Raw genomic sequence first — 42,413 nt, 5'->3', positions numbered from 1 at the left:
GGCTTTTGCATGGGCGGTGAGTCCTAGATGGACTTGGCCTTGCCCTTGTTGGATTCCTTGACGGGCCAGGGGCCAACCTTTTCCTTCTCACGGGGCCTGCCGTCGCCGGCCTGGCCGGTGTCTGCGGCGTCGCCGACGCGGTGCACCTTGATCAGGTTGGTGGAGCCTGCCTGTCCGGGAGGCGAACCGGCGGCGATAACCACCATGGCGTTCTCCTGGACAATGCCCTTTTCAAGCAGGGTCTGGTCCACCTGCTCAGTCATCTTGTCCGTGTGCTCAACGAACGGCACCAGCATGGGCTGGATACCCCAGAACAGGGACATGTAGTTGAGGGTGGATTCCACCGGCGTGAAGGCGAACACCGGCTTCTTCGGACGCAGGCGGGAAAGCCGGCGCGCGGAGTCGCCGGACTGGGTGAAGGTACAGATGCACGCAGCGTCCAGCTGGTCGGCGATTTCAACGGCGGCACGGGTGATCGCGCCGCCGCGGGTGCGCGGCTTGCTGCCCAGCGGGGGCACGCGGTTCAGGCCGTGCTCCTCGGTGGACTCGATGATCCGCGCCATCGTCTTGACGGTGTCGATCGGGTACTTGCCTACGGACGTCTCACCGGAGAGCATCACGGCGTCGGCGCCGTCGAGAACTGCGTTGGCGCAGTCGGAAGCTTCGGCGCGGGTGGGCCGCGGGCTCTCGATCATGGATTCGAGGACCTGGGTGGCCACGATGACCGGCTTCGCCCAGCGGCGGGCCAGCTCGATGGCGTTCTTCTGGACCAGGGGAACATCTTCAAGCGGCAGCTCGACGCCGAGGTCGCCGCGGGCAACCATGATGGCGTCGAATGCGTCGATGATTTCTTCGATCGCTGCCACGGCCTGCGGCTTCTCGATCTTGGCGATCACCGGGATGCGGCGGCCTTCCTCGTCCATGATCTCGTGGACGCGCGCCACGTCCACTGCGTTGCGCACGAAGGAAAGGGCGACCATGTCCACGCCGCGGCGGATGGCCCAGCGGAGGTCTGCCTCGTCCTTCTCGCTCATGGCGGGAACGTTTACTGCCACGCCGGGAAGGTTGATGCCCTTGTTGTTGGATACGGGTCCGGGAACGGTGACTTCGGTGACCACCTTCGTGTCGTCAACGGCTGTGGCACGCAGGCCCACCTTGCCGTCGTCGATCAGGAGGATGTCGCCCACGTTGACGTCTCCGGGCAGGCCCTTGTACGTGGTTGAACACAGCGAGGCGGTACCCGGCACGTCTTCGATGGTGATGGTGAATTCGTCTCCGCGGTTCAGGTAGTGCGGCCCGTCCGCGAACCGTCCAAGGCGGATCTTGGGACCCTGGAGATCGGCGAAGATGCCGACGGGCTTCCCGAGTTCCTCGGACGCCCGGCGCACGTTTTCGTACGTGTTGTTGTGTACCGAGTGGTCACCGTGGCTCATGTTCATGCGGGCTACGTCTACACCGGCACGAAGCACGGCTACGGTGTTCTCGTAACTGGCTATGGCAGGACCAAAAGTTGCAACGATCTTTGCGCGTCTCATATTTCCTAGCCTAGTCTCCTGTGTGGCTTTATGCAGTCCGGGACCCTCCTGGACGGCCTGCAGCAAAGGCGCCGGACTGAAGTGTCCGGCGCCTTTGCGCTTGGTTTACTACAACGGTGCGATGGCCCGATCGCTGGGAGCGACGGGGGCCGGGAGCCTGGTGGAGCCCTCCAGCCACTTGTCGACGGCGGCAGCGCAGGCGCGGCCCTCGGCGATGGCCCAGACAATCAGTGACTGTCCGCGGCCGGCGTCTCCGGCGGCGAACACGCCGGGCGTGGCGGTCATGTAATAGCCGTCCCGCTTGACGTTGGAGCGTTCGTCGAACTCGGTGTTCACCTGTTCGGCCAGTCCGGCAGGTTCAGGGCCTGTGAAGCCCAGCGAGAGGAAGACCAGGTCGGCCGGGATGATCCGCTCCGTTCCGGCCTTGGGCAGCCGCTTCCCGTCCACGAACTCGGTTTCGGCTACCTTCACGCCGGTGAGCTGCCCGCCCTCCCCCACGAACTCGACGGTGGAGGCGAGGTACGTCCGCTCCCCGCCCTCTTCGTGGGCGCTTGCCACTTCGAAGAGCGTGGGGAACATGGGCCACGGCTGGTGTGCTGCCCGCTCTGCCGGCGGCTGCTTGCCGATTGCCAGGGTGGTCACGGAGGCGGCCTGCTGGCGGTGCGCGGTGCCGATGCAGTCCGCACCGGTGTCGCCGCCGCCCAGGATCACCACGTGCTTGCCTTCGGCGTTGATCTGGTTCTTGACCTTTTCGCCGGCGACGGCACGGTTGGACTGCACCAGGTAATCCATGGCGAAGTGGACGCCGGAGAGTTCCCGGCCTGGAATGGGCAGGTCACGCGGTACGGTGGCGCCGGTGGCGATCACCACGGCATCGTACCGGCGGCGCAGCTGCTCCCAGGAGATGTCCTTGCCCACCTCGACGCCGGTGCGGAACCGGGTACCCTCGGCCCGCATCTGCTCCAGGCGGCGGTCTACCTGCATCTTCTCCATCTTGAAGTCCGGGATGCCGTAGCGGAGCAGCCCGCCGATCTTGTCGTCACGTTCGTAGACCGCAACGGTGTGCCCGGCACGGGTAAGCTGCTGCGCTGCTGCGAGTCCCGCCGGACCTGAGCCGACGACGGCGATCGTCTTGTCCGTGAGCCGCTCCGGCGCGTGCGGATGCACCCAGTTCTCGTCGAACGCCTGGTCGATGATGGACACCTCGACCTGCTTGATCGTCACCGGCGGCTGGTTGATTCCCAGCACGCAGGACGCCTCGCACGGCGCCGGGCAGAGCCGGCCGGTGAACTCGGGGAAGTTGTTCGTCGCGTGCAGGCGTTCGATCGCTTCCTGCCCCTTGTCCCGCCAGGTCAGGTCGTTCCACTCCGGGATCAGGTTGCCCAGCGGGCAGCCCTGGTGGCAGAACGGGATGCCGCAGTCCATGCAGCGGCCGGCCTGCTCCTTGAGCACTCCCTTTTCCTGCCGCTCATAGACTTCCTTGTAGTCCATGATGCGAACTGAAACGGGACGGCGGGGCTGGGTTTCGCGCTCCCGTACCTTCAAAAATCCGCGTGGGTCAGCCACCGGTTACCTCCAGAATCTTGGTCCATGCTTCGGCGCCGTCGGGGTCCAGGCCCGCTTCGGCCGCGGAGGCGCGGGCGTCGAGCACAGCTGCGTAATCGCGCGGCAGTACCTTGGTGATGCGGGAAACCGTGGTTTCGAAGTCCTCCAGCAGGCTCGCTGCCAGCGGCGATCCGGTTTCTTCCGCGTGTTTGATCAGCAGGCCGCGGATGATGTCCGCGTCCTCGGCGTCGGGCTGCAGCAGCAGCAGTTCACCGTTGTCCAGCGCGTCCTTGTTGACCCGTGCCGGGTTCAGGTCCACCACGAATGCGGTGCCGCCGGACATGCCGGCGCCAAAGTTGCGGCCGGTGGACCCCAGGATCAGGGTCTGGCCGCCGGTCATGTACTCGCAGCCGTGGTCACCGATGCCTTCCACAACGGCGGTGGCCCCGGAGTTGCGGACCATGAACCGTTCGCCCACCTGGCCGCGGAGGAACATTTCTCCACTGGTGGCACCGTAGCCGATCACGTTCCCGGCAATGACGTTGCGCTCTGCCGGGAACACGTTGCTGCGGTCCGGACGGACAATGATGCGTCCGCCGGAGAGTCCCTTGCCAACGTAGTCATTTGAGTCGCCGTAAAGCCGCAGCGTGATCCCCGCGGGCAGGAAGGCGCCCAGGGACTGGCCGGCCTGTCCGGTGAGGGTGATGTCGATCGTGTCCGTGGCCAGGCAGTCGGTGCCGAACGTCTTGGTGACCGTGTGTCCGAGCATGGTGCCCACCGAGCGGTCCGTGTTCACCACGTCCAGGGCGATCCGCACCGGCTGGCGGCTGGAGAGCGCGTCGGCACTCATCTGGATCAGCTTGTTGTCGAAGTGCTGATCCAGTTCGTGGTTCTGCGGCACCAGGCTGCGCAGCGGCGCACCGGGGTCCACTTCGTGGCCCCGCAGGATCGGCTCCAGGTCCAGCCCGTCTGCCTTCCAGTGGTCAACGGCGGCACGGGTATCCAGCATTTCGCTGTGCCCGATCGCTTCTTCAAGGCTCCTGAAACCAAGTTCGGCGAGCAGCTCGCGCACTTCCTCGGCCAGGAACTCGAAGAAGTTCACCACGAACTCGGGCTTGCCGGTAAACCGGGAGCGCAGCTCGGGGTTTTGCGTGGCCACGCCCACGGGGCAGGTGTCCAGGTGGCAGACACGCATCATGATGCAGCCCGAGACCACCAGCGGCGCCGTGGCGAACCCGAATTCTTCGCCGCCCAGCAGGGCGGCAATCACGACGTCGCGGCCCGTCTTCAGCTGCCCGTCCACCTGAACCACCACGCGGTCGCGCAGGCCGTTGAGCATCAGGGTCTGCTGGGTTTCGGCCAGGCCGAGTTCCCAGGGTGCCCCCGCATGCTTCAGTGAGTTCAACGGCGAAGCGCCGGTTCCGCCGTCGTGCCCGGAAACTAGCACGACGTCGGCCTTGGCCTTGGTCACGCCCGCCGCCACGGTGCCAATACCGGCCTCGGAGACCAGCTTCACGTGGACCCGGGCGGACGGGTTGGCCCGCTTCAGGTCGTAGATGAGCTGGGCGAGGTCCTCAATCGAGTAGATGTCGTGGTGCGGCGGCGGAGAGATCAGCCCGACGCCGGGCGTGGAGTGCCGGGTACTGGCCACCCACGGGTAGACTTTCTGCGCCATCAGCTGGCCGCCTTCGCCGGGCTTGGCGCCCTGGGCCATCTTGATCTGCAGGTCGTCGGCATTGGTCAGGTACAGGCTGGTGACGCCGAAGCGGCCGGAGGCCACCTGCTTGATGGCGGAGCGGCGCTCGGGATCCAGCAGCCGGTCCACGTCTTCCCCGCCCTCACCGGTGTTGGACTTGGCGCCCAGCCGGTTCATGGCGATCGCCAGCGTCTCGTGCGCTTCCTTGGAGATGGAGCCGTAGCTCATGGCCCCTGTGGAGAAGCGCTTCACGATGCTGGATACCGGCTCGACTTCCTCCAGCGGAACCGGCGGCCGTTCACCGGTCTTGAAGTCCAGCAGCCCGCGCAGCGTCATCAGGTTCTTCGCCTGGTCATCCACGCCGCGGGTGTAGGCCTTGAAAATGTCGTAGCGGCGCTCACGGGTGGAGTGCTGCAGCCGGAAGACGGTTTCCGGGTTGAACAGGTGCGGCGGGCCTTCGCGGCGCCACTGGTATTCCCCGCCGTTCTCCAGGCTCCGGTGCGGCTCCTCGATCTCGTCGGCCGGATAGGCGTGCGTGTGGCGCGCCGCGGCTTCCGCTGCGATCACGTCCAGGCCGACGCCGCCGAGCTGGGTCTGCGTACCGTGGAAGAACTCGTCCACCAGTTCCTGGCCCAGGCCAATGGCTTCGAAGGTCTGAGCACCGCAGTATGAGGCGACGGTGGAGATGCCCATCTTGGACATGATCTTCAGGACGCCCTTGCCCAGGCCCTTGATCAGGTTAGCCACGGCCTGCTCGCGGGTGACGCCGGTAATGTCACCGTTGCGGACCAGTTCCTCGCAGCTTTCCATGGCCAGGTAGGGGTTCACTGCGGAGGCTCCGTAGCCGATGAGCACGGCCACGTGGTGGACTTCGCGGACGTCGCCGGCTTCCACGATCAGGGAGATCTTGGTGCGGTTGGCGCTCTTGAGCAGGTGGTGGTGTACGGCGGAGAGCAGCAGCAGTGACGGGATCGGCGCCCACTGGGCGTTGGAGTCGCGGTCGGAGAGCACAATGTACTGCACACCGCGGTTCACGGCGCCGGAAACCTTTTCGCAGATCTCGCTGATGCGTGCCCGCAGTTCCGCTTCGCCTCCGTCGGGGCGGTAGAGTCCCCGGACCTTCAGGGCGGCCTTCTCGCCTTCCCCATTCCTGAGGTTGGCAATCTTGGCCAGCTCGTCATTGTTGATCACCGGGAATTTCAGGGCAATCTGGTGCGTCTTTACCTGGCCCAGGGCCAGGAGGTTGCCGTTGGGGCCGATGGAACTCTGCAGGGACGTCACCAGCTCTTCGCGGATGGCATCCAGCGGCGGGTTGGTCACCTGGGCGAAGGACTGCACGAAGTAGTCGAAGAGCAGCCGGGGACGCTTGGACAGCACGGCGATGGGGGTGTCGGAGCCCATGGCGCCCAGCGGTTCGGCACCGGTGCGGGCCATGGGGCCCAGCAGGATGCGCAGTTCTTCCTGGGTGTACCCAAAGGTGCGCTGGCGCCGGTTGATGGAGGCCTTGGTGTGCAGCACGTGCTCGCGCTCGGGCAGCTCCTCCAGGGACACCTGGTTCTCCCGGACCCATTCAGCCCAGGGATTCGCTGCGGCAATCTCGGCCTTGATCTCCGAGTCCTCCACCAGGCGGCCTTCGGCGGTGTCCACCAGGAACATCTTGCCCGGCGAGACACGGCCCTTGCGGACCACCTTGGCCGGATCAATGTCCACGACGCCCACCTCGGAGGCCAGGACCACCAGGCCGTCCTCGGTGATCCAGTAGCGGGCCGGCCGCAGGCCGTTGCGGTCAAGCACGGCGCCAACCTGGTCGCCGTCGGTGAAGGAAACAGCTGCCGGTCCGTCCCACGGCTCCATCAGCATGGAGTGGTACTGGTAGAAGGCGCGCCGCGCCGGATCCATGGTCGCGTGGTTTTCCCAGGCTTCCGGGATCATCATCATCACTGCATGGGTGATGGGACGCCCGGAAAGCATCAGCAGCTCGGCAACCTCGTCGAAAGACGCCGAGTCGGATGCACCGGGGGTGCAGATGGGGAAGAGTTCCTCCGGGGTATCCCCGAGCAGCGGGCTCTTGAGCTGGGACTGGCGGGCACGCATCCAGTTGCGGTTGCCTTTGACCGTGTTGATCTCGCCGTTGTGCGCAATCGTGCGGAACGGCTGGGCCAGGGGCCAGGACGGGAACGTGTTGGTGGAGAAGCGCGAATGCACAATGCCGAGCTTGGTCTTGAACCGCGGATCGGAAAGATCCGGGAAGAACGGCTCGAGCTGGGCGGTGGTCACCATGCCCTTGTAGACCATGGTCTTGGAGGACAGGGACGGGAAATAGACACCGAACTTGTTCTGGGACCGCTTCCGGACGCGGAAGGCGCGGGCATCGAGGTCGGTGCAGCCCTCTTCTTCCGGGGCGAGGAACACCTGGACGAAGTACGGCATGCAGGCCCGGGACATGGCGCCCACCAGGTCAGCTGCAACGGGCACTTCACGCCAGCCAAGGACTTTCAGCCCTTCGGACTCTGCGATGGCCTCGACTCCTGCACGGGCGGTTTCCTGCTCGCGCTCTTCGGTGGGCAGGAAAGCCGTGCCGACGGCGTAGCCTCCCGGAGAGGGAAGTTCAAAGCCGGTGACGGCACGGAAGAACTCGTCAGGGACCTGGGTGAGGATGCCGGCTCCGTCGCCGGTGCCTTCGTCGGCGCCCACGGCACCGCGGTGTTCCAGGTTGCGCAGGGCTGTCAGTGCCGCGTCCACGATGTCGTGTCCGGGTTCGCCGCGCAGCGTAGCGATGACAGCCAGGCCGCAGGCGTCCTTTTCGTTCTCGGCGCGGTACAGGCCGGAATCTTCCGGGTAGGCCGCGAACCGCCGGAACGGAGACACCACCTGGGCGGCCTGCGGGGACATTGCGTCAGTCATAGGGTAAGTCCTTCCCCCTGTTGAGCGTTGGGAGGGGACGACGTTGGCCCCACACCGCCGGCATCTACCGTCCGGTGTGTCAGATGATTTTACGGTCGCTTAGGTGTGAAAGCCCTGCATGCTGGGATGGGGCCGGCTCACAATCGAAGGAACCGTCCGGTGTCCTGCCGGGGTTGTCCCCGGCACGGTTACCGCTAGCCGCCACCGCGGTGTGGCATCCGGACCGACGGCGGATGGTGACCCGCGCTGTACGGTCCTACGTGGCTGGACCCGAGTCTTCGGGCCGCTGAGGCTTGGCTGCCTCGTTTTTTGTCTCTGCGACAGTAGCACGCGTGTCACGCGTTTGTGATCCGGATTTCACATTCGCCGAATCTGTTTCGCTCTTGTTATCAAGTGGTGAATTGTTACTGCGGCCAGCGGTTTCACTGCCGGCCGGGGTGTGCCCGGGCAGCATCAGGGACGGTTCGGCCTGCCTGCGCGCCCGCACGCTGAGGTAGATAAACATGCCGAGGGAAACCAGCAGGATCAGGATGGAAGTCCAGACGTTCAGGCGCTGCGTGACTCCCAGGATGGTGACCATTTCCGCGTCGTCGATGCGCAGCATCTCGATCCAGACCCGCCCGGCAGTGTAGAACGCGGCATAGAGCCAGAACAGGCGTCCGCCGCGCAGCCTGAAGCGCCGGTCCAGCGCCAGCAGCAGGGCGACGCCGGCAAGGTTCCACAGCGATTCATAGAGGAACGTGGGATGGAACAGGGTTCCCGGCGCAGCGCCGTCGGGGAAGTTCGTGTTGTTGGGGTCGATCTCGAGGCCCCACGGCAGGTCTGTAGGACCGCCGAAGAGTTCCTGGTTGAACCAGTTCCCCCAGCGGCCAACGGCCTGTGCCAGCAGCACACCGGGAGCAGCGACGTCGGCAAAGGTGGACAGCTTGATACCCGCCCGCCGGCAGCCAATCCAGGCGCCCACGGCACCAAGTGCGATTGCACCCCAGATACCGAGGCCGCCCAGCCAGATCTGCGGAATGAGCGCCAGGTTCCCGTTGGGACCGAAGTACGCGTCCGGCGAGGAGATGACGTGGTAAAGCCGTCCGCCGATGATTCCGAACGGTATGGCCCAGATGGCGATGTCCCAGACGGCGTCCGGCGGCAGTCCGCGCCGTTTCCAGCGGACGGACGTCATCCACAGGGCCAGGATGATTCCGGCCAGGATGCACAGCGCGTACGCGTGGATGGTCAGCGGTCCCAGTGAGAAGCTGCTGAACTCGGCGGGCGGGCTGGGGATTGCGGCCGGGACCGCCAGGGACATCGGCATGGTCAGTTCTTTCGTGTTCCGGTACTGAGTTCTCGGGTCAGCTCACCGACGGCTGCCGGTCCGCCGTCGCGGAGGGCAGCGACCAGCGCAGTGCCAACAATGACGCCGTCGGCATAGGCGCCGATCTCACGCACATGGTCCGAGGTGGAGACGCCAAGGCCCACGCAGACGCGTTCGGCGCCCGCGGCACGGGCGGCACGAACCACTCCTTCGGCGGCATCGGACACCTGGTTGCGGGTTCCGGTCACGCCCATGATGGACACGGCGTAAACGAAGCCTCGGCTCGCCTCAACGGTGGCCTTCATGCGGTCAGCCGTGGAGGACGGAGCGACCAGGAAGACCCGGTCCAGTCCGTACTTGTCCGATGCTTCCATCCATTCGCCGGCTTCGTCCGGAATGAGGTCGGGCGTGATGAGCCCGGCTCCACCGGCTTCAGCCAGGCGGCGGGAGAACTCGTCCACACCCATGCGCATAACGGGGTTCCAGTAGGTCATGACCAGCACGGCAGCGTCGGTCTCGGCAGTGATCCCGGCAACGACGTCGAACACTTCCTGGACCCGGAAGCCGCCCTCGAGCGCCTGGCTGGTGGCCGCCTGGATGACGGAACCGTCCATGACGGGATCCGAGTAGGGAATGCCGATTTCAATCAGGTCGGCTCCCCCGCGTGCCAGTTCGATTCCGGCAGCGATGGTTTCCTGGACGGAGGGGAAGCCGGCAGGCAGGTAGCCGACCAGTGCGGCGCGGCCGTCGGCGCGTGCCCGGTCGATTGCGGCGGCGGACTTGCTGGCGGTTGAGACGCTCACAGCTGTTCTCCTTCTTTGCCGATTTCGGCTTCAGCTGACTTCTCATCCAGCAGGTTGAACCACTCGGCGGCGGTGGCTACGTCCTTGTCGCCGCGGCCGGAGAGGTTGACCAGGACGATCTTCTCTGAGGCATCCCCGTCGGAGGCTGCCGCCAGGCGCTGGCCCACCTTGATGGCACCGGCCAGGGCGTGGGATGACTCGATGGCGGGGATGATGCCCTCGGTGCGGCACAGCAGTTTGAAGGCTTCCATTGCCTCCGAGTCGGTGACCGGTTCGTAGGAAACCCGGCCGATGTCCGCGAGGTAGGCGTGTTCAGGGCCCACACCGGGGTAGTCCAGGCCGGCCGAGATTGAGTGGGACTCGATGGTCTGGCCGTCTTCGTCCTGCATCAGGTAGGTGCGCGCCCCGTGCAGGACGCCGGGGCGTCCCAGCGTGATGGTGGCCGCATGGCGCGGGGTTTCGACGCCGTCGCCGCCGGCTTCGAAGCCGTAGATGGCCACGGACGGGTCGTCCAGGAAGCCGTGGAAGATGCCGATCGCGTTGGATCCTCCGCCCACGCAGGCGCAGACGGCGTCGGGCAGTTTCCCGGTCTGCTCCAGCATCTGCTCGCGCGCTTCCTCCCCAATGACTTCGTGGAAGTAGCGCACCATGGCGGGGAACGGGTGTGCTCCGGCTGCAGTGCCCAGCAGGTAGTGCGTGGTCGAAACGTTGGCCACCCAGTCACGCAGGGCTTCGTTGATGGCGTCCTTGAGGGTCTGCGAACCGTTGGTCACCGGGACGACCGTTGCGCCCAGCAGTTCCATGCGGGCAACGTTCAGGGCCTGCCGGCGGCAGTCCTCCGCACCCATGTAGACAACGCAGTCAAGGCCCAGCAGGGCGGCAGCGGTGGCGCTGGCCACGCCGTGCTGGCCGGCGCCGGTCTCAGCGATGATGCGGGTCTTGCCCATGCGCTTGGCCAGCAGTGCCTGGCCCAGGACGTTGTTGATCTTGTGGGAACCGGTGTGGTTCAGGTCCTCGCGCTTGAGGAAGATGCGCACGCCGCCGGCGTGCTCGGCGAAGCGCTTGGCTTCGGTGAGCAGCGAGGGGCGGCCGGAGTAGTTCTTGTTCAACTCGGCGATCTGGGCTGTGAAGTCCGGATCTGCTTTGGCCTTTTCAAAGGTCTCCGTCAGCTCATCCAGCGCAGCAATGAGGGACTCGGGCATCCAGCGGCCGCCGTATTCCCCGAAGTAGGGTCCTGCGGCGTGGCGGAGGGACTGCCCGCCAGCCAGGAAGGAGTCCGTCACCTGCCCGTCCACCGTCTGCTCTGGCGTGCCTGCCGCACTGGCGGGGGTGCTGTTCTCCGGGTTCCCGGTCATGGAGCTGTCCTGTCCTGCTCTAGTCCGTGGGCCGCTGAGGGCGGTTAACGGAAGGTTTGTCGAAAGTTAGTCCTCAGCGTCCGCTGGACTGCAGCCGGTCGGCGATAGCGCCGGCTCCGATCTGCATGAACTCCGCAATAGTGCCTGCGGGGTCATTGTGCTTGACGAGCGCTTCGCCCACGAGCACCGCGTTGGCGCCGTGAGCTGCATAGTGCGCGACGTCGGCAGCGTCCCGCACGCCGGATTCCGCCACCACTACCGCACCGGCGGGGATGGATTCGGAAAGCGAGGCGAAAACGGAACGGTCCACGTCGAGGGTCTTCAGGTTGCGGACGTTCACGCCGATAATCCGTGCTCCGGCTGCGCCGGCCCGCTGGATTTCCTCGGCGGTGTGCGCCTCAACCAGGGCGTTCATGCCCAGTTCATGGGTCAGGTCCAGGAAGGAACGCAGTTCCTCATCATCCAGCGCTGCCACAATGAGCAGCACAAGATCCGCTCCGTGTGCCCGGGCTTCCCAGATTTGATACGGGTCCACCGTGAAGTCCTTGCGCAGCACCGGAATGCCCACTGCTGCCCGCACGGCATCGAGGTCCGCCAGGGATCCCTTAAACCGGCGTTCTTCGGTGAGGACACTGATCACCGCGGCTCCGCCCTGCTCATAGCTGCGGGCAAGGTCTGCGGGGTCCGCGATGTCGGCCAGCGCTCCCTTGGAGGGGCTGGACCGCTTGACCTCGGAGATCACGCGGAGCATGGAACGCGGGGTGTCGTTGCCGCCCAGGGCGGCATAGGCATCAAGTGCAGGAGCGGCCTGGGCGGCGCGCTCCTGCACCACTTCCAGCGGCTGTTCCTGCTGCCGCTGGGCCATGTCCTCGCGGACACCGGCAATGATGTCGTCGAGAACGGACACTTAGTGTCCGCTGTTCTTCAGCTTCGAGCCGCCGACGCCGTAACCGGCCTTCTTCATGACGAAGCCCACGATCAGGCCGAGGACCATGACGCCGAGACCGATGTTGAACCAGAGCCAGCTGGCAATGACAAAGCCGATACTGGAAACCAGGGCACCGGCCATCATGATCAGTACGCAGGTCCAGGCGGCGGGAGTGTTGCCGTGGCCGATGGTCTCGTCATGGATGCTGGCGTGTACCTCGGCCTCGTTCTCGGGCTTGGTGTCCTGCTGGTCAACGGCGTTTGTGCTCATGGTAAATCTCCTCGTAAACGGGTCTGGCATCCATTCTGCCATTAGCTGGCAGAAACTCTCGTACTTGTTGCGCCGCGTGCTGCGCGGCCAAGGCTCCGCCTAGCGGAAGTTGGTGGGGTCTTCGCCCTTGGTGAAGCGGTCCCAGCTGTCTATCTCGTCGATCGGCGGCTGCGTGGACGCTTCCTTGGCGGCTGCGCCGGTGGCCGGCTGCGCTGCGTAGCGGCGGGAGGCGGCCCATGTCCTGGAGGCGGCAACCAGCCACACGGCAGCAAGGGCAATCATCGCGCCGGCTGCGGCGGCCAGGTACGGCATCGCGGTAAGGGTAATTTCAGCTCCGGCGCTGCCGCTGACACCGATCGCCTTGCCCACCGCCCCTGCGGCGCCCTGCGCCGGGTCAGTAATGACCGACAGGCTGGCCGTCGCGATGCCGATCCCGGCCACCAGCAGCACTGCCGCAATGATCCAGCGGGCCACCTTCCCCGCGATTGAGGCTGCCAATGCCGCAGCGAGAGCGACGACGGCGAACGCAGTCACGGCCGTCGCTGCTTCGTTGCCGGCAACTGCGATGTCCCCGGTTTCCACGGCGGCCTGCGGGAGGACGACGTCGAGCCAGGTCTGGGTGGTGGTGCCGAACGCCGCTGCGCCCAGCAGGACCGTGCCCAGAACCACCGTGGACTTGCGCCGCCAGCGCGGGGCCGTGGCGGCAGGCTTGGTGCTCACTGTGAATTGTCCTGTCTGTTGAAGATCTGCCTGGCGACCTCGGCGGTCACCGGTTCCAGTCCCCCGGCGATCAGCGCTGCGCGCAGCGGTGCTGCGGCTTTGTTGACCGTTTCCTGTGCCTCGGCCTCGAGGTCCGAGTCTGCGACGATTCCGCCGCCGGCCTGCACATAGGCCTTGCCGTCGCGCAGCAGCGCGGAGCGGATGGCGATCGCCATGTCCATGTCACCGGCGAAGTCGAGGTAGCCGACGACGCCGCCGTAGATACCGCGCCGGTGGGGTTCAAGCTCATCCAGCAGGCGCAGGGCACGCGGCTTGGGCGCGCCGGAGAGGGTGCCCGCCGGGAACGTGGCAGAGAGGACGTCGTACGCGGAGTGCTGCGGGGAGAGCTCGCCGACCACCGTGGAGACCAGGTGCATGATGTGGCTGAAACGCTCCACTTCCATGAACTGGGTGACGTCCACGCTGCCCGGGCGGCAGACCTTGGAGAGGTCGTTGCGGGCCAGGTCCACGAGCATCAGGTGCTCGGCCCGTTCCTTCTCATCCGCCAGCAGTTCCTCGGCCAGTGCGCGGTCCAGCTCCTGCGTTTTGCCACGCGGCCGGGATCCTGCGATCGGGTGCGTGATGACTTCGCTGCCGGTCACGGTCACCAGGGCTTCAGGCGAGGAGCCGACGACGGCGAACGGATTGCCGCGGGAGTCCTCGAAATTGAACAGGTACATGTAAGGGCTCGGGTTGGTGTTCCGCAGGACCCGGTAGACATCCAGGGCTTCGGCACGGCAGTCCATTTCGAACCGGCGGGAAATGACCACCTGGAAAACTTCGCCGTCAACAATGGCTTCCTTGCCGCGTTCAACCGCCCGCAGGTAGTCGGGCTTGGGCCAGGATTCCTTCACTCCGGCGGTAAGCGCACTGACGTCCACCGTGCCGCCGTCGAGCACCGTGACAGCCTGGGGCGACTGGGCTGCGAGGCGGTCCAGCATGCTGTGCAGCCGCGTCACGGCGTCCTGCCAGGCGTCGTCTACGCGCTCGTCGGAGCCGTCGAAATTGATGGCGTTGGCCACCAGCAGCACCGTGCCATCCGAGTTGTCATGAATGGCCATGTCCGACACCAGGTTCATGGCGATCTCCGGCAGGTCCAGGTCATCCACGGGAGGGGAGGTCAGCTTCTCCCAGTGCCGCACTGATTCCCATCCCACAAAACCCACCAGCCCGGAGGTGAACGGCGGCAGGCCCTCGAACCGGTCAGTCGCGAGCAACTGCAGGGTTGCGGCCATCGCCTGGACCGGGTTGCCCTCCACCGGGACCCCGGCCGGAGGCTCTCCGAGCCAGAACGCTGCGCCGTCGCGGGTGGTCAGCGTGGCCCGGGAGCGTGCACCAATGAAGGAGTAGCGGGACCAAACGCCGCCGGAAGCGGCGGACTCCATGAGGAAGGTGCCCGGCTCCCCGCCGGTGAGCTTGCGGTAGATCCCAATGGGCGTGTGCGCGTCAGCGAGCACCTTGAGCCGCACAGGGACAACCCGCCGGTCAGCGGCCAGCGCCCTGAATTCCTCCAGGGAGGGAGAGATAACACCTAGATCCTGCATGTAATGGGCTTTCGATCGGAGGGAAAGGTCAGGAAGTTACCGGAAGGCTTCGGCCTTCGAAGCAGGTCCTGGTGCCGGTGTGGCAGGCGGCACCCACCTGGTCCACGCGCACCAGCAGTGCATCGCCGTCGCAGTCCAGTGCCACGGACTTCACATACTGCACATGCCCGGAGGTATCGCCCTTGCGCCAGTATTCCTGGCGGGAACGGGACCAGAAGGTGACCCGGCCGCTGGTCAGCGTGCGGTGCAGTGCTTCGTCGTCCATCCAACCGAGCATCAGCACCTCACCGGTGTCGTGCTGCTGGATCACCGCGGCAACCAGGCCGTCGCCGTCGCGCTTGAGCGTAGCGGCCACGGCAGGGTCCAGTGCGGAGTCCGGGCGGGGGGTCTGGGGGGTGGTGTCTGTTGCCATCGCTTCGATTCTAGTGCGTTTGGCCGCACCGCAGCCCAATGGTCGCGTTCTGCGGGCAATGGCGGGTGTTCCATGCTAGTTTCAGCAGTGATGCAATTCGTAGAACCCTCACGTGAAGTCCTGGCCGAAACACTGCTCGCGGCCGGTCCCCACGCGCCCACGCTCTGCGAGGGGTGGGAGACCCGGCACCTTGCGGCGCACCTTTACCTGCGCGAACACCGGCCTGCCTCGGCGCTCGGCTTTTTCGTCAAGCCGTTCGCCTCCAAGACCGCCAAAGCCATGGACGCCCTGGCAGCGAAGGCATCCACATCAGAGGGTTACGCAAAGCTGGTCAAGTCCTTCCGCTCGGGCCCTCCCCTGCTGTCCCCCATGCAGCTCAAGTCGGTCGACAACAGCGCCAATCTGGTGGAGTACTTCGTCCATACCGAAGACATCCGCCGCGCCGGCGACCGCTGGGCCCCGCGGGCCCTGGACGCCGAGTACTCCGAAGCGCTCTGGTCCGAACTGCTCAAACGTGCCGCCCTGCTCTACCGCGGGGTGGACGTTGGCATTGTCCTGGTGCGTCCGGACGGACCGCGGCACGTGGCCAAGCGCGCTTCCGTGTCGGTGGCAATCGTTGGCGAACCGTGCGAGCTGCTGCTGCACGCCCATGGCCGCACGCAGCAGGCCCTGGTGATGTTCGAAGGCCAGCCCGACGCCGTCGCGCTGCTCGAGAGCGCCGAGATCGGCCTTTAGTTATTTCCGCGTCCGCGTCCACCCCTCCTGCCGGTGAAACAGGCCGGGAACCGGCCGCGCGTGGCCGCGTCCTGCAGGTAATCCTGCTGGTGGCCGCCAATATCGTGTTCCTCCTGCTGATCTATCCCATCTCCGCGCTGGCCGCCTTGGACCGGGATATTTCCGAGTTTAACGGGACAGAAGCAGCCGGCGGGTGGCTTCTCCTGTGGCCGGGCATGCTGATCGTGTGGGGTGCCGCGTGGCTCGGATTCACCGTCTTCGCGGCGAAGAGCCGGATGCGCCGCGCACTGATCACCTTCAATGTGATTGCCGCCCTTTGGCTGGCACCCGTAACCGCATACGTGCTGAGCCTCTTCGCCCGAGCTTAGGGACTCATCCGGGATATCGTTGGGAACCCGAATATTCAGCACCCGGCTGCCCGCCGCAGACCCCCATCTCAGTGCAAGGACTCCCACTTCGTGAACAGGAAAACACTCAAGGCGAGCGGTTTTGCCGGATTTCGGCCGCTGGCGGATCTGGATATCAACCGGATCCCGCAGCGTCAGGGGTTGTTCAGCATTGTTCGCCCGGACGGATTTGAACCCCGTTTTCTCGCAAAGAGCACCGCGGGCGTCTTCAAGAAGAAGAATCCCTCACTGACCGCGGCTGAGCTTGCCGCCGAGTGGGTCGCGGACACGGACATCCTGTTTCTTGGCAAGGCCGGGCCCGGGAGTAAGGGCAACCGCGGGCTGAGGCGCCAGATCCAGGAATTCGTGGACTTCGGCAAAGGGAAGCCGCCGGGACACTGGGACGGCCGCCTCATCTGGCAGCTCGCTGACGCGGGTTCCCTGCTGGTCGCATGGAAGGAACTGCCCGTCGAGAAGCTGAACGCCGCACTGGCGGATTACCAGGCCCGGTTTCAGGAGAGCTACGGGCGTCTGCCGTATGCGAACCTCGTTCCCGCCCGGGCCTGAGCGGCGCAGGCGGGAACACGAGAGTTACCTGACGGGATAGCCCGCGTCGGCAATGGCCTTCTTGACGTCCGCGATGGCGTTGTCCGGACCAAAGTGGAAGATGGACGCGGCCAGGACGGCATCCGCACCGGCTGCGATGGCCGGCGGGAAATGCTCGGGTACGCCGGCACCGCCGGAGGCAATCAGCGGCACCTGCACGGCTGCGCGGACGGCGCGGATCATTTCCAGGTCGAACCCGTCGCGGGTGCCGTCAGCATCGATGGAGTTCAGCAGGATCTCCCCCACGCCCCGGTCGGCTGCTTCCTTGGCCCAGGCCACGGCGTCGATCCCAGTTCCCTTGCGGCCGCCGTGGGTGGTGATTTCGAAGCCCGACGGCGTTGAACCGTCGTGCGTGCGGCGTGCGTCCACGGATAGCACCAGCACCTGCGAACCGAAATGCCGGGTGATCTCGTCAATCACATCCGGGCGTGCAACGGCGGCGGAGTTGATGGAGGCCTTGTCAGCGCCGTAGCGCAGCAGCCGGTCAACGTCTTCAACGGTGCGGACACCGCCGCCCACGGTCAGCGGAATGAAGACTTCCTCGGCCGTGCGGGAGACGACGTCGAACACGGTTTCGCGCGCCCCGGAGGACGCGGTGACGTCCAGGAACGTCAACTCGTCTGCACCGGCGCGGTCGTAGCGGTGGGCCAGCTCAACCGGGTCACCGGCGTCGCGCAGGCCTTCGAAGTTGATGCCCTTGACCACACGGCCGGCGTCGACGTCGAGGCAGGGAATAACGCGGATCGCAACACTCATGGTGCTCCCCTAGATCCGGCAGGCGTGGATGGTGCTGACCAGGATGGCGCGGGCACCCAGGTCGTAGAGCTCGTCCATGATCCGGTTCGTGTCCGACTTCTTGATCATGGAGCGCACGGCCACCCAGTCCGAGTCCCGCAGCGGGGAGACGGTCGGGGATTCAAGTCCCGGCGTCAGGGCAGCGGCGGCTTCGACGAGTTCCTTGCGGACGTCGTAGTCCATCATCACGTACTGGCGGGCCACCAGGACACCCTTGAGCCTGCGCTTGAGCACGTCGAGCCCGGCGGGGTTGGCCCCCTTGCGGCCGATCAGCACGGCCTCGGACTTCAGGATCGGCTCACCGAAGATTTCCATGCCCGCGGCGCGGAGGGTGGTGCCGGTTTCGACGACGTCGGCAATCGCGTCCGCAACGCCCAGGCGTACGGAGGATTCGACGGCGCCGTCCAGGCGGACCACGGAGGCGTTCACGCCGTTCTCGGCGAGGTATGCGCGCAGCAGTCCGTCGTAGCTGGTGGCTACACGCTTGCCTTCCAGCTCAGCCATGGACGTGAAGTCGCCGACCGGGCCGGCGAAGCGGAAGGTGGAGGCACCGAAGCCAAGGCTCATCAGCTCTTCGGCCTCCACCTGGGCGTCCAGGAAGAGGTCGCGGCCGGTGAGTCCGACGTCGAGGGTTCCGGAGCCGACGTAGACGGCAATGTCACGGGGACGCAGGAAGAAGAATTCGATGTCGTTGTCGGGATCGACCATCACCAGTTCGCGACTGTCGCGGCGCTGGCGGTATCCAGCCTCGGAGAGCATGGCGGAGGCGGATTCGGAAAGGGCGCCTTTGTTGGGCACTGCTACACGGAGCATTTGATTTGGTTCTTTCGCTGGAAGTCAGATGGGAACTGGGCCTGCCGGCGGGCCACACACTGTTTGAGAAGTCCTCAAAGGCAGCGCGTGGCTAGAGATGCTTGTAGATGTCCTGCAGGGTGAGGCCTTTGGCCAGCATAAGGACCTGAAGGTGGTAGAGCAGCTGGGAGATTTCCTCTGCTGCGGCTTCATCAGACTCGTACTCGGCAGCCATCCAGACTTCTGCGGCCTCTTCGACTACCTTCTTGCCGATGCCGTGGACGCCGGACTCGAGTTCGGCGACGGTGCGTGACCCGGCAGGCCGGGTCGCCGCCTTCTCACTGAGTTCGGCAAATAGCTCTTCGAAGGTTTTCACAGATCAAGGGTACGCGCTGCGTCACAATCTGCCCCATTCCGGCCCGCGTGTGTGACGAAGGACGCTCCCGGAGCCCACCTGCGCTGGGCGCCTCCCGGTAGGGTAATGCGAAGCTGCACAGTCCGAGGTGTCGTGGAGTCCGCCCCATGCGATGTCCCGCCCCGATAAAGGAAGGCACACGCCTATGCATTCGTCCCTTACTCCGCCGCGCCAGGTTGAGATCGGTGACGCGGCACGATTCTCCGGCACCACGGCGGCTGAGATCCGCCGCTACCACGAGATTGGTCTGCTTCCTGAGCCCGAGCGGGACGGCGACGGCAACGGCAACCGCCGATACCGCTATGAGGACATGATCCGGCTGCTGTGGATCCGCAGGATGGTCGACGCCGGGATCGGCGTGGAGGACATCCGCGGAGTTTTTGCTGACGCGGCTCCTGCTGGTGTCGACGAAGGCGGCCGCGGCGCCGTCGTCGTTCAGCGCCTGCGTACCCTTGAGGGCCGGCTGGGCCTGCTCTCCAACCTCGTCGCCGGCCGCCTCGAGGGTCTGCCGGAGGGCTCGCTGCGCCAGGGAGACCTGGACAACCTGCTGGTCATGGAGCGGATCTTCGGGCCGCTCGGCGCGGCCGTCAACGCCGGCCGCTATCTCACCCTGGCTGCTCACCCGGGCCTGCGGGAGGAGTCCGACCGCGTCGAGGCCGCCGAGGAGGCGCTCGATGACACGATCGCCCTCGATGATCCCCGCGTGGAGCAGGCCGCTGCCGAACGCCATGCCTTCGAGCTCAAGCTGGACGCCGCAATCGCCGGTTCGGGCCAGGCTCAGAGCGACGATGAGCTTATTGACTCCTGGGATGCCCGCAACCCCGCCGGCGCTGAAGGTGCGGGCGAAGCCGACCAAAGCACTGGCAGCGGGGAAAAGCGCGTGGGACTCATCGAGGCCATTGGCCTGATGCCCTACGACTACTCCCCGGCCCGCCTGCGCTGCATGCAGCTGACCGCAGAGCTCGCCGCCAGCAACTGGCCCGCTTCCTAGACAACGAGCGCCCGGGACTGCGCGGTCATTTATTTTCCGGCTTGGCCGCACCCGGGTCTATCTCACCGAAACCGAGTTTGTACCCGTCGTTTCGACTCTGGGATCCCCCGAGGCATAGGTGACGCTGTTGCTCTCCCCCTCGACGTCGATGTCCCGGGCCTGTTCGACGCCGACGGTGTTCCCGGTCCCGTCGACGTCAATTTCGGGCACATTCAGGAGGTTGGCCTCGTTGTTATTGCCGTCAATGTCGAGGCTTTCCGCGTCATCGCCGCTGACGGAGTTGTCATTGCCACGGATATCGATGTCTTCACACTGACCGGTCACCTTCACGCTGGTGCCGTTGGCCTGCACGTCGATATCTCCGCCGCCGTCGCATGTGACGGTGATGCTGGTGTTAGCTTCCGTAATTCTGTGTTCGCCGTCTCGGCTGAGCGTGATCTCCGCGTCGGAACCAGCTGGTGCCGCCGATATGCTTGAGTCTGCCGGGGAGGCCGACATGCTTTCGGGCGTGCCTGCACTCGTTGATGGGGTTCCGGTTTCCAGGGGTGCCGGCGCCGTGTTGTTGCATCCGGTGATCAGTGCCAGGCCCACGACGGAGGTGAGCACGGGGGCGGCGATACGGACTCTGCGGTACATGCGGGTTCTCCTCAGCTAGACGTGGCTGGGTGTTGTGTGGCCTGCCCCGAGGGAACCTGCAGCTCCTCGGCCAGTTCCGCTTCCGGGGCCCTTCCGCTTGGCTGTCTATTCTTCAGCATGTTGACCGGAACGGCCATGCTGAGGCTCTTCATTGGCCACGGACTGGGCTGAAACGGACCGGGGTTCATCGGGGCTCTGGGGTACCCATCTCCAGATGCCGGTGTTGCGGAAGTGTCCACTCAGGCCACAGGAGCACCAGGGAGTGGGAACCTTGGCGAAACGGGCGACGAGACCGGACGGTGACTCTAACGACGGGCATCCTTCGAGTCCATGATCTGGTCCATCACCAAGGAGGTTACGGCCGCGATGGCTGCCATTACGAGCCGCGGCCGGGCCGCCCCGCGACGGCGCAGCCAGGTTTCGATCCACCCGTCCACCACCAGGCTCAGTGCCAGGACCCCGCTCGCGGTGACGCCCACCGCCCCAGCCACAGCGGTCAATCCGATCGCCGGGACCCTTGCCGGCTCCGGATCTGCGCGGACATAGGAAGGCAGGGGTACGGTGCTTGCAGCGTCGCCGTCGGACTTGGCAGTTGCCGGGGTGACAAGATCCACCCTCCCGGCGGCTGCCAGCTCCCGCCCTTGCCGAGCGCCGCTTCGGAGGGCCGCAGCAGCGATGATGCCAATCACGGCACCGGGAGCGAGAACGTAGGCCCGGCGTACCCGCGGAGACCAGCTGGACGGGCTTTTGAGGGTGAGCGCCCCGGATAAAGCGGCCAGCGTGAGGGACAGCGGAAGATTCTTCATGGCCTACACGGTACAGGCTTCCGTCTAAGCGGCCGCCGGGCCACTCAGGCGTCGCCGATGTCCGTAAACAGGGCCATGAACGTTGTCCCGGTAGCCTTCAGCCGACCCATAAAGTCCGCGGCTTCGGCCGTCGCCACGGCAGCGGAGGCGTCGTCGTAGCTGTCGAAATACAAGTCCACGGTCCGGTAGGCCGGCGTGGGTGAGCCGTCCTCCTTGGGCCAGACCTTCCCAGCTTCGAACCGCTGCAGGCGCGGAAGCGCCCGCGCGCTGCCTTCGAAATCCCCGTAGGCGGCTTCGAATCCTTCGGGGTCTGCCGGATTGTCGATGATGAAAGTGATCTTGGTGGACATTGCTTCTCCCCATTGGTAGGTCTGCGGTAACTGCGCGGATGAGGAGCCATTCTGTGGCATGAACGGGGAGTGCGCCACCGCTTTCCGGCAGAACTTCCTGGAAAGGCCGTCCCCGAGGCAGTGCTGTCCGGCGCAGTCCGGTGTGATGATGGGAGCAGATGCCATCCGGAAAGGGCGCACCACATGGCGGAAACCGCACCGGGCTCTGCTGACAAGCGCAGCCGCCTGCTCGTCGTTGCCATCCTGGCGTCGTTCGTGGCATTCCTGGACGGCAGCATCGTCACCGTCGCCCTGCCGGCTATCGGCGAGGAACTCGGCGGAGGGCTTGCCACCCAGCAGTGGACGGTCAACGCCTATCTGCTCACTCTGGGTGCCCTGATCCTGCTTGCCGGTTCGCTCTCGGACTCCTACGGCCGGCTCCGGGTGCTCACCTGGGGTCTGATTGGGTTCGGTGCCGCATCGATCGGCTGTGCCCTGGCCTGGGATCCGGAAGTCCTCGTCATCGCAAGGGCGATTCAGGGCATGGCAGCCGCCTTGCTGGTACCCAGCAGTCTGGCACTGATTACGACGGCGTATGCCGGGCCGGCGCGCGCCCGCGCCATCGGAACGTGGACAGCCTGGACCGGCACCGCGGCGATCATCGGGCCTCTGCTGGGCGGCGTGCTGGTTGACTGGTTCAGCTGGCGTCTGATCTTCGCCGTCAATGTGCTGCCAGTGGCGCTGACCCTGCTGCTGATGCTCGGCCTGCAGGACAGTCCGCGCCGCCGGACCGCTCTGGACATTCCCGGAGCGCTGCTCGCGGTCGCCGGACTGGGCGGCCCCGTCTATGCACTGATTGAACAGGAGCGGCTGGGGTGGTCGGACCCGGCGGTGTATCTCTCCCTCACCGGAGGCCTGGCTGCGCTGGTGCTGTTCGTGGTGAGGGAAGGGCGTGCCAAAGCGCCGATGATGCCTCTATACCTCTTCCGTGTCCGCAACTTCCGCTACGGAAACCTGGTGACCGCAGCCGCTTACGGTGCGCTCTCCCTCGGCACGTTTGCCCTGACCGTTTTCGTCCAGGAAGCGGCAGGCTTCACTGCCATCCAGGCAGGTCTCATTTCCCTGCCGCTTCCGGTGGCCATGCTCCTGCTGTCCACTTATTTCGGGAACCTGGCCGGGAAGTACGGTCCGCGGACCTTCATGACCTGCGGCCCGGCAATCATGGGTCTTGGTTTCCTGCTGATGCTCACGGTCAGCCCACCGCTGAACCTGCTGACCCAGCTGCTCCCGGGCCTGCTGCTCTTCAGCCTGGGGCTCGCGGTTATGGTGGCTCCGCTGACCGCCGCCGTGCTGGGTGCGCTGAACGAGACCGACGCCGGAATTGGTTCCGCCGTGAACAATGCGGTCAGCCGGGTGGCCGGCCTTATTACAGTTGCCCTCATCGGCACCATCTCCGCCGGGTCCCTGGACTACGCAGGCTTCCAGCGGACGGCACTGGCGACGGCGCTGCTGATGTTCGCCGCGGCACTGATTGCGTTCCTGGGAATCCGTACGCCCAAACCCTCGAACTGAGTGCCCGGCTAAACGCCGGAGTCCGCTTCGAGCCCCGCCCGCCCCCGGTTAGCCCGCCGGTAGCCGGATACCCCACCGATGATGGCTGCGGCTCCGCCGATCATGCCTCCGACCACGGCACCCTGCGCCATCCCGCCAAGGAACCCTTCACCAGGGGTGACGTTAAACTGCAGCGGGCTGAGCAGGGGCTGACCGGCAAACACGGGGTAGGCCATTGCCGCGAAGGTAAGCACCGTACCGGTGCCGAAGACGACGATGCCCAGCATGGTGGACCTGGCACCGGCGCTTTCTGCGAGCTTCTCCGGATTGACACCGCGCCGCCGCGCGTACCAAAGCGCGGCGAGAGACGGAAGTATCCCCGTCAGCACCAACAGCGCCGTCGGCAGGAGGAACAACCCAAAAACTGAGGAGATAACGGCCCCCAGGAGTCCGGCATAAAGTCCCACCGTCAACCCGAAGGCATTGGACTCCATGAAAACGGACCGCTCCCTCTCGTCACCGTAGGCGGGGCTGTCCAAGTCCATGATTCTCTCAGCGGCACGGTCGAGCCTGCTTGGCTTGCGTGTCATTTCCTGTCTCCCGGCTCGTCGATGAAGAGTTCCTCAACGGTTCCGTCCAAGGCACGCGCAATCTTCAGGGCCAGATAAACAGACGGGGCGTAATCGCCCTGCTCGACGGCGATAATCGTCTGCCGGCTGACCCCCACCAACTCGGACAGCTCAGCCTGGGTCATGCGCTTCCGCTTCCGGCGTTCCCGCACCGGACTCGCAAAGTCAGCCTTTCGAGGAACCATGCCACAATGTTAAGAATCCTTGACATAGAAAGTCAAGGATTCCAGACTTTTCCCTGCTATCCGTCAGGTACGGCTTGATTTCCAGGCCCGCGATGGGCCGGGACCCTAGACGCCGGCCCCGCGCAGCGCCGCCACAGTGTTCACCGCGGCAGCAAACGCCTCATAGCCTTTGTCCTCCGATGCCCCTTCGAGACCGGCGCGGTCCAGCGCCTGCTCCTCCGTATCGCAGGTCAGCACGCCGAACCCTATGGGCGTCCCAGTCGAAACGCTGACCTCGGTCAGCCCCTGGGTCGCCGAGGAGCACACGTAGTCGAAGTGCGGGGTGCCGCCGCGGATCACGACGCCGAGGGCTACAACGGCGTCGAAGTGCGGTGCCAGCCTCGCGGCAGCCACGGACAGCTCAAACGTGCCCGGAACCCGGATCACCGTGGGCCCGAGCCCGGCGTCGGATGCGGCGCGGAGGGACCCCTCGATGAGCCCGTCCATCACCTCGGTGTGCCAGCTGGCGGCAACAATGGCCACCTTGATGTCCAGGCCCTGGGCCTTAATGCTGCTGACGTCGTTCTCCGGTGCGCCGTGTCCGCTCATGTTGTGTGTCCTTTTCGTAGAAGTAGTTAGCTCTGCTTCACGGGATTGGCCCGCAGCAGGTTCAAGTGGTGGTTCATCCGGTCCCGCTTGGTTTGCAGGTACCGCTCGTTTTCGGCCCGGACCGGCACCTCGGAGGGAACCATCGCCTCCACCTCGACGCCGTATGCCTCGAGCCGCTCCCGTTTCGCCGGGTTGTTGGTCAGCAGCCGGATCCGCGGGGTTCCCATCTGCAGGAGGATCTCCGCCGCGGCCTGATAGTCCCGTGCATCCACCGGCAGGCCAAGCTGCTCGTTGGCCTCAACGGTGTCCGCGCCGGCTTCCTGCAGCGCGTACGCGCGGAGTTTGTTCGCCAGGCCGATCCCCCTGCCCTCGTGTCCGCGCAGGTACAGCACGGTCCCGCCGTGCAGGCTGATGAGGCCGAGCGCCTGTTCCAGCTGCTCGCCGCAGTCGCACCGGTAGGAAGCAAAGACGTCACCGGTCAGGCACTCGGAATGCAGCCTTACCAGTGGGGTGCCGCCGTCTGGTTCGGTCCCGGGCGCGGAAACACTCAGGTGCTCGGCTCCGGTCCGCGTATCCGTCCAAACCCGCGCGGTGAAGTCACCGAACGCCGTCGGCAGCTGAACGACCGGCCCGGGCACCACATTCGCTGCGTCCTTCATCGCCGGCCTCCGGCGACTGCCGGTGCGGCCGGGGTCAGGTGCGCGACCAGGTCCTCAATCGACACCAGCGGCAGGCCATGCTCATCAGCGAACTTCCGCAGGGCTGGCAGGCGCATCATGGAACCGTCGTCGTGCACCAGCTCGGCGATCACGCCAACCGGCGTGCAGCCGGCCAGCCGCGCCAGCTCGACGGCGGCCTCGGTGTGTCCGCGGCGGGCACGCACCCCGCCGTCGTGGGCACGCAGCGGAAAGATGTGTCCCGGCCGGTTCAGGTCGCCGGCCAGGGACGCCGGATCCGCCAGCACCTGCGACGTCAGTGCGCGGTCAGCGGCGCTAATACCGGTGCTGGTGCCGGCAGCTGCATCGCATGACACCGTGTAGGCGGTGCCCTTAGCGTCCTGGTTCACCGCGGTCATGGGCGGCAGGTCCAGCCGGTCCGCCCACTCGCCGGGCAGCGGAACACAGACCACCCCGGAGGTGTGCCGCACGGTGAAGCCCATCAGTTCAGCGGTGGCATGCTGGGCGGCGAAGATAATGTCACCTTCATTTTCGCGGTCCTCGTCATCCACGACGACGACGGCGCCTCCCGCAGCGATCGCCCGGGTTGCTGCGTGAATCGAGTCCATCCGGATACTCATGCTTCCTCCTCGGGGCCGGATGCCGGAGTTGCAAACGCGAGCAGACGCTCCGCGTATTTCGCCAGCACATCCACTTCCAGGTTCACCGGTGAACCGGGCGCCAGAGCGCCCAGCCCGGTCTCGGCCAGTGTGGTGGGAATCAGCCCGACTTCGAACCAGGGAGCTGGGTCCTGCGGCATGCTCACCGCCGTGACAGTGAGGGAGACGCCGTCGACGGCGATTGAGCCCTTCTCCGCGATGTACCGTGCCAGCGTGGCAGGGACCCCGAACCGCAGACGGTCCCAGCTGCCCAGGCCCTCCCTCTCCAGGAGGGTCCCCACACCGTCCACATGGCCTTGTACCACGTGCCCGTCCAGCCGCCCGCCGGCCGGAACGCAGCGTTCCAGGTTCACTTTCCGGCCCGCTTCCAGCGAACCGGTGGTGGTCCGGTCCAGTGTCTCGCCCATAACGTCCAGCGAAACCCTGTTCCCCTGGATTGCGGTGGCGGTGAGGCATACGCCGTTGACGGCAATGGAGCCGCCCAGCTCAAGGCCTGCCGCGGTGGAAGGCGCGTCGATGACGAGCACTTTTCCGGCGCCCGAGGCGTCGGATTCCAGGGACACGACGCTGCCCTGTTCAGCAACAATTCCGGTAAACACGTTCTAGTCCTTTGGATCGTTTACGAAGTCGGGCAGCGGCTCCAGGTGCAGGCGAAGGTCCGGCCCAACGGGCACGGCGGCGCCCCCGCCGGCCGGGTCCCATCGCCACCGCGACACTTGTGCCATGGTCTGGATTCCCAGCCCGCCGAAGGCAGGAGTGCCCGCTCCCAGCAGGGCCGGGGCGGTGTAGGCCACCAGCTCATCCGCCAGCCCGGCGCGCAGGAAGGCACCGGCGACGGTGCCCCCGCCCTCCACCATCAGGTGCCGCACACCTCGGTCATGGAGTTCGGCCAGCACGACGGCGGGGTCATGGGTTTGGATTTGCAGGAACCGCCCGTCGGTCCCCCGGACGCGTGCTTCACCGGGAACCGGCGTGTGGCCCATGACCACCCGGAGGGGCTGCTTCACGGCGTCGCTGCCGTCGGGGTGCCGGGCTGTCAGCCGGGGGTCGTCGGCCTGGACGGTTCCGGTTCCGGCCAGGATCGCGTCGGCCCGCAGCCGCAGGTCCTGGGCGTCAGCGCGGGCTTCGGGAGAGGTGATCCACTGGCTGGTGCGATCCGCTGCGGCAGTGAGCCCGTCGAGGGTCTGTGCGGTTTTGACCGTGACGAAGGGGCGGCCCGACGCAACGGAGTCTGCCCAGCGGTGGTTCAGCTCCCGGGACGCGTCCGCCAGCAGTCCCCCCGCAACCTCCAACCCGCCAGCGGCGAGAGCGTCGGCTCCCCCGGCCGCGTCGTCGTTGGTATCCGCTGCGGCGTACACCACCCGGGCGATGCCGGCGCGGAGAATCGCTTGCGAACAAGGCCCTGTCCGCCCGGTGTGGTTGCATGGTTCCAGGGTGACAACCATGGTTGCCCCGCGCACGTCCGCGCCGGCCGCCGCAGCGGATGCCAGCGCGTCGGCCTCTGCATGCGGAGTACCGGCCCCGCGGTGAAACCCGGTCGCCAGGACCTCCCCGGATGGGGCCAGGATCACGGCGCCCACCAGAGGATTCGCCCCCCGCACGCCCCTGCGGGCCAGCTCAAGCGCCTGCTTCATGGCCGCCGTTTCCGCTTCAGCGAAAGCCATGGCTACCGCACCGTGGGATCCGGCATTGAAACCTGTACCTGCGGCTTCTCATTGGCTTTGGCACGCCACCAGACGAAGAAGCCGATCAGGGTGAAGATGCCGTAGAACAGGTACATAAACGCAGTCGCGTAGTATCCGGCGCTAAAGAGCAGCGGGACACCCACGATGTCCACGGCCACCCAGATGAGCCAGAACTCCACCCAGCCCTTGGCCATGCCGTAGGTGGCCAGCAGCGATCCGACGAACGTCCACGCGTCGGCCCAGACCGGTTCGTAGGAGCCGAGCATGCCGAACACGGGTGTCAGCGCCACCGTGCCCAGAATGAGTCCGGCCACCAGTCCCAGCCGCGCCCGGCCGGAAGCCCACTGCGGGGTGACGGCGTCCGCACCTGAACTTTTGCTGGCCTGCCAGCGGCGCCAGCCGTAGATGGCGACGGCGATGAACATCACCTGCCGCCCGGCCTGGCCGAGCAGGTTCGCCGTGCTCGCGTCACCAAAGATCGAGCCAAGGAAAACAGTCAGAAGGAGCAGGTTGCCGGCAATGCCTACCGGCCAGGCCCAGATCTTCCGGCGCATGCCGCCGAGGGCGCTGAGCAGCCCAAAGATATTGCCAAGAAGTTCGCGCACCAGCAGGGAAGAACTCCCCACGGGGATCTGCGCGTCAAAGAGCCACCGCAAAAAATCCAATGTCGTTCCTTATCCCGTAGCGGCGGCTCCGGGGGTACGACAGTGCGATGCATCAACAGCACGGGGTACCCAAATGGGTACACCGAGGCGTCGGTTCAACAAACTGTACGTGCTTCTCCCATCCAGACTTTAACTGTCGGTACCGGAATTTCACCGGTTCAACCGTCCATCCTGCTGAGGGATCCCAGCCGGACGTGCGGGTCGCGGACTATAACCGCCGGTTCGGAATTACACCGACCCCGGAGCACGTTTGTGTAATCCACATTCTCGCACAGGTTATGGATGCAGATTCAAGTTTTTATGCAGCGTGTGACGGGCGGGACATGAGGCGTCATGTCCCGCACGCCGGGGGTCACGTTTACGCGACGCGCAGGTCAATCTCCCCCGGTGCTCCACCGTCGGCGCCGAAGACCAGCTGGCGGTTGGCTACCTTGTCCGTGAAGAACCGGTCGTGGCTGACCACCACCACGGCTCCGGGGAAATGCAGCAGTGCCTGTTCCATGACCTGGGTGCTGGATAGGTCCAGGTGGTTCGTCGGTTCATCCAGCAGCAGCACCGAGGCGCCGGAGAGCAGGCACTGTGCCATTGCCACACGTGCCTTCTGACCGCCGGACAGGTTCCCGATCTTCTGCTTGAGGTCCGCTTCGGAGAACTGGAACATGGCCAGGAACCTGTTCACCGACTTCTTCGTCGCCTTCAGCGCCAGGCTGTCAGGCATCGCGTTCACGGCGTGCGTAACGGTATCGGCGTCGTCCAGTTCAGACAGGGCCTGGTTGTAGGAGACCATGCCGGCGCCGTTCGCCCAGGTGACCTTGCCGGCGTCGGGGGTTTCCTCACCGGTGAGCACACGCAGCAGCGTCGTCTTGCCGCTGCCGTTGGCGCCTAGGACAACCAGCCTGTCACCACGCTGGATCTCGAAGGACACGCCGCTGAACAGGGTCCTGTCCCCGTAGGACTTTGAGACGTCCTGCACGCGGCACAGATTGTCCTTCACGTGCAGGCCCGCATAGATCTCGGTGATGATCTGGTCCACCGGCCGCGGGGCACGGGACTTCTTGATCTTGGCGAGCTTTGCGCCCAAGGTCCGGCCGCCGGCCTTGGCTGCCTCCCGCCGGTCGGCGATGCCTTCGGCCTCGAAAGCCAGCAGCTCCGATTCATGCACAAACTGGGAGGCCAGGGTCTTGAGCCGGAACTGCTTCTGGATGACGTATTCGGCGAAGTTGCCGGGGTATTCGTGCAGGTGGTAATTCTCCACCTCGACGATCCGGGTCACCACCGCGTCCAGGAACGCCCGGTCATGCGAAACCACGACGGCGGCTCCGCGGAAGTCGCGGAACCAGCCTTCCAGCCACTGGACGCCGTCGACGTCGAGGTAGTTGGTCGGTTCATCCAGCAGCAGCACATCGGGGGCCTGCAGCAGGATCTTGGCCAGCGCCGCGCGGTTCCGCCAGCCGCCGGAAAGCGCGTCGATCGGGCAGGTGCGGTGGGCTTCACTGAAGCCAAGGGTGGTCAGCGCGGCGTCGATCCGGCGCGGATAGTCCCATCCGTCCTGGTGGTCCATCGCTTCGAACAGTTCGGCCTGGCGGCGGATGAGCTTGTCCATGGTCTTCTCATCGGGGTCGGCACCGAGGGCTTCGTCGATCGAGGCGAGCTCTGCCTCCAGGGCCTTGATCTCCGTGAAGAGACCGTTGAGGACTTCGGTGACCGTGGAGTCACCGGCGAGTTCGGAGAACTGGGAGAAGTAGCCGATCGTCAGGCCGTCATCCACGCTGACCGTGCCGGAGTCCGGTTCGAGCTGCTGGAGGATGAGCTTGAGCAGGGTGGATTTGCCTGATCCGTTCTTGCCGATCAGCCCCACCCGGTCCTTGGGCTCCAGCCGAAAAAAGACTTCCCGGAGAATCTGGTTCTTCTCGAAACCAACATTGACGTCCTGCAGCCTGATCAGGCTCATTCTTGGGGTCCTCTCGGGATGGAAGCAAGCCACTTATCCTATCGGTCCAGCGCCGCCCCCTGTTCCAATGCCCTGTTCCTTAAAGAGCCACCGACGCATACTAAAGGCGTTTGACAGACCGCCCACAGGTGCAGGAGGTGCCCGGCGATGGTGCAGGCAACAACACTGGTTTCCGGACTGGGAATGGGAGAATCTGCTCGCTGGCATGGCGGTGAGTTCTATTTCGCTGACTGGACGGCCGGCACCATTTCCGCCCTCGATGCCGCCGGAAATGTCCGCCGTGTGGCGGGAGTGCCGTCGTTCCCGATTACTTTTGACTGGCTGCCGGACGGCCGGATGGCGGTGGTCTCCGGCTCCGACGGCGCGGTGCTGGTTGAGGTTCCGCATGCCGGGCTGGTCCCCATGGCCAGCCTGCGCGCACTCTCACCGCATCCCTGGAACGAGATTGCCGTGCATCCAGCGGGCAACATATATGTGAACGGCATCGGCCAGGACTATGCAGGCGAACCGCAGGAGAACGGACTGATCGCCCTGATCCGGCCGGACGGAACAGCCCGGCAGGTGGCCGGGAACCTGGCGTTTCCCAACGGCATGCTGATCTCCGCCGACGGCCGGTCCCTGGTGGTGGCTGAGTCCAACGCCGGGAGGCTGACGTCCTTCGAGATCCTGCCGGACGGAACCCTGGCCCCGTCCCAGCCGTGGGCTGCGGTCAAGGGCAGCGCACCGGATGGCATCAGCTGGGACGGGAGCGGGGGCATCTGGTTCGCCGAAGTCCCGGGAGAACGCTGCGTCCGGGTCCAGGAAGGCGGCACCGTACTGCAGACCGTGGAGCTTGATGACGGCTGCTTTTCCTGCGCCGCCGGCGGTGATGACGGGGGCCTGTTGTTTATGATGACGGCCCAGTGGCCACAGGCCATGGACCCCGGCTGGGAGAAAACCGGCCGGGTCATGGTGCAGCGGGTGCGGCCCCCGGGGATGCCCTAGCAGGGATCCCCTAGGCGGGGCGGCTCACCGCGCTGGCCTGGGCCCGCAGCTTGGCAATTGCCTCATTCGGATCCTCGGCGCCGTAGACCGCCGATCCGGCAACGAACACGTTGGCACCGGCTTCAGCCGCGCGCTCAATGGTGTCCGGGGCGATTCCGCCGTCCACCTGGATGGCGATCGGCAGTCCGGAGCCCCGGACGGCCTCCGCAGCACGGCGGATTTTGGGCAGGGTTACGTCCAGGAACTTTTGTCCGCCGAAGCCAGGTTCAACGGTCATGATCAGCAGCATGTCCAGCTCGGGAAGCATGTCCAGGTAAGGCTCCACCGGTGTAGCCGGCTTCAACGCCATTCCTGCTTTCGCGCCGCGGTCGCGCAGTTCCCGGGCCAGCCTGATCGGCGCGGCAGCTGCCTCAACATGGAACGTCACTGAAGCCAGGCCAGCCTCCGCGTAGGCCGGTGCCCAGCGGTCGGCGTCGGCGATCATCAGGTGCGCGTCCAGCGGCAGCTTGGTGACCGCCTGGATGCGCTGAACCACGGGCAGCCCGATGGTCAGGTTCGGGACGAAGTGGTTGTCCATCACATCCACGTGTACGGCATCGGCGCCGCTGATGCGTTCCAGCTCGGCTTCCAGGTTCACGAAGTCGGCGGACAGGATGCTCGGGTTGATGCAGCAGTTGCTCACGGTGCTCTCCAAGGTCAGATCTTCCGGCGGATCAGGGCCAGGAACATCGCGTCGGTCTGGTGGATGTGCGGCCACAGCTGTGCTGTGGACTCATGGCCTGCTTCGAGGGAACCGGTCAGGCTGACCGCGTCCAGGGCGGCACCGGCGTCGAGCAGTTCCAGGTCATTACGCTTTCGCAGTACGTCGGCCACTACGGCCTTCGTCTCCGCCGGGTGCGGTGAGCAGGTCACGTAGGCTACTACTCCCCCGGGCTTGACGGCGTCCACTGCCGTGGTCAGCAGTTCGCGCTGCAGCGAGCCAAGGTCGCCGACGTCGCCGGGCTGGCGGCGCCAGCGCGACTCCGGGCGGCGCCGCAGGGCACCCAGGCCCGTGCAGGGGGCGTCCACGAGGATGCGGTCGAAGGTTTCCGGGTAGTCCTCGGCCACGGTGCGGCCGTCACCGGTGCGCACGTTCCAGGTTTCCCCGGGAACTGCGTCCAGGGCCTGGCGGACCAGCTGGGCACGGTGCGGAGCCGGCTCGTTGGCCAGGATCACCGCACCCTTTTGGTGGGCCAGAGCTGCAAGCAGGGCCGCCTTGCCGCCGGGGCCGGCACACATGTCCAGCCACTTCTCCACGCCGTCCTCGTCCGGTTCGACGCCATCCAGGTCAAGCTCCGCCAGTGCCCTGGCCACCAGCTGCGACCCGGCGTCCTGCACGCGGGTGGTGCCTGCACGCACGGATTCAAGCCGTCCCACGTCACCTGCTGCGAACAGCGCGGAGTCCTGAACCAGCTCTCCGTCCACCGCCCCGGCTTCGCGGGCCTCATCCAGGCTGCCGAGTCCGGGCAGCGCGACGAGGTTCACGACCGGTGCATCGTTGTCCGCCTGGAGCAGGTCGGTGATTTCCTCGACGCTGCGTCCGTGTGCGACGAGTGACTGCCGCAGGGCCCGGACAATCCACTCGGGGTGGCTGTACTCGATGGCCGACCGCTTGACGGCATCCGGCTCATCTTCGGTCAGCAGTGCGGTCCATTCCGCGAGGTCGCGGGCGGCAACTTTACGCAGCACCGCATTGATCAGGGCGGACGGGCCGGCGCCGATCACGGCACGGGCCAGGCCCACGGTCTGGTCCAGTGCTGCGTGGGCCGGAACCCTCATGGCAAGGAGCTGGTGCGCGCCGATGCGCAGCGCGTCCAGGACAGCCGGATCGAGTTTCTCCAGCGGGCGGTCCACGCAGCGGGCCAGGATGGCGTCATAGATGCCCTGGCCCCGCAGCGCGCCGTAGGCAAGTTCGGTGGCGAAACCGGCATCGCGCTTGTCCAGCCGGTGCTTGCGGATGCTCTTGGGCAGCACCAGGTTGGCGTAGGCATCCTCGCCGGAGACGGCACGGAGAACCTCGAAGGCCACCAGGCGCGCCGGGTCGGCGGCGCGGGTACGCTGCGACGGTGCCGCGGAGGTGCGGCTTCGGACGGACGGGCGGCTGCGCTGGTGCCCCTTGGCGTTGCGGTCGCTGCTGCTCACTTAAAAACCACGTCCTCACGCTGGCCCAGTCCGCGGGCCCAGTCGGCCCCGGACATCATCTTCTTTCCTGCGGGCTGGACCCGCTGCAGCTCAAGTGCACTGCTGCCGGTGCCCACCAGCGCCTCAGCGGCGCTGCCGGATCCGAGGCGGACCTGGCCGGGTGCCAAGTCCGTGACGTCCGGACGCGGCACGGCTGCACCGATCTTGAACCGCGCTCCGTCCCACGTGGTCCAGGCGCCGGGTTCCGGGGTGACTCCGTTGATTCTCCGGCGCAGGGCCAGGGCAGGCTGCTGCCAGTCCAGGTGCCCGTCTTCGATGGTGAGTTTCGGAGCCAGTGTCACCTCGCCGGTCTGCGGAACCGGCACTGCCTTCCCCGCCTGGATGGCGGCGAGGGTCTGGGCCAGCAGGACGGCGCCGCTGTGCGAAAGCCGTTCCAGCAGTTCTCCGCTGGTCAGGGCAGGATCCACGCTCTCTGTGAGCTGTCCGAAGACCGGTCCGGTATCCAGGCCCTTTTCCAGCAGGAACGTACTGGCACCGGTGATCTCGTCTCCGGCGATAACGGAGTGCTGTACCGGTGCGGCGCCGCGCCAGGCCGGAAGCAGGGAGAAGTGCAGGTTGATCCAGCCGTGCTTGGGGATGGACAGTGCACGTTCAGGGATCAGGGCACCGTAGGCCACGATCGCGGCGGCATCGGGAGCCAGCGCTGTAATGGCGGCAACGGCGTCGTCGTCAATCCTGTCCGCCTTGATAACCGGCAGACCGAGTTCTTCCGCCCGCGCCGCAATCGGCGACGGGGTGAGGACGCGCTTGCGTCCCAGGGGTGCATCCGGCCGGGTCAGGACGCCAACGACGTCGAATCCTGCCTCCAGCAGGGCGTTCAGGGAGGGAACTGCGACGGCCGGGGTTCCGGCGAAAAGTACGCGCATCGTCTCCGCTACGCTCCCGTGCTGTGGCCGAAGGTGCCGAAGCTGGAGCCAACACTTTGGGCGCGCTGGGTGACGGTGCGCTCGGCAATAGAGTCATATTCGGCCATGCGGATGGCGCGCAGGGCCGCCTTGCGGTCTTCGCCCTTGAGCCGGTCGATGAACAGCACACCGTCCAGGTGGTCGGTTTCGTGCTGGAACGCGCGGGCGAGCATCCCCTCGCCTTCCACTGTGACGGGATTGCCGTCCTTGTCCTGGCCGGTGACGCGGGTCCAGCGGCGCCGGGGCACGGGATAGCCGAGGCCCGGGATGGACAGGCAGCCTTCCACCTGGTCCTCCTGGAAGTCATCGCTGAGCTCAAGGACAGGATTCACCACGTGCCCGGAAACGCCGTCGATCCGGTAGGTGAACACGCGCAGGCTGACGCCCACCTGCGGGGCCGCGAGGCCGGCGCCGTCGACGTCGTCCATGGTTTCCTCCATGTCCGCGACCAGCTTGGCGAGTTCCGGACCGAATTCCGTCACTTCCTCCGCACGGGTCCTCAGGACGGGGTCGCCGATGATCCGAATCGTCAGGATTGCCATCTGGAATGTGTTCCTTACTCTCGCGAAGTGCTGCGTGGTGGTGCGTGGGCCCAAAGCCCGGCTACCAGTCTAGTTGGACGCGGGCTGCCCGGCAGGTACGGCGTGCGAACCGGCCGCCTGGACCGGCGGCGGGGCAATGGGCAGCAGCGCTTGACCGGCCGCAGCGGCGTCGAAACTGGTCTGCCAGAGCCGGCGCAGGGCGCAGAATTTGTACCAGTGCTGCGGCAGGACCTCAGGATTCGCACGCATGGGCCGCACTTCGGTCTGTCCCACCGCGACTCCCAGCAGGACCGGGTTCTGCCCGTAAGCCCAGGGCTCCCACGTCCCGGCAGCAGCATCCACAAGGGATTCCTCCGCCTTCATGCCGGCCACCAGCTGCATCACGACTTTGTTGTCCAGTGGCTTCACCTGGCCGTCACGGTCGGTGTTCTTGGTCTTGTAATCAATCAGGCACAGACGCCCGCCGATTTTGGCCACCAGGTCCAGAGTTCCCGCGTAGCCCAGCTCCTGGTTCCAGACGGTGATCTCCGCTGCCACGGGCTCAACCTGGTAAAGCTGCCACCATTCATCGAATCGGTCCGCGAACTGGTGTTCTCCGTGTTCCGCCAGCGCCGAACGTGCCTCAGCGACGTGGTTCGGTTGCTCCAGCGCCCGCAGGGCAACCTGCTCACAGTAGTAATGCACGCGGGTTCCACGTTCCGCCGCCGCGTCGCGGTAGCGTTCAGAGGCGCGGGATGCTTCCTGGACGATGGTGCGCAGCTGTGAGGAGTTGCCGATGGCCCCCGGCAGGCCCGGATGCTTGACGACGGCGCTGGCCGCCATGTAGCTGTGCCAGCCGTCCAGCGAGGTGCTGCCCTGGGCGATGACAGTAGTAATGGACGGAACCGCCGGGGCTTCGGTGAGGGAGCGCGAATACATGCGCCCAAACTCTGTTGCATGGGCCAGTGCTGGTGCAGTCATGTAAACAGTCTGCCACCCGCCTCTGACGTTTAAACAAAACAGGCACCGGAGCTGATCCGGTGCCTGTTTCGATGTGCTGGTGGGCGATACTGGGTTCGAACCAGTGACCTCTTCGGTGTGAACGAAGCGCGCTACCACTGCGCCAATCGCCCTTGCGGGAGTTGCCTTTGAACTGCTGCAACGTCTAAAGATGCTAGCCCACAATCGGCCCTCGTCAAAACCGGATACGGGCAACGCGCCGCGGCGGGTCCGATTGGACGAACGCCGAAACGTCCTATAGAGTTTTTCTTCGTTGGAAAGCGGCCGAACGCCGCAGAAACGCCAACATGCGGACGTAGCTCAGCTGGCTAGAGCACCACCTTGCCAAGGTGGATGTCGCGGGTTCGAATCCCGTCGTCCGCTCGCAAGTCACTGTATTTCCGGCCCTCAAAAAGCTGGTCACGGTGGGGTGGCCGAGAGGCGAGGCAGCGGCCTGCAAAGCCGTATACGCGGGTTCGAATCCCGTCCCCACCTCCACGGTTACATGCAACACCCATTTTTGGGCGCGATTGGCGCAGCGGTAGCGCGCTTCCCTGACACGGAAGAGGTCACTGGTTCGATCCCAGTATCGCGCACGAGGTTCAACACCTTGTGTTTTCACTAAATGTTGGACATTCATTTGCGGACGTAGCTCAGCTGGCTAGAGCACCACCTTGCCAAGGTGGATGTCGCGGGTTCGAATCCCGTCGTCCGCTCTCCTGTACTGTAATGGCACACCGGATCTCCGGAGCTTGGCAGTATCAGGCGCGATTGGCGCAGCGGTAGCGCGCTTCCCTGACACGGAAGAGGTCACTGGTTCGATCCCAGTATCGCGCACGGAAGAGCGGCATTACCTGCCGGGCTTTTATTTGCGGACGTAGCTCAGCTGGCTAGAGCACCACCTTGCCAAGGTGGATGTCGCGGGTTCGAATCCCGTCGTCCGCTCCACACATAAAGAACCAGGTCCTCCCGGGCCTGGTTCTTTTTTGGTTCCCGACTCCCATCCAGCCCCGCTGCCCGGGCGGCAGTCTTTTACCGCCCCCAGCCCAGATCCGGATATTCCCTCAGCTGAATCCATTGGTGGAATCCATCAGGAGCCTTAGCATTGAATCGAATGGGAGGCGTAAGTGCCTCCCCGGTTGGAAGGGAGGTGATCCGTGTCTGCATTTGACGAGCTCAAGGGCAAGGCCGGACTGCTGAAGGATAAGGCCGCCGGTTTTGTTGGCGAGAACGCTGACAAGGTCAAGGGCGGCATCGATAAGGCAGGGGACTTCGTCGACCAGAAAACCGGCGGCAAGTACTCTGACAAAATCGACGGTATCCAGGGCAAGGCCTCAGAAGCGGTAGACAACCTCGACCGCAAGCAGGGTCCCGACACTGGAAACCCGCCCGGGCAGACCCCTCCGGCCGTATAAGTCCAGAGCACGGCAAAAGGCCCTGGTTCCGCATTCTGCGGGACCAGGGCCTTCGTCGTTTTACGGAACGTGGTTCGTTATCCGGAACCTGGTTCGGGAATCCCCTAGGACGCCTCGCCAGTCTGGCCTTCACGGGCCAGGGCTGTCAGGCGGGAGACGGCACGGAAGTACTTCTTCATGTATCCGCCGGCCATCATCTCCTTGGTGAACAGCTGGTCGAACGGCACGCCGCTGGCAAGGATCGGAACGTCCTTGTCATAGAGCCGGTCTGCCAGGACCACAAAGCGCAGGGCAACGGACTGCTCGGAAATGGTGTGTACGTTGTGCCAGGCAACCGCGTCGATTCCGTCGATGAGCTGGCGGTAACGGCTGGGATGTACGTTCGCCAGGTGAGCCACCAGATCCGCGAAGTCATCCTCGGCCACCGTCTTGCCGTCGAACTCGGCCGAAATCCGCTCCGCAAGGCCGGCTTCATCCAGTGGCGGCGGTGACTCCGGCAGTCCGCGGTGGCGGTAATCCTCGCCGTCGATCCGTACGACGTCGAACTGGTCAGCCAGCACCTGGATTTCCCGCTGGAAGTCCACCGCTGCAAAGCGGCCCTCGCCCAGGGAACCGGGCAGGGTGTTGGACGTGGCCGCGAGCTTGACTCCGGCGTCGGACAGTTCCCGCATGAGCCGGGACATCAGCACCGTGTCTCCGGGATCGTCGAGTTCGAATTCGTCGATGCAGACGAGTTTGTAGGCCGACAGCGCCTCAACCGTCTTGCGGAAAGAGAGCGCGCCGACAAGGTTGGTGTACTCCACGAAGGTACCGAAAGCCTTGGGGCCCTCTACAGCGTGGAAGAGCGAGGCGAGAAGGTGGGTCTTGCCCACGCCAAAGCCGCCGTCGAGGTAGAAACCGGCCTTCGTTTCGGGCTTCTTGGCACCAAAAAGCTTGCGGAAGCCGCTGGGAGCCGGCGTGTCCACGCTGGCAGCGAAGGCGCGCATCGCTGCGACGGCCTCCGCCTGCGAGGGCTGGGACGGATCGGGAATGTAGCTGTCGAAGGAGACTTCACCGAACCTGGGCGAAGGGAAGAATCCCTGCAGGAGTTCATCCGTGGAAACCTGGGGAGTCCGCTTTGTCAGCTGCTCCACTTGTCCTGCTGCGCCCAAACCATCCATCCGATTCTGCTAGGGGTACCGGCATTTGCTGCCGTAGCAACGATACGCCACTGCGGCGGATGAGTGGTCCCCAAGGAAGTTTTAGGACGCGCACATCGTTAGGCTTGGTAGTAAACCCGACGTCGTACCCAAAGGGGACCACCCATGCCGCTGCCCGCAGATCCGAATCCGAAGTTCGCCGACTACGCCCACCCCGAGAGGCTCGTGTCCACCGGCTGGCTGGCCGAGAACCTGGACTCCCCTGATCTTGTGGTGCTGGAGTCCAACGAAGACATCCTGCTTTACGACACCGGGCACATCCCCGGAGCCCGCAAGATCGACTGGCACACGGACCTGAACGATGCCGATACCCGGGACTTCGTTGACGGTGCGGCTTTCGCGGAGCTCATGGGCGAAAAGGGCGTGACGCGCGACTCCACCGTCGTGATCTACGGCGACAAGAGCAACTGGTGGGCCGCCTACGCCCTCTGGGTCTTCACGCTCTTCGGACACGAAGATGTCCGGCTGCTCGACGGCGGCCGCGACAAGTGGATCGCCGAGGGACGCGAGACGACCACAGACAAGCCGCAGGTCACAGCGACGGATTATCCCGTCGTCGAACGCCGCGACGAGCCCGTGCGCGCCTATCTGACCGACGTGCTCTCACACCTTGGCAACGGTCCGCTGATCGACGTCCGCTCCCCCGCCGAATACACCGGCGAACGCACCCACATGCCTGACTACATGGACGAAGGTGCCATGAAGGGCGGCCACATTCCCACCGCGGTGTCCGTACCCTGGGGCAAGGCTGCCGCCGAAGACGGCACCTTCCGCAGCCGCACTGAACTGGATGCCCTGTACGGCGGCGAAGCTGGCCTCAAGGCGGGCGACGACGTCGTTGCCTACTGCCGGATCGGGGAACGTTCCAGCCATACTTGGTTTGTGCTGAAGCACCTGCTCGGCTTCGAATCAGTCCGCAATTACGACGGGTCCTGGACCGAATGGGGCAACGCGGTCCGCGTGCCGATCGTCCGGGGCACCGAACCCGGCGCTGCTCCGGCTTCGCGCTAGAGAACCGCCAACGACAACCGAAAGTACTTGGTTTTATGAGCACCGCTATTCCCTCCTCCGCTGAGCCGGCCGTTCCGGCGCAGCTGCAGGAGATCATCGACGATTTCCAGGCCATGACGGAGCCGGACCGGCTTGAGCTGCTGCTTGAGTTTTCCCGGTCGCTCCCCGCGTTGCCTTCCCGTCTGGCAGACCACCCGGAGATGCTGGAGCAGGTTGTTGAATGCCAGTCTCCGCTGTTCCTTACCGTCGAAGCGGGCGATTCGCCGGAGCATCCGGTGGAGCTGTTCTTCTCCGCTCCCCCGGAAGCACCGACCACGCGTGGATTCGCCGGCGTGCTGCACGAAGGCCTGAACGGGCTTTCCGCCGCCGAGATCCTTGCCGTTCCGGCCGACGTGCCGGACCGGCTGGGACTGACCCGCGCCATCACTCCGCTGCGAATGCGCGGCATGTCCGCCATGCTGGGCAGGATCAAGCGGAAGGTCGCCGAGCAGGTTGCTTCCGGTTCCGCTGACGCGTCCGCAGGACTGGCGAGGTAGGCCGCCGTGGCCGGCAGCAGCAGGAAGAGCGGTCACGGCGCGACGCCGGCCACCCAAGCACTGGATGCTGCCGGCGTCGCCTACCGGACCATGGGCTACCACCACGACGCCTCGACGCCCTCCTACGGGCTGGAAGCCGCGGAAAAGCTCGGTGTCCCGGCCGAGGCGGTTTTCAAGACGCTCATGGTGTCCTTGGGAAACCGGCTGGCGGTGGCGATGGTTCCCGTTGAAGCCATGCTCGACCTGAAGAAGGTCGCCTCACTGCTGGGAGTGCGGAAAGTATCCCTCGCTGACCGTGCCGAGGCCGAGCGGCGGACGGGCTACGTGGTGGGCGGCATCTCGCCGCTAGGACAGCGGCACCGCTCCCCCGCCGTCATCGACTCCAGCGCGGAAGGCCTGGATCTGATCTACGTTTCCGGCGGCAGGCGGGGTTTTGAGATAGAGCTTTCCCCGTTCGACCTGATCCGCCTCACCGAAGCGCAGACCGGACCCATAGCCGTGCACAAGGAGTAGCCCGGCCGGCTGAACCTAGCTGCGGACCTTTTGGATGAACTGCTCCGTGCGTTCGATCAGCTTGCGGATCCGTTCAGCCTTCACCAGCTCCGGGTCCGGGTGGATGGGAGTGGGAAGCACCTCCGACCGGACGTTTCGTGAGCAGCTGAACGCACTGTGGATGAGAGTTCCCACCGAGTTGCCGTTCTTTCCGGAAGCGCCTGCCTTGGGGGCGACGAACAGGTAGACGTCGTCGTTGTCTTCCAGGTCCTCACACAGCGCGCACATGGCTTTCCTGCCCGCTGATACCAGTTCCGGTGCGCGGAGGAGGATGGTTGTCGGTTTTCCGTCGAATTCGGTGACGAGGTACGCGCGCTGCGGCATTTTGTGGTCCCGCCAGCCGTACTGGTCGATGTTCTCCCAGTCGACTTCGTCGAAATCGGCGGGGAAATTCACGGCAGCGGTCTGGGACCGGCTGGCGTTGATGAAGGACTTGCGGATGGCAGCTTGAGTCAGGGCTTTCATGTTTTGGCTTTCGTTTCGGGTTGCTCGAAGAGCGCTGGTGCAGGCGGCTGTGCAAGCCGGTCCAAGCCGATTAGGGCAGTCCGAGGATGCTAGCGGCGTGCGGCGCCGCCATCCATGTGGTCTGAGGCGGACAGCGTCGGCTAAAGGGCCCTACCTGCAATTGGTGGTGTGCGTGCTAGGAGCGTGGCGCACAGCAGGGCCCTTGGCCCACCAGCCCTTCCGCTGCGCTCACGCAGCCGGGTACCGAAACAATCATGCGAAAAAGCGTAACAGGTACTGCCCTAGGGGGATGAAGCTGCCGTTCCCGGCAGGGACGGCGCCGTGGATGTGTAGGTGTGTCCCGTGGGTGTGGTGATTCGGACCGTGTGTCGGTGTGCTGGAGTTGCTGCATTGTTCAGTGGTGCGGCCGTGGCATTCCAGCCGGGGGCCTCCTTGGCGTGGTTGCAGGCTTCGCAGAGTCCCTGTCCGTTGGTGTAGCTGGTGGGCCCGCCTTCCGCGTGTGGCTGGATGTGGTCGGTGTGCCGGATCGGCGCGTCGCACCACGGTGTGCGGCAGGTTTGGTCCCGTGTGCGGATCAGCCGTGCCAGCCCGGCGGGGAACGCGCGGGCCTTGGATTCCATCGCGGTCAATTCCCCGGACAGCGGGTCCTGGTAAAGACGGCGCAGTGTGACAGAGGCCGCGTGGCCCAGGATCGTCCCGGGTATCAGTCCGGGCCCCGGTATCGGTCCGAGCGCCGACCCGGGCGCGGGCACGGGCATGGACCCGGGCCCGGGCGCGGGCGCGGGCATCGGTCCTGCACTCGGCTGCGGTCCGGGGTGTGCCGCAGGTTCTTTACCTGTGCTTTCCCTGTCGGACGATGTTTGGCGCCTACGGGCGCCCAGAGCGGAGCGGATGAGGTCCCTGGCCCATGATCCAGGGACGATGCCGTACCCCGGGAAGTACGCGGGCGCATCCCTGTGCGCTGATGCCACTACGGACGAGCCCCTAGCTCCCGCTGCTCCGGGTATTCCAGGTGCTCCCGGTGTCCCCGTCGCTCCCGTCACGCCAGGTGCTCCCGTTGCTCCGGTTGCTCCAGGTATCCCAAGTGCTCCCCGTGTCCCCGTCGCTCCCGTCACGCCCGGCGCTCCAGGTGCTCCCGGTGTCCCCGTCGCTCCCGTCACTCCCGGCATTCCAGGTGCTCCCGGTGTCCCAGTGGCTCCCGTCACGCCCGGCAATACGGGCGCTCCGGGTGTGCCGGGCGCTCCCGGTGTTCCGGGTGACCCGTCCGCACCAATCCGGGATTCCGGGTGCAGGATTCCGGTGAGCAGGGTCCGATCGGTAATGACCAGCTGCACCTCAACCGGAACCCGGTCAGCTGTTGCCTGCCCGGTAACGCGTTCGACGAGGGTGTCGGCCATGATCTGGCCCCGGCCACGCTCGTCCCCTGACGCACGCAGCGAATCCG

Annotated in this window: 44 protein-coding genes, 7 tRNA genes and 1 riboswitch; of the genes, 16 read left to right on the top strand and 35 right to left on the bottom strand. The window is 65.6% G+C overall.

Annotated elements, in window-relative coordinates; genetic code table 11:
* Positions 1–23: 23 nt before the first annotated feature.
* The 11 genes from pyk to hisI all read right to left on the bottom strand — a co-directional run bounded on the left by pyk (position 24) and on the right by hisI (position 15,060).
* A complete protein-coding gene (gene pyk, locus ABFX29_RS00255; RefSeq protein WP_152228262.1) occupies positions 24–1,535 on the bottom strand; it encodes a pyruvate kinase in 1,512 nt (503 codons plus the stop codon).
* A gap of 108 nt (positions 1,536–1,643) precedes the next feature.
* Positions 1,644–3,101 carry a glutamate synthase subunit beta gene (locus tag ABFX29_RS00250; RefSeq protein ID WP_152228264.1) on the bottom strand — a complete coding sequence of 486 codons (1,458 nt, stop codon included), beginning with the start codon at positions 3,099–3,101 and terminating at the stop codon, positions 1,644–1,646.
* The gene (gltB, locus tag ABFX29_RS00245) at positions 3,094–7,680 is read right to left on the bottom strand and encodes a glutamate synthase large subunit (protein ID WP_152228266.1); all 4,587 of its coding nucleotides are present in this window, start codon (positions 7,678–7,680) and stop codon (positions 3,094–3,096) included. The genes ABFX29_RS00250 and gltB overlap by 8 nt, the downstream gene beginning before the upstream one ends.
* Positions 7,681–7,936: 256 nt before the next feature.
* The gene (gene lgt / locus ABFX29_RS00240; protein ID WP_152228269.1) at positions 7,937–8,989 is read right to left on the bottom strand and encodes a prolipoprotein diacylglyceryl transferase; all 1,053 of its coding nucleotides are present in this window, start codon (positions 8,987–8,989) and stop codon (positions 7,937–7,939) included.
* Between the two features lie 2 nt (positions 8,990–8,991).
* Positions 8,992–9,792 carry a tryptophan synthase subunit alpha gene (gene trpA, locus ABFX29_RS00235; RefSeq protein ID WP_152228271.1) on the bottom strand — a complete coding sequence of 267 codons (801 nt, stop codon included), beginning with the start codon at positions 9,790–9,792 and terminating at the stop codon, positions 8,992–8,994.
* Complete coding sequence (gene trpB, locus ABFX29_RS00230; protein ID WP_246167504.1) at positions 9,789–11,147, bottom strand: tryptophan synthase subunit beta; 1,359 nt, start codon at positions 11,145–11,147, stop codon at positions 9,789–9,791. Before trpB ends, trpA begins: the two co-directional genes overlap by 4 nt.
* Before the next feature lie 73 nt (positions 11,148–11,220).
* Positions 11,221–12,054, bottom strand: a complete 834-nt coding sequence (gene trpC, locus ABFX29_RS00225; protein WP_152228273.1) for an indole-3-glycerol phosphate synthase TrpC — start codon at positions 12,052–12,054, stop codon at positions 11,221–11,223.
* Positions 12,055–12,345, bottom strand: coding sequence for an HGxxPAAW family protein (locus ABFX29_RS00220; protein ID WP_152228275.1), 291 nt, complete (start codon positions 12,343–12,345; stop codon positions 12,055–12,057). It lies immediately after the preceding gene.
* Positions 12,346–12,444: 99 nt separating this feature from the next.
* Positions 12,445–13,065 (bottom strand): Trp biosynthesis-associated membrane protein, encoded by a 621-nt coding sequence (locus tag ABFX29_RS00215; RefSeq protein ID WP_152228277.1) that lies wholly within the window; start codon positions 13,063–13,065, stop codon positions 12,445–12,447.
* On the bottom strand, positions 13,062–14,648 hold the full coding sequence (locus ABFX29_RS00210) for an anthranilate synthase component I (protein ID WP_152228279.1): 1,587 nt from the start codon (positions 14,646–14,648) through the stop codon (positions 13,062–13,064). Before ABFX29_RS00210 ends, ABFX29_RS00215 begins: the two co-directional genes overlap by 4 nt.
* Positions 14,649–14,676: 28 nt before the next feature.
* Positions 14,677–15,060, bottom strand: a complete 384-nt coding sequence (gene hisI / locus ABFX29_RS00205; protein WP_152228281.1) for a phosphoribosyl-AMP cyclohydrolase — start codon at positions 15,058–15,060, stop codon at positions 14,677–14,679.
* Between the two features lie 90 nt (positions 15,061–15,150).
* Here hisI and ABFX29_RS00200 point away from each other — a divergent pair, with 90 nt between their 5' ends.
* From ABFX29_RS00200 to ABFX29_RS00190, 3 genes are all read left to right on the top strand, one after another.
* Complete coding sequence (locus ABFX29_RS00200; protein ID WP_152228283.1) at positions 15,151–15,795, top strand: TIGR03085 family metal-binding protein; 645 nt, start codon at positions 15,151–15,153, stop codon at positions 15,793–15,795.
* Positions 15,796–15,884: 89 nt separating this feature from the next.
* Positions 15,885–16,163 carry a hypothetical protein gene (locus tag ABFX29_RS00195; protein ID WP_152228285.1) on the top strand — a complete coding sequence of 93 codons (279 nt, stop codon included), beginning with the start codon at positions 15,885–15,887 and terminating at the stop codon, positions 16,161–16,163.
* Positions 16,164–16,253: 90 nt separating this feature from the next.
* Positions 16,254–16,748: a hypothetical protein gene (locus ABFX29_RS00190; RefSeq protein WP_152228287.1), complete on the top strand. Its 495-nt coding sequence runs from the start codon at positions 16,254–16,256 to the stop codon at positions 16,746–16,748.
* A 24-nt stretch (positions 16,749–16,772) separates the two neighbouring features.
* Here the strand turns inward: ABFX29_RS00190 and hisF are convergent, their stop codons facing one another.
* The 3 genes from hisF to ABFX29_RS00175 form a co-directional block, all read right to left on the bottom strand.
* Positions 16,773–17,543, bottom strand: coding sequence for an imidazole glycerol phosphate synthase subunit HisF (hisF, locus tag ABFX29_RS00185; protein WP_152228289.1), 771 nt, complete (start codon positions 17,541–17,543; stop codon positions 16,773–16,775).
* 9 nt (positions 17,544–17,552) lie between these two features.
* The gene (gene hisG / locus ABFX29_RS00180; RefSeq protein ID WP_152228291.1) at positions 17,553–18,395 is read right to left on the bottom strand and encodes an ATP phosphoribosyltransferase; all 843 of its coding nucleotides are present in this window, start codon (positions 18,393–18,395) and stop codon (positions 17,553–17,555) included.
* 91 nt (positions 18,396–18,486) lie between these two features.
* Entirely contained in the window at positions 18,487–18,750 is a 264-nt protein-coding gene (locus ABFX29_RS00175; protein WP_066298286.1) for a phosphoribosyl-ATP diphosphatase, read from the bottom strand.
* 184 nt (positions 18,751–18,934) lie between these two features.
* Here ABFX29_RS00175 and ABFX29_RS00170 point away from each other — a divergent pair, with 184 nt between their 5' ends.
* Positions 18,935–19,780: a MerR family transcriptional regulator gene (locus ABFX29_RS00170; protein ID WP_152228293.1), complete on the top strand. Its 846-nt coding sequence runs from the start codon at positions 18,935–18,937 to the stop codon at positions 19,778–19,780.
* A 57-nt stretch (positions 19,781–19,837) separates the two neighbouring features.
* On the opposite strand, the gene ABFX29_RS00165 is transcribed toward ABFX29_RS00170, so the two are convergent.
* The 3 genes from ABFX29_RS00165 to ABFX29_RS00155 form a co-directional block, all read right to left on the bottom strand.
* Positions 19,838–20,416, bottom strand: a complete 579-nt coding sequence (locus ABFX29_RS00165; protein WP_152228295.1) for a DUF3060 domain-containing protein — start codon at positions 20,414–20,416, stop codon at positions 19,838–19,840.
* 305 nt (positions 20,417–20,721) lie between these two features.
* Positions 20,722–21,222: a hypothetical protein gene (locus ABFX29_RS00160; RefSeq protein WP_152228297.1), complete on the bottom strand. Its 501-nt coding sequence runs from the start codon at positions 21,220–21,222 to the stop codon at positions 20,722–20,724.
* Positions 21,223–21,266: 44 nt separating this feature from the next.
* Complete coding sequence (locus ABFX29_RS00155) at positions 21,267–21,572, bottom strand: EthD domain-containing protein (RefSeq protein WP_152228300.1); 306 nt, start codon at positions 21,570–21,572, stop codon at positions 21,267–21,269.
* A 183-nt stretch (positions 21,573–21,755) separates the two neighbouring features.
* Between ABFX29_RS00155 and ABFX29_RS00150 the strand changes: the two genes are divergently transcribed.
* Positions 21,756–23,123: an MFS transporter gene (locus ABFX29_RS00150; protein WP_152228302.1), complete on the top strand. Its 1,368-nt coding sequence runs from the start codon at positions 21,756–21,758 to the stop codon at positions 23,121–23,123.
* A gap of 8 nt (positions 23,124–23,131) precedes the next feature.
* On the opposite strand, the gene ABFX29_RS00145 is transcribed toward ABFX29_RS00150, so the two are convergent.
* From ABFX29_RS00145 to ABFX29_RS00105, 9 genes are all read right to left on the bottom strand, one after another.
* Positions 23,132–23,692, bottom strand: a complete 561-nt coding sequence (locus tag ABFX29_RS00145) for a hypothetical protein (protein WP_152228304.1) — start codon at positions 23,690–23,692, stop codon at positions 23,132–23,134.
* A complete protein-coding gene (locus ABFX29_RS00140; RefSeq protein ID WP_152228306.1) occupies positions 23,689–23,916 on the bottom strand; it encodes a helix-turn-helix transcriptional regulator in 228 nt (75 codons plus the stop codon). The genes ABFX29_RS00145 and ABFX29_RS00140 overlap by 4 nt, the downstream gene beginning before the upstream one ends.
* Positions 23,917–24,021: 105 nt before the next feature.
* The gene (gene ribH / locus ABFX29_RS00135; protein ID WP_152228308.1) at positions 24,022–24,504 is read right to left on the bottom strand and encodes a 6,7-dimethyl-8-ribityllumazine synthase; all 483 of its coding nucleotides are present in this window, start codon (positions 24,502–24,504) and stop codon (positions 24,022–24,024) included.
* Between the two features lie 26 nt (positions 24,505–24,530).
* Positions 24,531–25,163 (bottom strand): GTP cyclohydrolase II, encoded by a 633-nt coding sequence (gene ribA, locus ABFX29_RS00130; protein WP_152228310.1) that lies wholly within the window; start codon positions 25,161–25,163, stop codon positions 24,531–24,533.
* Entirely contained in the window at positions 25,160–25,801 is a 642-nt protein-coding gene (ribB, locus tag ABFX29_RS00125; RefSeq protein WP_152228312.1) for a 3,4-dihydroxy-2-butanone-4-phosphate synthase, read from the bottom strand. Before ribB ends, ribA begins: the two co-directional genes overlap by 4 nt.
* Positions 25,798–26,439 carry a riboflavin synthase gene (locus ABFX29_RS00120; protein WP_152228314.1) on the bottom strand — a complete coding sequence of 214 codons (642 nt, stop codon included), beginning with the start codon at positions 26,437–26,439 and terminating at the stop codon, positions 25,798–25,800. Before ABFX29_RS00120 ends, ribB begins: the two co-directional genes overlap by 4 nt.
* A gap of 3 nt (positions 26,440–26,442) precedes the next feature.
* Positions 26,443–27,504: a bifunctional diaminohydroxyphosphoribosylaminopyrimidine deaminase/5-amino-6-(5-phosphoribosylamino)uracil reductase RibD gene (gene ribD, locus ABFX29_RS00115; RefSeq protein WP_152228316.1), complete on the bottom strand. Its 1,062-nt coding sequence runs from the start codon at positions 27,502–27,504 to the stop codon at positions 26,443–26,445.
* A gap of 2 nt (positions 27,505–27,506) precedes the next feature.
* Positions 27,507–28,190 carry a nicotinamide riboside transporter PnuC gene (gene pnuC / locus ABFX29_RS00110; protein ID WP_152228318.1) on the bottom strand — a complete coding sequence of 228 codons (684 nt, stop codon included), beginning with the start codon at positions 28,188–28,190 and terminating at the stop codon, positions 27,507–27,509.
* A 105-nt stretch (positions 28,191–28,295) separates the two neighbouring features.
* A riboswitch (FMN riboswitch) is annotated at positions 28,296–28,442 on the bottom strand.
* A 106-nt stretch (positions 28,443–28,548) separates the two neighbouring features.
* Complete coding sequence (locus ABFX29_RS00105) at positions 28,549–30,141, bottom strand: ABC-F family ATP-binding cassette domain-containing protein (protein WP_152228320.1); 1,593 nt, start codon at positions 30,139–30,141, stop codon at positions 28,549–28,551.
* Positions 30,142–30,324: 183 nt separating this feature from the next.
* Between ABFX29_RS00105 and ABFX29_RS00100 the strand changes: the two genes are divergently transcribed.
* Positions 30,325–31,125, top strand: coding sequence for an SMP-30/gluconolactonase/LRE family protein (locus ABFX29_RS00100; protein ID WP_346038472.1), 801 nt, complete (start codon positions 30,325–30,327; stop codon positions 31,123–31,125).
* A gap of 10 nt (positions 31,126–31,135) precedes the next feature.
* Here the strand turns inward: ABFX29_RS00100 and rpe are convergent, their stop codons facing one another.
* The 6 genes from rpe to ABFX29_RS00070 all read right to left on the bottom strand — a co-directional run bounded on the left by rpe (position 31,136) and on the right by ABFX29_RS00070 (position 35,925).
* Positions 31,136–31,807 (bottom strand): ribulose-phosphate 3-epimerase, encoded by a 672-nt coding sequence (gene rpe, locus ABFX29_RS00095; RefSeq protein WP_152228323.1) that lies wholly within the window; start codon positions 31,805–31,807, stop codon positions 31,136–31,138.
* Positions 31,808–31,821: 14 nt separating this feature from the next.
* A complete protein-coding gene (locus tag ABFX29_RS00090; protein WP_152228325.1) occupies positions 31,822–33,306 on the bottom strand; it encodes an RsmB/NOP family class I SAM-dependent RNA methyltransferase in 1,485 nt (494 codons plus the stop codon).
* Positions 33,303–34,232 (bottom strand): methionyl-tRNA formyltransferase, encoded by a 930-nt coding sequence (gene fmt, locus ABFX29_RS00085; protein WP_152228327.1) that lies wholly within the window; start codon positions 34,230–34,232, stop codon positions 33,303–33,305. Before fmt ends, ABFX29_RS00090 begins: the two co-directional genes overlap by 4 nt.
* A gap of 8 nt (positions 34,233–34,240) precedes the next feature.
* Entirely contained in the window at positions 34,241–34,813 is a 573-nt protein-coding gene (gene def, locus ABFX29_RS00080; RefSeq protein ID WP_152228329.1) for a peptide deformylase, read from the bottom strand.
* 69 nt (positions 34,814–34,882) lie between these two features.
* Positions 34,883–35,773, bottom strand: coding sequence for a PD-(D/E)XK nuclease family protein (locus tag ABFX29_RS00075; RefSeq protein ID WP_152228331.1), 891 nt, complete (start codon positions 35,771–35,773; stop codon positions 34,883–34,885).
* Between the two features lie 77 nt (positions 35,774–35,850).
* Positions 35,851–35,925 (bottom strand) — tRNA-Val (locus ABFX29_RS00070).
* A 176-nt stretch (positions 35,926–36,101) separates the two neighbouring features.
* Here ABFX29_RS00070 and ABFX29_RS00065 point away from each other — a divergent pair.
* From ABFX29_RS00065 to ABFX29_RS00035, 7 genes are all read left to right on the top strand, one after another.
* Positions 36,102–36,175: transfer RNA gene (locus ABFX29_RS00065), tRNA-Gly, on the top strand.
* 40 nt (positions 36,176–36,215) lie between these two features.
* Positions 36,216–36,289 (top strand) — tRNA-Cys (locus tag ABFX29_RS00060).
* Positions 36,290–36,315: 26 nt separating this feature from the next.
* Positions 36,316–36,387 (top strand) — tRNA-Val (locus ABFX29_RS00055).
* 46 nt (positions 36,388–36,433) lie between these two features.
* A tRNA-Gly gene (locus tag ABFX29_RS00050) sits at positions 36,434–36,507 on the top strand.
* Between the two features lie 49 nt (positions 36,508–36,556).
* A tRNA-Val gene (locus tag ABFX29_RS00045) sits at positions 36,557–36,628 on the top strand.
* Positions 36,629–36,662: 34 nt separating this feature from the next.
* A tRNA-Gly gene (locus ABFX29_RS00040) sits at positions 36,663–36,739 on the top strand.
* 209 nt (positions 36,740–36,948) lie between these two features.
* On the top strand, positions 36,949–37,206 hold the full coding sequence (locus ABFX29_RS00035; RefSeq protein WP_152228332.1) for an antitoxin: 258 nt from the start codon (positions 36,949–36,951) through the stop codon (positions 37,204–37,206).
* 104 nt (positions 37,207–37,310) lie between these two features.
* Here the strand turns inward: ABFX29_RS00035 and zapE are convergent, their stop codons facing one another.
* Complete coding sequence (zapE, locus tag ABFX29_RS00030) at positions 37,311–38,366, bottom strand: cell division protein ZapE (protein WP_152228334.1); 1,056 nt, start codon at positions 38,364–38,366, stop codon at positions 37,311–37,313.
* A 144-nt stretch (positions 38,367–38,510) separates the two neighbouring features.
* Between zapE and ABFX29_RS00025 the strand changes: the two genes are divergently transcribed.
* From ABFX29_RS00025 to ybaK, 3 genes are read left to right on the top strand one after another with little or no spacing between them, the layout of a single operon-like run.
* Positions 38,511–39,416 (top strand): sulfurtransferase, encoded by a 906-nt coding sequence (locus ABFX29_RS00025; protein WP_152228336.1) that lies wholly within the window; start codon positions 38,511–38,513, stop codon positions 39,414–39,416.
* Positions 39,417–39,451: 35 nt separating this feature from the next.
* A complete protein-coding gene (locus ABFX29_RS00020; protein WP_152228338.1) occupies positions 39,452–39,952 on the top strand; it encodes a SufE family protein in 501 nt (166 codons plus the stop codon).
* A gap of 6 nt (positions 39,953–39,958) precedes the next feature.
* Positions 39,959–40,465, top strand: a complete 507-nt coding sequence (gene ybaK, locus ABFX29_RS00015) for a Cys-tRNA(Pro) deacylase (protein ID WP_152228340.1) — start codon at positions 39,959–39,961, stop codon at positions 40,463–40,465.
* A 15-nt stretch (positions 40,466–40,480) separates the two neighbouring features.
* On the opposite strand, the gene ABFX29_RS00010 is transcribed toward ybaK, so the two are convergent.
* Complete coding sequence (locus ABFX29_RS00010) at positions 40,481–40,969, bottom strand: FBP domain-containing protein (protein WP_152228342.1); 489 nt, start codon at positions 40,967–40,969, stop codon at positions 40,481–40,483.
* A gap of 281 nt (positions 40,970–41,250) precedes the next feature.
* Positions 41,251–41,757: an HNH endonuclease gene (locus tag ABFX29_RS00005; RefSeq protein ID WP_152228419.1), complete on the bottom strand. Its 507-nt coding sequence runs from the start codon at positions 41,755–41,757 to the stop codon at positions 41,251–41,253.
* Positions 41,758–42,413: the final 656 nt, after the last annotated feature.

The sequence above is a fragment of the Arthrobacter gandavensis genome, assembly GCF_039528575.1.
In the GTDB taxonomy this organism is placed as follows: domain Bacteria; phylum Actinomycetota; class Actinomycetes; order Actinomycetales; family Micrococcaceae; genus Arthrobacter_B; species Arthrobacter_B citreus_B.
This window is presented reverse-complemented; position numbering and strand designations above follow the sequence as displayed.

Coding starts and splice junctions, on each gene's coding strand:
- pyk (WP_152228262.1), bottom strand. CDS start 1,535: ATGAGACGCGCAAAGATCGTTGCAACTTTTGGTCCTGCCATAGCCAGT.
- gltB (WP_152228266.1), bottom strand. CDS start 7,680: ATGACTGACGCAATGTCCCCGCAGGCCGCCCAGGTGGTGTCTCCGTTC.
- lgt (WP_152228269.1), bottom strand. CDS start 8,989: ATGCCGATGTCCCTGGCGGTCCCGGCCGCAATCCCCAGCCCGCCCGCC.
- trpB (WP_246167504.1), bottom strand. CDS start 11,147: ATGACCGGGAACCCGGAGAACAGCACCCCCGCCAGTGCGGCAGGCACG.
- ABFX29_RS00220 (WP_152228275.1), bottom strand. CDS start 12,345: ATGAGCACAAACGCCGTTGACCAGCAGGACACCAAGCCCGAGAACGAG.
- ABFX29_RS00210 (WP_152228279.1), bottom strand. CDS start 14,648: ATGCAGGATCTAGGTGTTATCTCTCCCTCCCTGGAGGAATTCAGGGCG.
- hisI (WP_152228281.1), bottom strand. CDS start 15,060: ATGGCAACAGACACCACCCCCCAGACCCCCCGCCCGGACTCCGCACTG.
- ABFX29_RS00200 (WP_152228283.1), top strand. CDS start 15,151: ATGCAATTCGTAGAACCCTCACGTGAAGTCCTGGCCGAAACACTGCTC.
- hisF (WP_152228289.1), bottom strand. CDS start 17,543: ATGAGTGTTGCGATCCGCGTTATTCCCTGCCTCGACGTCGACGCCGGC.
- hisG (WP_152228291.1), bottom strand. CDS start 18,395: ATGCTCCGTGTAGCAGTGCCCAACAAAGGCGCCCTTTCCGAATCCGCC.
- ABFX29_RS00170 (WP_152228293.1), top strand. CDS start 18,935: ATGCATTCGTCCCTTACTCCGCCGCGCCAGGTTGAGATCGGTGACGCG.
- ABFX29_RS00165 (WP_152228295.1), bottom strand. CDS start 20,416: ATGTACCGCAGAGTCCGTATCGCCGCCCCCGTGCTCACCTCCGTCGTG.
- ABFX29_RS00160 (WP_152228297.1), bottom strand. CDS start 21,222: ATGAAGAATCTTCCGCTGTCCCTCACGCTGGCCGCTTTATCCGGGGCG.
- ABFX29_RS00155 (WP_152228300.1), bottom strand. CDS start 21,572: ATGTCCACCAAGATCACTTTCATCATCGACAATCCGGCAGACCCCGAA.
- ABFX29_RS00150 (WP_152228302.1), top strand. CDS start 21,756: ATGGCGGAAACCGCACCGGGCTCTGCTGACAAGCGCAGCCGCCTGCTC.
- ABFX29_RS00145 (WP_152228304.1), bottom strand. CDS start 23,692: ATGACACGCAAGCCAAGCAGGCTCGACCGTGCCGCTGAGAGAATCATG.
- ABFX29_RS00140 (WP_152228306.1), bottom strand. CDS start 23,916: ATGGTTCCTCGAAAGGCTGACTTTGCGAGTCCGGTGCGGGAACGCCGG.
- ribH (WP_152228308.1), bottom strand. CDS start 24,504: ATGAGCGGACACGGCGCACCGGAGAACGACGTCAGCAGCATTAAGGCC.
- ribA (WP_152228310.1), bottom strand. CDS start 25,163: ATGAAGGACGCAGCGAATGTGGTGCCCGGGCCGGTCGTTCAGCTGCCG.
- ribB (WP_152228312.1), bottom strand. CDS start 25,801: ATGAGTATCCGGATGGACTCGATTCACGCAGCAACCCGGGCGATCGCT.
- ribD (WP_152228316.1), bottom strand. CDS start 27,504: ATGGCTTTCGCTGAAGCGGAAACGGCGGCCATGAAGCAGGCGCTTGAG.
- ABFX29_RS00105 (WP_152228320.1), bottom strand. CDS start 30,141: ATGAGCCTGATCAGGCTGCAGGACGTCAATGTTGGTTTCGAGAAGAAC.
- ABFX29_RS00100 (WP_346038472.1), top strand. CDS start 30,325: ATGGGAGAATCTGCTCGCTGGCATGGCGGTGAGTTCTATTTCGCTGAC.
- fmt (WP_152228327.1), bottom strand. CDS start 34,232: ATGCGCGTACTTTTCGCCGGAACCCCGGCCGTCGCAGTTCCCTCCCTG.
- def (WP_152228329.1), bottom strand. CDS start 34,813: ATGGCAATCCTGACGATTCGGATCATCGGCGACCCCGTCCTGAGGACC.
- ABFX29_RS00075 (WP_152228331.1), bottom strand. CDS start 35,773: ATGACTGCACCAGCACTGGCCCATGCAACAGAGTTTGGGCGCATGTAT.
- zapE (WP_152228334.1), bottom strand. CDS start 38,366: ATGGATGGTTTGGGCGCAGCAGGACAAGTGGAGCAGCTGACAAAGCGG.
- ABFX29_RS00025 (WP_152228336.1), top strand. CDS start 38,511: ATGCCGCTGCCCGCAGATCCGAATCCGAAGTTCGCCGACTACGCCCAC.
- ABFX29_RS00020 (WP_152228338.1), top strand. CDS start 39,452: ATGAGCACCGCTATTCCCTCCTCCGCTGAGCCGGCCGTTCCGGCGCAG.
- ABFX29_RS00010 (WP_152228342.1), bottom strand. CDS start 40,969: ATGAAAGCCCTGACTCAAGCTGCCATCCGCAAGTCCTTCATCAACGCC.
- ABFX29_RS00005 (WP_152228419.1), bottom strand. CDS start 41,757: ATGCCCGCGCCCGCGCCCGGGCCCGGGTCCATGCCCGTGCCCGCGCCC.